This window comes from Pseudomonas sp. SWRI77, from assembly GCF_014269105.1.
GTDB lineage: Bacteria > Pseudomonadota > Gammaproteobacteria > Pseudomonadales > Pseudomonadaceae > Aquipseudomonas > Aquipseudomonas capeferrum.
Window position 1 is genome coordinate 1 of the sequence record NZ_JABWRV010000023.1, and the last position, 54,085, is coordinate 54,085.

The 54,085-nt window shown below is 61.5% G+C and carries 62 protein-coding genes and 3 tRNA genes (1 of these 65 cut by a window edge); 36 read left to right on the forward strand and 29 right to left on the reverse strand.

Going from position 1 to position 54,085, the window contains the following annotated elements; translation table 11 throughout:
* Nucleotides 1-105: 105 nt before the first annotated feature.
* The 6 genes from gorA to HU766_RS20125 all read right to left on the reverse strand — a co-directional run bounded on the left by gorA (nt 106) and on the right by HU766_RS20125 (nt 5,976).
* A complete protein-coding gene (gene gorA, locus HU766_RS20100; RefSeq protein WP_047581926.1) occupies nt 106-1,461 on the reverse strand; it encodes a glutathione-disulfide reductase in 1,356 nt (451 codons plus the stop codon).
* A gap of 97 nt (nt 1,462-1,558) precedes the next feature.
* On the reverse strand, nt 1,559-2,398 hold the full coding sequence (gene galU / locus HU766_RS20105) for a UTP--glucose-1-phosphate uridylyltransferase GalU (RefSeq protein ID WP_033696852.1): 840 nt from the start codon (nt 2,396-2,398) through the stop codon (nt 1,559-1,561).
* A 48-nt stretch (nt 2,399-2,446) separates the two neighbouring features.
* Nucleotides 2,447-3,808 carry a UDP-glucose/GDP-mannose dehydrogenase family protein gene (locus tag HU766_RS20110; RefSeq protein WP_186660057.1) on the reverse strand — a complete coding sequence of 454 codons (1,362 nt, stop codon included), beginning with the start codon at nt 3,806-3,808 and terminating at the stop codon, nt 2,447-2,449.
* 102 nt (nt 3,809-3,910) lie between these two features.
* Entirely contained in the window at nt 3,911-4,825 is a 915-nt protein-coding gene (locus tag HU766_RS20115; RefSeq protein ID WP_033696850.1) for a c-type cytochrome, read from the reverse strand.
* Complete coding sequence (locus HU766_RS20120) at nt 4,822-5,472, reverse strand: c-type cytochrome (protein ID WP_186660059.1); 651 nt, start codon at nt 5,470-5,472, stop codon at nt 4,822-4,824. The genes HU766_RS20115 and HU766_RS20120 overlap by 4 nt, the downstream gene beginning before the upstream one ends.
* A 144-nt stretch (nt 5,473-5,616) precedes the next feature.
* The gene (locus tag HU766_RS20125; RefSeq protein ID WP_033696847.1) at nt 5,617-5,976 is read right to left on the reverse strand and encodes a hypothetical protein; all 360 of its coding nucleotides are present in this window, start codon (nt 5,974-5,976) and stop codon (nt 5,617-5,619) included.
* A 161-nt stretch (nt 5,977-6,137) separates the two neighbouring features.
* Here HU766_RS20125 and HU766_RS20130 point away from each other — a divergent pair, with 161 nt between their 5' ends.
* The 8 genes from HU766_RS20130 to csrA all read left to right on the forward strand — a co-directional run bounded on the left by HU766_RS20130 (nt 6,138) and on the right by csrA (nt 11,916).
* A complete protein-coding gene (locus tag HU766_RS20130) occupies nt 6,138-6,440 on the forward strand; it encodes a DUF1883 domain-containing protein (RefSeq protein ID WP_033696846.1) in 303 nt (100 codons plus the stop codon).
* 7 nt (nt 6,441-6,447) lie between these two features.
* Nucleotides 6,448-6,618: a hypothetical protein gene (locus HU766_RS20135; RefSeq protein WP_077068364.1), complete on the forward strand. Its 171-nt coding sequence runs from the start codon at nt 6,448-6,450 to the stop codon at nt 6,616-6,618.
* Nucleotides 6,619-6,669: 51 nt separating this feature from the next.
* Entirely contained in the window at nt 6,670-7,746 is a 1,077-nt protein-coding gene (locus HU766_RS20140) for a nitronate monooxygenase family protein (RefSeq protein ID WP_186660062.1), read from the forward strand.
* A 107-nt stretch (nt 7,747-7,853) separates the two neighbouring features.
* Entirely contained in the window at nt 7,854-8,612 is a 759-nt protein-coding gene (gene modA / locus HU766_RS20145) for a molybdate ABC transporter substrate-binding protein (RefSeq protein ID WP_186660064.1), read from the forward strand.
* Nucleotides 8,612-9,292 carry a molybdate ABC transporter permease subunit gene (gene modB, locus HU766_RS20150; protein WP_186660075.1) on the forward strand — a complete coding sequence of 227 codons (681 nt, stop codon included), beginning with the start codon at nt 8,612-8,614 and terminating at the stop codon, nt 9,290-9,292. The genes modA and modB overlap by 1 nt, the downstream gene beginning before the upstream one ends.
* Nucleotide 9,293: 1 nt before the next feature.
* Nucleotides 9,294-10,385, forward strand: coding sequence for a molybdenum ABC transporter ATP-binding protein (gene modC, locus HU766_RS20155; protein WP_186660077.1), 1,092 nt, complete (start codon nt 9,294-9,296; stop codon nt 10,383-10,385).
* A 57-nt stretch (nt 10,386-10,442) separates the two neighbouring features.
* Nucleotides 10,443-11,465 (forward strand): DNA topoisomerase IB, encoded by a 1,023-nt coding sequence (locus tag HU766_RS20160; protein WP_186660079.1) that lies wholly within the window; start codon nt 10,443-10,445, stop codon nt 11,463-11,465.
* Between the two features lie 253 nt (nt 11,466-11,718).
* Complete coding sequence (gene csrA, locus HU766_RS20165; protein ID WP_004375914.1) at nt 11,719-11,916, forward strand: carbon storage regulator CsrA; 198 nt, start codon at nt 11,719-11,721, stop codon at nt 11,914-11,916.
* 45 nt (nt 11,917-11,961) lie between these two features.
* On the opposite strand, the gene HU766_RS20170 is transcribed toward csrA, so the two are convergent.
* The 4 genes from HU766_RS20170 to HU766_RS20185 form a co-directional block, all read right to left on the reverse strand.
* Nucleotides 11,962-12,324, reverse strand: coding sequence for a response regulator (locus HU766_RS20170; protein ID WP_186660081.1), 363 nt, complete (start codon nt 12,322-12,324; stop codon nt 11,962-11,964).
* 11 nt (nt 12,325-12,335) lie between these two features.
* Complete coding sequence (locus HU766_RS20175; RefSeq protein WP_186660083.1) at nt 12,336-13,781, reverse strand: ATPase domain-containing protein; 1,446 nt, start codon at nt 13,779-13,781, stop codon at nt 12,336-12,338.
* A gap of 5 nt (nt 13,782-13,786) precedes the next feature.
* Nucleotides 13,787-14,947: an ATP-binding protein gene (locus HU766_RS20180; RefSeq protein WP_186660085.1), complete on the reverse strand. Its 1,161-nt coding sequence runs from the start codon at nt 14,945-14,947 to the stop codon at nt 13,787-13,789.
* Between the two features lie 83 nt (nt 14,948-15,030).
* Nucleotides 15,031-15,315: a hypothetical protein gene (locus tag HU766_RS20185; RefSeq protein WP_186660087.1), complete on the reverse strand. Its 285-nt coding sequence runs from the start codon at nt 15,313-15,315 to the stop codon at nt 15,031-15,033.
* Between the two features lie 213 nt (nt 15,316-15,528).
* Here HU766_RS20185 and HU766_RS20190 point away from each other — a divergent pair.
* Together HU766_RS20190 and HU766_RS20195 are read left to right on the forward strand one after the other, a co-directional pair.
* Nucleotides 15,529-15,613, forward strand: a tRNA-Leu gene (locus tag HU766_RS20190).
* Nucleotides 15,614-15,716: 103 nt separating this feature from the next.
* Nucleotides 15,717-16,130, forward strand: coding sequence for a DoxX family protein (locus tag HU766_RS20195; protein ID WP_033696831.1), 414 nt, complete (start codon nt 15,717-15,719; stop codon nt 16,128-16,130).
* Nucleotide 16,131: 1 nt separating this feature from the next.
* Here the strand turns inward: HU766_RS20195 and HU766_RS20200 are convergent, their stop codons facing one another.
* Entirely contained in the window at nt 16,132-16,329 is a 198-nt protein-coding gene (locus HU766_RS20200; protein WP_186660090.1) for a hypothetical protein, read from the reverse strand.
* 507 nt (nt 16,330-16,836) lie between these two features.
* Here HU766_RS20200 and HU766_RS20205 point away from each other — a divergent pair.
* The gene (locus HU766_RS20205) at nt 16,837-17,115 is read left to right on the forward strand and encodes a hypothetical protein (protein WP_033696828.1); all 279 of its coding nucleotides are present in this window, start codon (nt 16,837-16,839) and stop codon (nt 17,113-17,115) included.
* 341 nt (nt 17,116-17,456) lie between these two features.
* Here HU766_RS20205 and HU766_RS20210 read toward each other — a convergent pair whose 3' ends face one another.
* A complete protein-coding gene (locus tag HU766_RS20210) occupies nt 17,457-17,681 on the reverse strand; it encodes a hypothetical protein (protein WP_186660092.1) in 225 nt (74 codons plus the stop codon).
* A 178-nt stretch (nt 17,682-17,859) separates the two neighbouring features.
* On the opposite strand from HU766_RS20210, the gene HU766_RS20215 reads away from it, so the two are divergent.
* Nucleotides 17,860-18,069 (forward strand): DUF6434 domain-containing protein, encoded by a 210-nt coding sequence (locus HU766_RS20215; protein WP_186660094.1) that lies wholly within the window; start codon nt 17,860-17,862, stop codon nt 18,067-18,069.
* A gap of 218 nt (nt 18,070-18,287) precedes the next feature.
* Nucleotides 18,288-20,258: an acyltransferase family protein gene (locus HU766_RS20220; protein ID WP_186660095.1), complete on the forward strand. Its 1,971-nt coding sequence runs from the start codon at nt 18,288-18,290 to the stop codon at nt 20,256-20,258.
* 105 nt (nt 20,259-20,363) lie between these two features.
* On the opposite strand, the gene HU766_RS20225 is transcribed toward HU766_RS20220, so the two are convergent.
* On the reverse strand, nt 20,364-20,759 hold the full coding sequence (locus HU766_RS20225; protein ID WP_186660097.1) for a MerR family transcriptional regulator: 396 nt from the start codon (nt 20,757-20,759) through the stop codon (nt 20,364-20,366).
* A 73-nt stretch (nt 20,760-20,832) separates the two neighbouring features.
* Here HU766_RS20225 and HU766_RS20230 point away from each other — a divergent pair, with 73 nt between their 5' ends.
* A complete protein-coding gene (locus HU766_RS20230) occupies nt 20,833-21,900 on the forward strand; it encodes an SDR family oxidoreductase (RefSeq protein ID WP_186660099.1) in 1,068 nt (355 codons plus the stop codon).
* Nucleotides 21,901-22,078: 178 nt separating this feature from the next.
* The gene (locus HU766_RS20235; RefSeq protein ID WP_186660101.1) at nt 22,079-22,978 is read left to right on the forward strand and encodes an EamA family transporter; all 900 of its coding nucleotides are present in this window, start codon (nt 22,079-22,081) and stop codon (nt 22,976-22,978) included.
* A gap of 262 nt (nt 22,979-23,240) precedes the next feature.
* Here the strand turns inward: HU766_RS20235 and trbK are convergent, their stop codons facing one another.
* From trbK to sohB, 3 genes are all read right to left on the reverse strand, one after another.
* On the reverse strand, nt 23,241-23,459 hold the full coding sequence (trbK, locus tag HU766_RS20240) for an entry exclusion lipoprotein TrbK (protein ID WP_033696822.1): 219 nt from the start codon (nt 23,457-23,459) through the stop codon (nt 23,241-23,243).
* A gap of 314 nt (nt 23,460-23,773) precedes the next feature.
* Nucleotides 23,774-23,847 (reverse strand) — tRNA-Cys (locus HU766_RS20245).
* A gap of 154 nt (nt 23,848-24,001) precedes the next feature.
* A complete protein-coding gene (gene sohB, locus HU766_RS20250; RefSeq protein WP_186660103.1) occupies nt 24,002-25,021 on the reverse strand; it encodes a protease SohB in 1,020 nt (339 codons plus the stop codon).
* Between the two features lie 198 nt (nt 25,022-25,219).
* Here sohB and HU766_RS20255 point away from each other — a divergent pair, with 198 nt between their 5' ends.
* The 4 genes from HU766_RS20255 to HU766_RS20270 all read left to right on the forward strand — a co-directional run bounded on the left by HU766_RS20255 (nt 25,220) and on the right by HU766_RS20270 (nt 28,349).
* Nucleotides 25,220-25,930 (forward strand): histidine phosphatase family protein, encoded by a 711-nt coding sequence (locus HU766_RS20255; protein ID WP_186660106.1) that lies wholly within the window; start codon nt 25,220-25,222, stop codon nt 25,928-25,930.
* Between the two features lie 56 nt (nt 25,931-25,986).
* Nucleotides 25,987-26,304, forward strand: coding sequence for an SCP2 sterol-binding domain-containing protein (locus HU766_RS20260; RefSeq protein WP_186660108.1), 318 nt, complete (start codon nt 25,987-25,989; stop codon nt 26,302-26,304).
* A gap of 186 nt (nt 26,305-26,490) precedes the next feature.
* Complete coding sequence (locus HU766_RS20265; protein WP_186660111.1) at nt 26,491-27,558, forward strand: phosphotransferase family protein; 1,068 nt, start codon at nt 26,491-26,493, stop codon at nt 27,556-27,558.
* Nucleotides 27,559-27,581: 23 nt separating this feature from the next.
* Complete coding sequence (locus tag HU766_RS20270; protein WP_019470688.1) at nt 27,582-28,349, forward strand: SDR family oxidoreductase; 768 nt, start codon at nt 27,582-27,584, stop codon at nt 28,347-28,349.
* Here HU766_RS20270 and HU766_RS20275 read toward each other — a convergent pair whose 3' ends face one another.
* Nucleotides 28,350-29,171: a class I SAM-dependent methyltransferase gene (locus tag HU766_RS20275; protein WP_186660113.1), complete on the reverse strand. Its 822-nt coding sequence runs from the start codon at nt 29,169-29,171 to the stop codon at nt 28,350-28,352. It abuts the gene before it with no gap.
* A gap of 55 nt (nt 29,172-29,226) precedes the next feature.
* Nucleotides 29,227-29,577 (reverse strand): hypothetical protein, encoded by a 351-nt coding sequence (locus tag HU766_RS20280; protein ID WP_186660115.1) that lies wholly within the window; start codon nt 29,575-29,577, stop codon nt 29,227-29,229.
* A 114-nt stretch (nt 29,578-29,691) separates the two neighbouring features.
* Here HU766_RS20280 and HU766_RS20285 point away from each other — a divergent pair, with 114 nt between their 5' ends.
* Nucleotides 29,692-29,994, forward strand: a complete 303-nt coding sequence (locus HU766_RS20285) for an RcnB family protein (protein WP_095064291.1) — start codon at nt 29,692-29,694, stop codon at nt 29,992-29,994.
* Nucleotides 29,995-30,004: 10 nt separating this feature from the next.
* Here HU766_RS20285 and HU766_RS20290 read toward each other — a convergent pair whose 3' ends face one another.
* Complete coding sequence (locus tag HU766_RS20290) at nt 30,005-31,156, reverse strand: GGDEF domain-containing protein (protein WP_186660117.1); 1,152 nt, start codon at nt 31,154-31,156, stop codon at nt 30,005-30,007.
* A 224-nt stretch (nt 31,157-31,380) separates the two neighbouring features.
* Here HU766_RS20290 and HU766_RS20295 point away from each other — a divergent pair, with 224 nt between their 5' ends.
* The 4 genes from HU766_RS20295 (at nt 31,381) to HU766_RS20310 (ending at nt 35,561) form a co-directional block, all read left to right on the forward strand.
* The gene (locus tag HU766_RS20295) at nt 31,381-31,569 is read left to right on the forward strand and encodes a hypothetical protein (protein WP_186660119.1); all 189 of its coding nucleotides are present in this window, start codon (nt 31,381-31,383) and stop codon (nt 31,567-31,569) included.
* A 74-nt stretch (nt 31,570-31,643) separates the two neighbouring features.
* Nucleotides 31,644-32,030: a glycine zipper domain-containing protein gene (locus HU766_RS20300; RefSeq protein WP_033696807.1), complete on the forward strand. Its 387-nt coding sequence runs from the start codon at nt 31,644-31,646 to the stop codon at nt 32,028-32,030.
* Nucleotides 32,031-32,168: 138 nt separating this feature from the next.
* Complete coding sequence (locus HU766_RS20305; protein WP_186660121.1) at nt 32,169-33,998, forward strand: SLC13 family permease; 1,830 nt, start codon at nt 32,169-32,171, stop codon at nt 33,996-33,998.
* A 138-nt stretch (nt 33,999-34,136) separates the two neighbouring features.
* Nucleotides 34,137-35,561: a GGDEF domain-containing protein gene (locus tag HU766_RS20310; RefSeq protein ID WP_047581866.1), complete on the forward strand. Its 1,425-nt coding sequence runs from the start codon at nt 34,137-34,139 to the stop codon at nt 35,559-35,561.
* Between the two features lies 1 nt (nt 35,562).
* On the opposite strand, the gene HU766_RS20315 is transcribed toward HU766_RS20310, so the two are convergent.
* Nucleotides 35,563-36,324, reverse strand: a complete 762-nt coding sequence (locus HU766_RS20315) for a TSUP family transporter (protein WP_186660123.1) — start codon at nt 36,322-36,324, stop codon at nt 35,563-35,565.
* A gap of 98 nt (nt 36,325-36,422) precedes the next feature.
* Here HU766_RS20315 and HU766_RS20320 point away from each other — a divergent pair, with 98 nt between their 5' ends.
* A complete protein-coding gene (locus HU766_RS20320) occupies nt 36,423-37,328 on the forward strand; it encodes a LysR family transcriptional regulator (RefSeq protein ID WP_186660125.1) in 906 nt (301 codons plus the stop codon).
* Nucleotides 37,329-37,460: 132 nt separating this feature from the next.
* Here the strand turns inward: HU766_RS20320 and HU766_RS20325 are convergent, their stop codons facing one another.
* Both HU766_RS20325 and HU766_RS20330 read right to left on the reverse strand, forming a co-directional pair.
* A complete protein-coding gene (locus tag HU766_RS20325) occupies nt 37,461-37,655 on the reverse strand; it encodes a hypothetical protein (protein ID WP_186660127.1) in 195 nt (64 codons plus the stop codon).
* A gap of 349 nt (nt 37,656-38,004) precedes the next feature.
* Complete coding sequence (locus tag HU766_RS20330) at nt 38,005-38,433, reverse strand: SH3 domain-containing protein (RefSeq protein ID WP_238338641.1); 429 nt, start codon at nt 38,431-38,433, stop codon at nt 38,005-38,007.
* A 399-nt stretch (nt 38,434-38,832) separates the two neighbouring features.
* On the opposite strand from HU766_RS20330, the gene HU766_RS20335 reads away from it, so the two are divergent.
* Together HU766_RS20335 and HU766_RS20340 are read left to right on the forward strand one after the other, a co-directional pair.
* Nucleotides 38,833-39,018 carry a hypothetical protein gene (locus HU766_RS20335; RefSeq protein ID WP_033696800.1) on the forward strand — a complete coding sequence of 62 codons (186 nt, stop codon included), beginning with the start codon at nt 38,833-38,835 and terminating at the stop codon, nt 39,016-39,018.
* Between the two features lie 208 nt (nt 39,019-39,226).
* Nucleotides 39,227-39,406 (forward strand): hypothetical protein, encoded by a 180-nt coding sequence (locus HU766_RS20340; RefSeq protein WP_033696799.1) that lies wholly within the window; start codon nt 39,227-39,229, stop codon nt 39,404-39,406.
* A gap of 191 nt (nt 39,407-39,597) precedes the next feature.
* Here the strand turns inward: HU766_RS20340 and HU766_RS20345 are convergent.
* Nucleotides 39,598-39,685, reverse strand: a tRNA-Ser gene (locus tag HU766_RS20345).
* Between the two features lie 133 nt (nt 39,686-39,818).
* Here HU766_RS20345 and HU766_RS20350 point away from each other — a divergent pair.
* The 8 genes from HU766_RS20350 to HU766_RS20385 all read left to right on the forward strand — a co-directional run bounded on the left by HU766_RS20350 (nt 39,819) and on the right by HU766_RS20385 (nt 45,614).
* Nucleotides 39,819-40,490: a Bax inhibitor-1/YccA family protein gene (locus HU766_RS20350; RefSeq protein ID WP_033696755.1), complete on the forward strand. Its 672-nt coding sequence runs from the start codon at nt 39,819-39,821 to the stop codon at nt 40,488-40,490.
* A gap of 189 nt (nt 40,491-40,679) precedes the next feature.
* The gene (locus HU766_RS20355; RefSeq protein ID WP_033696754.1) at nt 40,680-42,059 is read left to right on the forward strand and encodes a uracil-xanthine permease family protein; all 1,380 of its coding nucleotides are present in this window, start codon (nt 40,680-40,682) and stop codon (nt 42,057-42,059) included.
* Nucleotides 42,060-42,176: 117 nt separating this feature from the next.
* The gene (gene tusD / locus HU766_RS20360) at nt 42,177-42,569 is read left to right on the forward strand and encodes a sulfurtransferase complex subunit TusD (protein WP_186660129.1); all 393 of its coding nucleotides are present in this window, start codon (nt 42,177-42,179) and stop codon (nt 42,567-42,569) included.
* A gap of 1 nt (nt 42,570) precedes the next feature.
* Nucleotides 42,571-42,930 (forward strand): sulfurtransferase complex subunit TusC, encoded by a 360-nt coding sequence (gene tusC / locus HU766_RS20365; RefSeq protein WP_033696752.1) that lies wholly within the window; start codon nt 42,571-42,573, stop codon nt 42,928-42,930.
* On the forward strand, nt 42,930-43,226 hold the full coding sequence (gene tusB / locus HU766_RS20370; RefSeq protein WP_186660131.1) for a sulfurtransferase complex subunit TusB: 297 nt from the start codon (nt 42,930-42,932) through the stop codon (nt 43,224-43,226). Before tusC ends, tusB begins: the two co-directional genes overlap by 1 nt.
* Complete coding sequence (locus HU766_RS20375) at nt 43,223-43,558, forward strand: TusE/DsrC/DsvC family sulfur relay protein (protein WP_186660134.1); 336 nt, start codon at nt 43,223-43,225, stop codon at nt 43,556-43,558. Before tusB ends, HU766_RS20375 begins: the two co-directional genes overlap by 4 nt.
* Nucleotides 43,555-44,556 carry a glycosyl transferase family protein gene (locus HU766_RS20380; RefSeq protein ID WP_186660136.1) on the forward strand — a complete coding sequence of 334 codons (1,002 nt, stop codon included), beginning with the start codon at nt 43,555-43,557 and terminating at the stop codon, nt 44,554-44,556. Before HU766_RS20375 ends, HU766_RS20380 begins: the two co-directional genes overlap by 4 nt.
* Before the next feature lie 95 nt (nt 44,557-44,651).
* Nucleotides 44,652-45,614, forward strand: coding sequence for a glutathione S-transferase family protein (locus HU766_RS20385; RefSeq protein ID WP_186660138.1), 963 nt, complete (start codon nt 44,652-44,654; stop codon nt 45,612-45,614).
* 34 nt (nt 45,615-45,648) lie between these two features.
* Here the strand turns inward: HU766_RS20385 and cysG are convergent, their stop codons facing one another.
* The 6 genes from cysG to HU766_RS20415 all read right to left on the reverse strand — a co-directional run bounded on the left by cysG (nt 45,649) and on the right by HU766_RS20415 (nt 53,214).
* Entirely contained in the window at nt 45,649-47,040 is a 1,392-nt protein-coding gene (cysG, locus tag HU766_RS20390; protein WP_186660140.1) for a siroheme synthase CysG, read from the reverse strand.
* Nucleotides 47,041-48,321 (reverse strand): serine--tRNA ligase, encoded by a 1,281-nt coding sequence (gene serS / locus HU766_RS20395; protein ID WP_033696744.1) that lies wholly within the window; start codon nt 48,319-48,321, stop codon nt 47,041-47,043.
* A gap of 30 nt (nt 48,322-48,351) precedes the next feature.
* A complete protein-coding gene (gene crcB / locus HU766_RS20400; RefSeq protein ID WP_033696741.1) occupies nt 48,352-48,726 on the reverse strand; it encodes a fluoride efflux transporter CrcB in 375 nt (124 codons plus the stop codon).
* Nucleotides 48,723-50,048 (reverse strand): replication-associated recombination protein A, encoded by a 1,326-nt coding sequence (locus tag HU766_RS20405; protein ID WP_033696740.1) that lies wholly within the window; start codon nt 50,046-50,048, stop codon nt 48,723-48,725. The genes crcB and HU766_RS20405 overlap by 4 nt, the downstream gene beginning before the upstream one ends.
* A gap of 12 nt (nt 50,049-50,060) precedes the next feature.
* Nucleotides 50,061-50,684: an outer membrane lipoprotein chaperone LolA gene (lolA, locus tag HU766_RS20410; protein WP_033696739.1), complete on the reverse strand. Its 624-nt coding sequence runs from the start codon at nt 50,682-50,684 to the stop codon at nt 50,061-50,063.
* Between the two features lie 61 nt (nt 50,685-50,745).
* On the reverse strand, nt 50,746-53,214 hold the full coding sequence (locus HU766_RS20415; protein WP_186660149.1) for a DNA translocase FtsK: 2,469 nt from the start codon (nt 53,212-53,214) through the stop codon (nt 50,746-50,748).
* 361 nt (nt 53,215-53,575) lie between these two features.
* On the opposite strand from HU766_RS20415, the gene aat reads away from it, so the two are divergent.
* Nucleotides 53,576-54,085, forward strand: the 5' portion of a protein-coding gene (gene aat, locus HU766_RS20420) for a leucyl/phenylalanyl-tRNA--protein transferase (protein ID WP_186660152.1). The gene runs 171 nt beyond the window's last position; only the first 510 of its 681 coding nucleotides appear in the window; the start codon lies at nt 53,576-53,578; the stop codon falls past the right edge of the window.

The following is a 54,085-nucleotide window of genomic DNA, read 5'->3' on the forward strand; positions in this document are numbered from 1 at the left end:
GGGCTGCGAAGCGGCCCCAGGATTTCGGCGTCGAAACACAGATCCAGGGGCCGCTTCGCAGCCCATCGCGACGCAAGGCCGCTCCTACAAAGGCCGGAGGTGCTTTTAGCGGGTAACGGTGCGCATCGTCACGAATTCTTCAGCCGCGGTCGGGTGCACGCCGATGGTCTCGTCAAACTGCTGCTTGGTCGCGCCCGCCTTCAGCGCAATCCCCAGGCCCTGCACGATCTCGCCGGCATCCGGCCCGACCATGTGGCAGCCCAGCACCTTGTCGGTCTCGGCATCGACCACCAGCTTCATCAGGGTCTTTTCCTGGATGTCGGTCAAGGTCAGCTTCATGGCCCGGAAACGGCTCTCGAAGATCTGCACCTTATGGCCGGCCTCCAGCGCCTGTTCCTCGGTGAGGCCAACGGTACCGATCGGCGGCTGGCTGAACACCGCAGTGGGGATGTTCTGGTAGTCCACCGGGCGGTACTGCTCGGGCTTGAACAAGCGCCGCGCAACGGCCATGCCTTCGGCCAGCGCCACTGGGGTGAGCTGCACGCGACCGATCACATCGCCAATGGCCAGAATCGACGGCGCGGTGGTCTGGTACTGCTCATCGACGCGAATGTAGCCCCGTGCATCCAGCTCGACGCCCGTGTTCTCCAGGCCCAAATTGTCGAGCATCGGCCGCCGCCCAGTGGCGTAGAACACGCAGTCGGCAACCAGCTCGCGGCCATCCTTGAGGGTGGCCTTGAGGCTGCCGTCGTCCAGCTGGTCGATGCGCTGGATATCCGCGTTGAACTGCAGATCGAGGCCGCGTTTTTCCAGCTCTTCCTTCAAGTGCGTGCGCACCGAACCATCAAACCCGCGCAGGAACAGATCGCCCCGGTACAGCAAACTGGTATCGGCCCCCAGCCCCTGGAAGATGCCGGCAAACTCGACGGCGATGTAGCCACCGCCCACCACCAGCACGCGGCGCGGCAACGCCTTGAGGTAGAACGCTTCGTTGGAGGTGATGGCCAGTTCCTTGCCAGGGATGTCCGGCACCTGCGGCCAGCCGCCGGTGGCGATGAGGATGTGCTCGGCGGTATAGCGCTGGCCGTCGACTTCCACCTCGTTGGCGCCAGTCAGGCGTGCATGGCCCTGCAACAGGGTCACCCCGCTGTTGACCAGCAGGTTGCGGTAGATACCGTTGAGGCGCTCGATTTCCCGGTTTTTGTTGGCAATCAGGGTGCCCCAGTCGAAATGCCCTTCTTCCAGGGTCCAGCCGAAGCCTGCGGCCTGTTCCAGCTCGTCGGCGACATGCGCGCCATACACCAGCAGTTTTTTCGGCACACAGCCGACGTTGACGCAGGTACCGCCCAGGTAGCGGCTTTCGGCTACCGCCACCTTCGCGCCGAAGCCCGCGGCAAAACGCGCTGCGCGCACACCGCCGGACCCGGCACCAATCACGAACAGATCAAAATCGTAGGCCATTTATTCAGTCTCCTAGGCTGGCACCCAGCATACCGCCGTTGGCCGCCGCAAACAAAAAAGCCACCCCGAGGGGTGGCTTGCAGACCAGCGGGGCTTATCAGTAAGCCTTGCCAGTCTTGTAGTAGTTCTCGAAGCAGAAGTTGGTCGCGTCGATGTAGCCTTCGGCGCCACCGCAGTCGAAACGCTTGCCCTTGAACTTGTAGGCAATCACGCAGCCATCTTTGGCCTGTTGCAGCAGGGCGTCAGTGATCTGGATTTCGCCACCTTTGCCAGGCTCGGTGTTGGCGATGATATCGAAGATGTCCGGGGTCAGGATGTAGCGGCCGATGATCGCCAGGTTCGAAGGCGCGTCTTCCGGTGCAGGCTTTTCGACCATGTTGGTGACACGGTAGATGTCGTCGCGGATCATCTCACCGGCGATTACGCCGTACTTGTTGGTTTCCTGCGGGTCGACTTCCTGGATGGCGACGATCGAGCAGCGGTACTGCTTGAACAGTTTGACCATCTGGGTCAGTACACCGTCACCTTCCGGGTTGACGCACAGGTCGTCAGCCAGCACTACCGCGAACGGTTCGTCACCGATCAACGGGCGGCCGGTGAGGATCGCGTGGCCCAGGCCCTTCATCTCGGTCTGACGGGTGTAGGAGAAGGAGCACTCGTTAAGCAGACGACGGATACCGACCAGGTACTTTTCCTTGTCGGTGCCCTTGATCTGGTTTTCCAGCTCGTAGCTGATGTCGAAGTGGTCTTCCAGGGCACGCTTGCCACGGCCGGTCACAATGGAGATCTCGTTCAGGCCGGCATCCAGCGCTTCTTCAACGCCATACTGGATCAGTGGCTTGTTGACCACCGGCAGCATTTCCTTGGGCATGGCTTTGGTAGCGGGCAGGAAGCGGGTGCCGTAACCGGCGGCCGGGAACAAGCATTTCTTGATCATATACGTCCTTAAACAAAGGCTAGGCCTGTGGAATTCGGCGCAGTCTAATCAGGCGGCAGTCACCTTACAATGCCCCACCTGAGGCCGACCGATGCCATGATAGAGATAACCCAGTGTAGATAGTTCCAAGGGATCGTAAATATTGCGCCCATCAAATAGCACTGGCATACGCATAAGCCCCCGCACACGCACGAAATCCGGCTGCCGAAACTGCTTCCATTCGGTCACCAGCACCAGGGCGTCTGCACCCTCGACACAGGCGTAAGGGTCTTCGCTCAGGCGCAACTGACCGCTGGCCACGGCCTGCGGATAACGCCCCTGCATGCCGCCAAGTGCCACCGGGTCGCAGGCCTGTACCCGGGCCTCCGCCGCAAGCAACGCATCGATCAGCACCAGGCTGGGCGCCTCGCGAAGGTCGTCAGTGCCCGGTTTGAAGGCCAGCCCCCAGAGCGCGACGCTACGCCCACGCATGAAGCCGCCAAAGTGCTGGTGCAGCGCCTTGAACAGCAAGGTCTTCTGTTCGTCGTTGCGTGCCTGCACCGCCTGCAAAATCGCGGCCTGGTAGCCCTGCTGCTCGGCAGTGCGAAGCAGGGCCCGGACATCCTTGGGGAAGCACGAACCGCCGTAGCCACACCCGGCATAGATAAAATGGCTACCGATGCGCCGATCACTGCCGATGCCCCGGCGCACCTGCTCGATGTCCACATCCAGCTGTGCGCAAAGCCCCGCCAGCTCATTGATGAAGGAAATCTTGGTGGCCAGAAAGGCGTTGGCGGCGTATTTGCTGAACTCGGCGGCGCGGGGCGTCATCAACAGAATGCGTTCGCAGTTACGCACAAAGGGTGCATACAGCCGCTGCAGGCACTGGCCGGCCGCCGCACTGTCGCTGCCGATGATGATGCGGTCGGGGCGCATGAAATCATCGATGGCGCTGCCCTCCTTGAGAAACTCGGGGTTGCTCGCCACCTCGACAGCAAAGCCTGCGCCACGCGCGCGCAAACCGACTGCAATGTGCCGGGCCACCCGCTCTGCAGTACCTACCGGTACTGTCGACTTGTTCACCACCAGGCTTGGGCGTGTCAGGTGGCGCCCCAGGCTGTCGGCAACGCCCAGCACATGCTGCAGATCGGCCGAACCGTCCTCCTGGCTGGGCGTGCCCACGGCGATAAACACCACCTCGGCACTGGCCAGCGCTTGCTGCCAATCATCGCTGAACAGCAGGCGGCCCGCCTGCATGCCGCTGTACAAGAGTGCCGGCAGGCCTGGCTCGTGGATCGGGCACTGGCCCTGGCGCAACTGCATCAAGCGCTGCGGATCACGTTCCAGGCAGGTCACCCGGTTGCCCATTTCGGCAAAACAGGCCGCCGTTACCAAGCCGACATACCCCGCCCCGATCACACAGAGTTCCATGGCCGCGCTCCTTGAGGATGATGGCGGTCATTGCAACCCGAAGGTGGTTGCAGGGCGGTGACGGGCAGATGACAAAAGAAGGCGGCCGGCGCAGCAAACCCGTCAGCTACCCGTTCCCTGCCCGATCAACACCCCCTCGACTTGCTGGCCATACAGGTTCACCCCGTCATTGGCATGAAACTTCAGCCGCGTCTTCTCCACAGACCCCTCCACCAAGCGCGGGTCCTGCGGCCGTTCGTGGCGGTTGATCCACGCCGCCACATCCCAGGCCTGTTGATCGCTCAAGCTGCCCGGTTTGCCCAGTGGCATGTTGTACTTGATGAAGGACGCTGCCGTGTTGATCCGGTGCATACCGGCCCCCCAGTTGTAGGAGTCCTTGCCCCACAGCGGCGGCATCACGTACTCACCGGCCACCTTCTGCCCTTCGCCGTTGTCACCATGGCAAATCGCACATTGCTCACGGTAAACCTGCTGGCCGCGCTTGAAGTCGTAGCCACCCTGGGGTTGCGCCACGTCCGGATAGCCGCGACCCGCGATCTCGACGCCTGTGGGTGCCTTGGTCGACAACCAGTAGGCATACACCGACAGCGCCGTCATCTGCGGGCTGTCCGCCGCCGGTGGCTTGCCGTTCATGCTGAACTGGAAACACCCCTGGATGCGCTCGGCATAGGTGTTGACCTTGTCGTTTTTCTTGCGATAGGCCGGGTACATCGGGTACGCGCCCCACATCGGCGCGGAGTGTGCCAGCCGTCCCTGGTCGAGGTGGCAGTTGCTGCAGTTCAAACCGTTACCCACGGCTTCCGGCATCTTGCGTCGGGTATCGACAAACAAGGCATGGCCCTCGCGGACCATCTTGCCAAAGGCATTGTCCGGCAACTCGCTTTCGGCGGGCGGCACGAACTGCGGCGCGGCCTGCACGCCTGGCACCTTCAACTGCGACTGGTCTTCCATGGCGATCGGGGCGGCCTGGGCACTGCCCATGGCCAACAGCAGCGCGGCGGGAATCAAGGGCTTCATGGCGTGACCTCCAGGCTGGCGGGGCGGGCGAAGAACTCGGCAATGGCCTTGACCTCGTCATCGGTCATCGCCTTGGCCACGCCCACCATCAGTTGGTTGGGGTCATTGCTGCGGCTGCCGTCGCGCCAGGCATTGAGCTGCGCCATCAAGTAAGCCGCAGGCTGGCCTGCCAAGGGCGGAAAATGCTCACCTACCCCACTGCCACCAGGGCCGTGACATTGCACACAACCGGGTATCTGTCGCCCCCAATCACCGTACAGGGCCATGCGCGTGGTGGGGTCATCGGCAATCTGCTGGCGGCGCAGGTCAGCCGCAGGCTCGGCCGGTAGGCTGGCCAGGTACGCGCTGACCGCCTTGATCTCGTCTTCGCTCAAAGCCTTGGCGAGCGGTTCCATGACCGGCTGCTTGCGCGTGCCATCACGCCAGTCGTGCAACTGTTTGCTCAGGTAGCCGGCGGGTAACCCGGCCAAACGGGGGAACCCGGCGGCGGCAATGCCCTTGCCGTCTGGCCCATGGCAACCTAGGCAGGCCATGGCGGCGGGGTTCGCCCCGCCCTGGGTGAAGATTTTCTGGCCATCGGCGGCATGCGCCGTGGGCCAGGCCAGGATCAGCAAGCTGCCGATCACGACTCGACTCAACGGTGTCATCACGAATCTCCATTTCTTTTGTTATAAGCTTAGGCTTAAAAAACATAAGCAAATGGATACTAGACCCGTAAGGCAAATCGCAACAACACCAGACTCGCCAAGCGAGGGTTATTGGCTTTTTAACCGCGAATCAATTGCGCCAGATCAATGGCCAGAAATGCACTGCGTCGTCGCCGTACGCACGTCGCCCAGGCGCAGCGGGAAGTTGTTCAAACGCTCACGCAGTTTGATGCTGCTGCCGCTGCCACGCTTGTCGATATCGACCAACGCCGCAGGCCCGGCCCCGGACGTGAGCTTCTGCGGCACGATCAGGCGCAGGCCGTCGCCTCGCGGCTCCTCGACCAACGGATCACGGGTATCGGCCAGCTTCTGCTTGATGCAATCTGCGTATTCACGCGGCGTCTTGCCAGAGATCACATCCATTGTTTCGCGCGATTGTTCAAGCTCCGAAACGCTGACACAGCCACCCAGCGTCAGGGACAACGCCGCTACCATCCATTTCATTTGCAGCACCTCTGCCTTTCAAGAATCCCGTTCGACCACCGCCGGGCTGTTTTGCTCCCTGCTTTGGCAGATTTATCTACGCCTGGCCAACAGGCGCGGCAGTGTAACGCTACATCGTGGTATCTTTCGCCTTTGAAGATCCAAACCTTGCGGAGCATCACATGAAATTCGTACACCAGCGCGAGCACCTGAACGAAGACGATATCGTCGTCATCGAGTGCTCCCAGCGCTGCAACATCCGCCTGATGAACGACGCCAACTTCCGCAGTTTCAAAAATGGCGGCCGGCACACCTACCACGGGGGTGCTTTTGACCAGTTCCCGGCAAAGATCACCGTGCCAAGTACCGGTTTCTGGAACATCACCCTCGATACCGTGACCACTCGCCCGATCTCGGTAACGCGCAAACCGACCTTGACCCACAAGATCAAGATCATCCGTCGCTCGTCGTCGAAACTCAGATAAGACCGCCATGACCCAGACCATCAAGTACGTCATCAAATACAAACTCGACGGCGAGCGCCGCTTTGAATTCGCGTTCATGCCCGAGGCTTCCGTGGAGCAGGCGCTGCAAGCGCTGCAAAAGATCCACGGCGACGATGCCGTGAAGATCAGCGACATCCAGGTCAGCAAGGCCCTGTAAACGCCCTACGTGCACTGCCGTACCGATCACGCTGCCCGCAAGGAGAATCGCATGAGCCAGTGGCCTGACCGTCGCATCCTCGATCTGCTGGGCATCGAGCTGCCCATTCTCCAGGCGCCGATGGCCGGTGCGACCGGCTCGGCCATGGCCATTGCCGTGGGCGCTGCGGGCGGCCTCGGTGCGCTGCCCTGCGCCATGCTCACCGCCGCGCAGATCGCTGAAGAGATCGAGGCATTTCGCGCCGCCTGCCCTGGGCGCCCGCTGAACCTGAACTTCTTCTGCCACCAGCCACCGCTGCCCGATGCCGAGCGCGATGCGCGCTGGAAGCAGGCATTGAAGCCTTACTACAGCGAAGTGGGTGCCGACTTCGAGGCCCCCACCCCGGCCTCCAACCGTGCGCCTTTCGATGAGCAAAGCTGCCAACTGGTCGAGCGACTGCACCCTGAAGTGGTGAGTTTCCATTTCGGCCTGCCCGCGCCGCAGTTGCTGCAGAGGGTCAAGGCAACCGGCGCCAAGGTGCTGTCCAGCGCCACCACGGTGGCAGAAGCGGTGTGGCTGGAGCGCCACGGCTGCGACGCGATCATCGCCATGGGCTATGAAGCCGGCGGCCATCGTGGCATGTTCCTCAGCGAAGACATCACCAGCCAGATTGGCACCTTCGCCCTGGTGCCGCAGATTGCCGATGCGGTCAAGGTGCCGGTGATTGCAGCCGGCGGCATCGGCGACCACCGCGGCCTGGTCGCGGCCCTGGCCCTCGGCGCGTCGGCCGTGCAGATCGGCACGGCCTACCTGTTCTGCCCTGAGGCCAAGGTTTCTGCCGCTCACCGCCACGCTCTGGACACCGCGCCGGCCAGCGAAACCGCACTGACCAATCTGTTCACCGGCCGCCCGGCGCGGGGCATCATCAATCGCGTCATGCGCGAACTGGGGCCGATGAGCGAGCTGGCACCGCGCTTTCCGCTGGCGGGTGGCGCGCTGATGCCGCTGCGCGCAATCACCGACCCCCAGGGCAACAGCGACTTCAGCAACCTCTGGTCAGGCCAGGCGCTGCGCCTGGGCAGGCACCTGCCGGCAGGTGAGCTGACCCGGGATATCGCCGACAAGGCCCTGCAACAAATCGGGCGCTGAACCCGGTTGGCGAACGTCTATAACACAGTTGCCCTCAGGCCCTTCCCGGCCAATGGCGTATCGCTATATAGTTAACGCTATAACGATAATCCCAAGGAGCTGTCTTCATGCGAATCCGCCCACTGCACCTGGCTGCCACTGCCCTGGCCAGCCTGATCTGCCTCAACACTGCCTGGGCCGACGAGGTTCAGGTCGCGGTCGCAGCTAACTTCACAGCACCGATCCAGGCCATCGCCAAGGACTTCGAGAAAGACACCGGCCACAAGCTGGTTGCAGCCTACGGTGCCACCGGGCAGTTCTACGCACAAATCAAGAACGGTGCGCCGTTCGAAGTGTTCCTCGCCGCCGATGACAGCACCCCAGCCAAGCTCGAGCAAGAAAACGAAATCGTACCCGGTTCGCGTTTCACCTACGCCATCGGCACCCTGGCCCTGTGGTCGGCGAAGGTAGGTTACGTGGACGCCAAAGGTGAAGTGCTGAAAAAGAACGCCTACAAGCACCTGTCCATCGCCAACCCTAAAGCCGCCCCTTACGGCCTGGCCGCGACGCAGGTGCTGGACAAACTGAACCTGGCCGAGGCCACCAAGGGCAAGATCGTCGAAGGCCAGAACATCACCCAGGCCTTCCAGTTCGTATCCACCGGCAATGCCGAGCTGGGCTTCGTTGCCCTGTCGCAGATCTACAAGGACGGCAAGGTAACCAGCGGCTCGGCCTGGATCGTGCCGTCCGCGCTGCACGACCCCATCCGCCAGGACGCCGTGATCCTCAACAAGGGCAAAGACAATGCCGCCGCCAAGGCGCTGGTCGAGTACCTGAAGGGCCCGAAAGCCGCAGCGGTGATCAAGTCCTACGGTTATGAAATCTGATGCCACTGGACGCCAGTGACCTGGGGGCAATCTGGCTGACCGTCAAACTGGCCAGCTTGACCACCCTGATTCTGCTGGTCCTCGGTACGCCCCTCGCCTGGTGGCTGGCGCGCACGCGTTCGTGGTTACGCGGGCCGGTGGGCGCCGTGGTGGCGTTGCCGCTGGTGCTGCCACCGACGGTGATCGGCTTTTACCTGCTGATCGCCCTCGGCCCGCACGGTTGGCTCGGCCAGGCTACCCAGGCACTAGGCCTGGGTAGCGTGGTGTTCAGCTTCACGGGGTTGGTGATTGGCTCGGTGATCTATTCCATGCCGTTCGTGGTGCAGCCGCTGCAAAATGCCTTTGGCGCTATCGGCCAACGGCCACTGGAAGTGGCAGCCACCCTGCGCGCCAGCCCCTGGGACACCTTCGTTCATGTGGTACTGCCGCTGGCCCGCCCCGGCTTCGTCACCGCGAGCATCCTGGGTTTCGCCCATACCGTGGGTGAGTTTGGCGTGGTGCTGATGATTGGCGGCAACATCCCCGACAAGACCCGCGTGGTCTCGGTGCAGATCTTCGATCACGTCGAGGCTATGGAATATTCGCAAGCCCACTGGCTGGCCGGTGCCATGCTGGTGTTCTCGTTCCTGGTGCTGCTATTGCTATACGCTGGGCGCCGCGGCAAAGCTGGCTGGAGCTGAAATGACTGGATCGATTGTGGCGCGCCTGGAGTTGGCGCGCGACGACTTTACCCTGGATGTCGACCTGCTGCTGCCAGGGCGCGGTATCAGCGCGCTGTTCGGCCACTCCGGCTCGGGCAAGACGTCATGCCTGCGCTGCCTGGCGGGGCTGGAGCGGGCTGCCAGGGCGTATATCGAGATCAACGGCGAGGTTTGGGAAGACAGCGCGAGCGGCTATTTCCAGGCGCCGCATCTGCGACCGGTGGGCTACGTATTCCAGGAAGCCAGCCTGTTCCCGCACCTGTCGGTACGCAGCAACCTGGAGTTCGGCTGGCGGCGAATTGCGCCGGGCGAGCGCAAGGTCAGCCTTGATCAGGCCTGCCAACTGTTGGGCATCGGCCACCTGCTGGCACGCCGCCCGGCCACCTTGTCCGGCGGCGAGGCCCAGCGCGTCGGCATTGCCCGTGCGCTGCTCAGCAGCCCACGGCTGTTGCTGATGGACGAGCCACTGGCGGCCCTCGACGGGCCGCGCAAGCGCGAGATCCTGCCGTACCTGGAGCGCCTGCATGACGAGCTGGAAATCCCGCTGGTGTATGTCAGCCACGCCCAGGACGAAGTGGCGCGGCTGGCAGACCACCTGGTGTTGCTGGAGCAAGGCCAGGCCGTGGCCAGCGGCCCGATCGGCGAAACGCTGGCGCGCCTCGACCTTTCATTGGCCCAGGGCGAGGACGCCGGGGTGGTGTTCGAAGGCCTGGTGGTCGGTCATGACCCTCATTACGATTTGCTCGACCTACGCCTGCCCGGCAGTAGCGCGCCACTCTTGCGCATCGCCCACCCTGCGCATGTCATGGGCAGTACCCTGCGGGTCAAGGTTCAGGCCCGCGATGTAAGCCTGGCCCTGGCCGCAGACAGCGCCTCGAGCATCCTCAATCGGTTGCCGGTGCGGGTGCGTGAAAGCCGCCCGGCAGACAACCCGGCCCATGTCCTGGTCAGCCTGGATGCCGGCGGCAATGCCTTGCTGGCGCGTATCACTCGCTATTCGGCAGACCAGTTGGGCCTGCACCCAGGCCAGGCACTGTTTGCCCAGATCAAGTCGGTGGCATTGTTGGGCTGAGCAACCACCACGCGGCCGTTGTCCATTGATCAGTGACCTGATCGAGGCCTGCCGCCAATGCTCGACTGCCCCCTGCCCCGCACCTTGCATTACGTTGACGACAGCCAACCGGGCCTGAGCCGGCGGCGCTGGCGCGACCGCTTCATCTACTTTGATGCCGAGGGCCAACGGGTGCGCGACGCCGACACCCTCGCGCGCATCGCTGCGCTGGTGATTCCGCCGGCGTACAGCGAAGTGTGGATCTGCGCCGACCCGCAGGGTCACCTGCAAGCTACTGGCCGCGACGCCCGTGGCCGCAAGCAGTACCGCTACCATGAGCAATGGCGCGAACTGCGTGACCAGCACAAATACGGGCGCATGCTGGCCTTTGCTCAGGCACTGCCGAAACTGCGCCTGCAACTGGAAACGCACCTGGCCCGCCCGGGCCTGGACCGGGAAAAGGTCATGGCACTGGTGGTGAGCCTGCTGGACCACACCCTGATCCGCATCGGCAACCAGCGTTACCTGCGCGACAACCAGTCATACGGGCTGACCACGCTGCGCAACCGCCACGTCAAGGTGCAAGGCGGCAGCATCCGCTTCCAGTTCCGCGGCAAGCGCGGCGTCGAGCACGACGTCACCTTGCATGACCGGCGCCTGGCAAACCTGCTCAAGCGTTGCATGGAGCTGCCGGGCCAGGCGCTGTTCCAGTACCTGGACGAAGACGGCCAACGCCGCAGCGTCGGCTCCAGCGAGATCAACCAGTTTTTGCAGGAACTCACTGGCGCCGATTTCACTGCCAAGGACTACCGCACCTGGGCCGGCAGCAGCCTGGCGCTGGACCTGCTCAGGCCGCTGGCATGGGAGCCGGAAAGCGAAGCGAAGCGCCAGGTCGCGGCCATCGTCAAACAGGTCGCCACACGCCTGGGCAACACCCCGGCGGTGTGCCGACGCTGCTACATCCACCCGGCGGTGCTGGAACACTTTGCCCTCGGGCGGCTGGCCAGTTTGCCGCGCAAGCGTAACCGCAAGGGCCTGGACCCGGAGGAAGTCGCGTTGCTGTTATTTCTTCAGGCACTAGAGGAACAGTACGATCATTGACACTGTCTATTTAGGCCATGATGCAGAGAAATTTCCCATACGGGCTGAACCCCCCTATTCTTGCCACCGAGCACCTTCGCCGACAATCCGCTTGCGGTAACTATCGGCGCCTGCAACTGAAGACACGCAACAGAATTTGTCTGTCGGGGAATTCCTATCCGCCGAAAGCGTCTTTAATGAGAAGGAAGAGGGACTGGCTCCCACCGCCGCGGCAAATAGCCCGACGGATTTCAACATTACCAAGGAGAACTACATGCTGATACTCACCCGTAAGGTTGGCGAAAGCATCGTCATCAACGATGACATCAAAGTCACCATTCTGGGCGTCAAAGGGATGCAGGTGAGGATTGGTATCGACGCACCGAAAGATGTCCAGGTGCACCGCGAAGAGATCTTCAAGCGTATCCAGGCTGGCAGCCCGGCCCCGGAAAAACACGACGACTCGCACTGAGCGACCCCACCTCAAGCCGCACGGACGCGCTTGATCGACGGTGCCTCAGGTGCCCAGCAGTTCGCGCACCTTGGCGATCATCCTGTCCATATCGAAGGGTTTGTCGAATACCGCGGCGAACAGTTCCGGGCACCCGTGGCTGGCCTGGCTAACCTGGCCGCCGCTCATCAAGATGACCGGCAGGTCGCTCAGGTGCAGCTCATCGCGCATCGAGCGCACCAGCTCTTCGCCATTGAGCAGGGGCATCATGTAGTCGGTGATCACCAGCTCGACGCGTTTTTCCTTGAGCGCTTCCAGGGCCTTGAGGCCATTGCTCGCTTTTTCCACCAGATAACCTTCATCCTCAAGGGCGAAGCCGAGGATGTCGGCGATCAGGTATTCGTCATCGACGATCAGAATGGTGTTCATCAGAGGGCCCGTCACCCGCTCCCTTGCGGCACAGGGGCCCCAGAGAGCACGCCGCTGGCGCCCTCGAAGGCCTTGCGCAAGGTGATGCCCTGGGGGCCGAGCAGCAGCTCGTGCAACGCAGGGTCATGGTGGCTGTCACGCACCTTGAGGATCGACAGCATGCGCCGCAGCTGCGACTGCAGCTCGACGAAGCGCATCAGCATCAGGTTGTCGACGATGCTCGACAGGTCCGCTGTCGGCGCAGTGATTTCCGAACCGAAGATGTCACGCATTTCCCAGGTCAACAGCACACTGACTTCACGTGCTCGCAGCTCAGCAGTCAAGGCGCGGAAAAACGCGTTGAGCCGCGTCGGGTCGATCGCCAGACGGCTGAAGGCACCCAGGCTGTCGATCACCACACGCTTGCTGCCTTGCGCCTCGACACGTTCAAGCAAGCGCGCGCCAACCTGGTCCAGCAAAACCTCCGTGGTGGGCTGCCAGCACAACTGCAGGGCACCTTCGCGCTCAAGTGCGGCAAAATCGTAGCCCAGCGACGCCGCTTTGAGGCGCAAGCGTTCGGGCGTTTCGTAGAAACCGAAGTGCACCCCTGGCGCCCGCGCGGTACATGCGCCCAGAAATGCCAGGCCCAGGGACGTCTTGCCGATACCGGAAGGCCCCATCAACAGGCTGACCGAGCCAGCGGCCAGCCCGCCACCGCACATTTCATCCAGGCTCATGATGCCTGAAGAGACACGGCTCAGCGTGGCGTTGCCCTTCTGACTGAGGTGGCCGAGCAGCGACTCCAGCCGCGGAAACACATGCATGCCCGCTTCGTCGATCAGGCATTCGTGACGGCCCGACAAGGCTGCGCTGCCACGCGTCTTGCGCAACTGAATGTGGCGTACGGCACGGCTGCCGACCAGGTGCTCGCCCAGCTCGATCACCCCATCGACCATCGTGTGTTCCGGGCTGCCTTCGTCCAGCCGTGCACTGGTCAACAGCAACACGGTGCAGCCGGCAAAAGCTGCGTGGCCTTGCAGTTCCGAGACGAATTTTTTCGTGTCCAGGTGCGTCTGCGCACGCACGCGGGCATTAAGCACACCGTCCACGATGAGTAGGCTGGCCTGCTGGCGCCCGATCTCCTGGCGCAGCAACTTGACCACGGCATCGAGCCCTTCCTGCTCGAGGGCGTCGAAGGCACTGACGAACTGGATCTGGTCGCCAACCAGGCTCGGGTCGAAAAATTCAAGGGTGCCCAGGTACTGGAACAGCCGCTCGTGGGATTCACTGAGCAACGTCGCCACCAGCACCCTGCCGCCAGTCTGCACGTGGTGACAGGCCAACTGATTGGCGAGAATGGTTTTACCCGCGCCGGGTGGGCCTTGAATGATGTACGACGCCCCCGCCACCAGCCCCCCCCTGAGCAGCGCATCGAGCCCTTCGATCCCCGTCACCAGCCGCTTGAGTGCCTGTGCCATGGTTTCTACCTGTCGAGTTGGCGATCTGCTTGTGGGTCAGACGTGGGTAAATAAAGACGCATGCAGGTGCCCCTGCCGAGCACGCTGTCGACGCTGATGGCGCCATTGCTCTGCTTGGCGAAGCCATAGACCTGGCTGAGGCCCAGGCCGGTTCCCTTGCCGAATGCCTTGGTGGTGAAGAACGGCTCGAAAATGCGTGGCAGCACGTCAGGGGCGATCCCGCTTCCGCTGTCCTGCACCTCGAAGCACACGAAGCTGCCATGCAACCCCTCCACCTCACCGACAAGCTCGACAACCTCGGCCGCCATACGGATTTGGCCACTGCCCGGGATAGCATCGCGGGCATTGAACAACAGGTTCAGCAGCACCATCTGCAACTGCCCTGCATCCACTTCTATTGATGGCAAGGTTGACGGCAGGTGATGCTCCAGGTCGATGTCACTGGGCAGCGAATGTTCCAGCAGCCCACGGGTGGCGGCGATCAGTTCCAAGGGCGCGACGCGGCTGACATCGAGTTTGCGGTGTCGGGCAAAACTGAGCAGTTGCTGGGTCAGTTCGGTACCCCGCTGCCCGGCGTCGACAATGTGTTGCAGCATACGTTGGATACGCGCCGGGTCCTGAGCGTTCATGGCCAGCCGTGCCGAGCTCAGGATGATGGTCAGCATGTTGTTGAAATCATGCGCCAGCCCACCGGTCAGTTGACCAAGGGCTTCGAGCTTCTGCGCCTGGAACAGCTGGGCACGCACAGCATCGAGCTGCAGCGCAGAATCGCGCCGGTCAGTGATATCCCGGGTAACCTTGGCCAGGCCGACGATCTGCCCGAGATCGTCACGGATCACGTCCAGCGCGGCCATCGCCCAGAATTGCGAGCCGTCCTTGCGCACGCGCCAGCCCTCATCCTGCGCCACCCCCTGCTCCAGCGCTTGGCGCAGCAGTCGTTCGGGGCGCCCTTCGGCACAATCCTGAGGGGTGAAGAACAACGAGAAATGCCGGCCGATCACTTCATCTGCGCGGTAGCCCTTGATCCGTTCGGCGCCAGCGTTCCAGGAAACTACGCGCCCATCCGGGTCGAGCATGTAGATGGCGTAGTCCACCACCGACTGAACCAGTTGTTCATAGCGGTGAGCGGGAATGACGGGGTGATCGAGGCAGTCAGCTGAAACCATGCAAACTCCACAGGCACAGCGGGAGGTAGAAAATAGGCCTAACCAGCAGTGTCACCCTGCATCCGCCCTGTGGCAACTGTTTGTCAGCGGCCACGGTCGACCAGTACAGGGCTCACTCGACGCGGCAGCGCCACCTTGAGCAGCCACAGGCCCACCAGCAGAATGCCGCCGCCGCCCGCCAAAGCCATCATGCGTTGGGGTTGCGGGTGCTCGGCGTCAAACCCTAGCATCAGCAAATAACCGCCGAGGCTGATGAGGCTCACATAGAGAAACGCCCCCAGCAGTGTCACCAGGGCGAACAACAGACGCCATATAAACCGCGGGCGCACCACACGACCACTAGCATCGGACGAACTGGCCCGAGTCATCGCTTCATAACCATTGGATCCAAATGAGGGGCAACAGTGGCGTAATGACAGCAAGGTGTCAATCACCCATTCGAGCACCCTTCACACCCTTGATCATAGGTGCTGCGGTTGACTCAACTATAACAATGGGTTATAAAGCGCGCTTGAATGCAAGGCTCTTCTACTTAAAAGCATTGACTTAGAAGCATGCCGGTCGCTCAGACCCATTCATGTGCGAGTGTGGTGGAATTGGTATACACAGCAGACTTAAAATCTGTCGGCGTGAGCCTTGCGGGTTCGAGTCCCGCCACTCGCACCAAATTCCTTCGAAAAGGCGCCCTTGTGGCGCCTTTTTTCGTCCTGCGGAAATTCCCGGCGCAACTGCTAGAGTGGAGTTTGTCCCTGTCCACTGGAACGCCGCCATGCGCTACTCCCTGTTCGATGGTCAACGCGACGTCATCATCCTGATTGCCCGCATACTGTTGATGATTCTGTTTGTTGTATCCGGCTGGGCCAAACTGACTGGTTTTGAAGGTACGGTCAGCTACATGACATCACTAGGCGCGCCTGCGCCAATGCTTGCCGCAGCAGTTGCAGTGGTGATGGAGTTCTTTGTCGCCATCGTGCTGATTCTGGGGTTCTATACCCGCCCACTGGCATTTCTGTTCGCACTGTTCGTGCTGGGCACCGCGCTGATCGGCCACCCGTTCTGGAACATGGTCGACCCCGAACGCAGCGCCAACATGACTCAGTTCCTGAAAAACTTGAGCATCATTGGCGGCTTGTTGTTGCTGGCAGTGAGCGGCCCCGGGCGTTTCTCGCTGGACCGCCGTTGACTCAATCGTCTTCGCAGTCGTCGTGCCAGGCTGGGTGATCACGGTCCTCGTCATCGAGATCATCCAGCGTTTCCTCATCTTCTTCGACTTCGTCTAGCGCGCCTTGGGCATCTGTTTCGTGCTCGATGTCGTCGTAGAGGAATTCGTGGTCGAGCAGGTGGTCATGCTCGGGTTCGTGCAGGTCGTCTTCGTCGCGCATGCTGGCTCCTGGATTGGCGGGAGGCCTATATAGGCTGAACAGTGGGCAAGGTCAATGGATGGCCGCTTAATGCTGGGTTAACCGGGCGCGGGCAGTCTGCAGGCTCTCCCTTCAAGCGTTCCTTGCCCGCCATTTAATGGCGGGCTTTTTTTGCGCGGGGGGTTTGTTGATGACGGGGAAGCACCTGGCTTGAATACCCGCAGCAAACGACAGCCGTATGACACCCTCTTCACATATTATCGACAACCTGCTTGGCACACTGGCCTTGCTCCGTACGTTCTTTAGCCCGCCCATTGTCGGCGGGCTTTTCTTTTGCCGCTTAATAACTGCCTGACGCCATGTTGGGCCTAGCCCCTTTCCTCGCTCCAACCACTATGCGGCGTCACCCAGAAAACACGCTAAGCTCAGCTATCCGATGCCTTGGTAATCGGCGTTTCTACGCGCTTGCCCATCGTCGCTCTGGCGATCCACACCGACGAGCCTATTTGGCTCAAAGAGGGTGTTCCAATGGCGACAATCGAGACAAAAGCGTTCGCTAGAGGGCTGCTGAAGGTTGAAAACGCTTGGCAGGCCTATGTCCTGTCGCGCAAGTCCACCCAGGGGCTTGCCGGCCTGGAGCTGATGGCCGCGCAGGCGGAGTGCGACCGCGACTTTATCAGGTTCCAAAATCAGAGCCAGCAGTTCTACGCCGAAGTGCGCAAGCGTATTGGCGACGCTGAAAAGCTGGAGGTGGACAGGGCGCTGTATCCTCAGCATTTCCCCACACGCCCATCAGCAGACAGCTGAAAGCCCACAAAAAAACCGGCCACTGGCCGGTTTTGCTTTAACGTCTCAAACGCAAGGCCTAGCCCTTCGAATTGGACCACCTGGCCGAAGGCTGCCTGGGGCCGACGCGATCGGAAGCGCCAATACCGGAAGCCACCTCCTGGATGGACCCGCCTTTTGAGAGGAATACTTTGATCTGCTCGTCGAGCCGCAGGTGGGCTTTGTGCGTGGGGGACTGATGGGAGGCATTCATGACTGAACCTCGATAGGGAAGTCACTGGAATGCAGCAACTCGTTTGTCACTATACGCCTCATCCGTCACTGACGGGGTGAATTCCCCTGCCCGCCCCAACTGCCAGCAGTTAAAGAGCCTCCATCCGCCGGTCACCGGAAGGCGGCGGCGCTTTCAAGATGTGGGAAAAGCTCCCGGTCAAGCCGAACCGAAGCTCTTTGGGCATCACGAACGTGAAGTGGATCAGCCATGAGCCATCGCCGAGCAACAACGTTTCGCTTCGGTATCGTAGGACTTCCGCTTCGCTTATGCCGATCGCTACTGCGACTTCCTGATTGCTGGGCTTGCGATCCATTGAGATGACTCCCTCCGACATTGCGCCGGGAAGCCATCAATACTCCTCCTCCGGCTACATAAGCGCTACTTAAAATTTGCCTACCCGTGTGCGGGCACAGAGGGTGCTTACACCGTCAGTGTTCTGCAGCACGAGCAGTGCTACGCTGCGGGCGACTTCGCCACCCAAGGAGCAGGGAATGAGTTTTGACTGGCACGCAGGGCCGATCACCCGTGCAACCCCGCTGGACAAGAACTACCGCAACACGCAGAAGGTCCGGCAGTTCATGGTCGGCGAATGCGGCGATGGCTTCAAGTTCGATCGCACCTTCATGGCCTGGATCAAGGGCGGCGAGCCCGTAACACTGGGCGACGTTGCTGATGAATGGCTGCGTCGAAGAAAGCTATGACGGCAATACCGATTTATTAACTCATCCGCCATACCGTCTAGCTATTCGACACGATGCTGGAAAACGACTTGCCGATTGCAGGAAGTGTCGCCTCGCGATTTATGGAGATAGACAGGGCACATCCGTCGCCGATTTCACCAAGCACAAAAATGCCCGCGAATGCAGGCAAAAAGGTATCATCCGCCGTTTATTCAGCCCCCATGACAGGGAATTCAGAAATGCAAGGCAAACACTTAGCCTATCGACCGGACATAGACGGGCTCAGGGCTCTGGCCGTTTTGGCTGTCACAATTTTCCATTTCAACAAGCAATGGCTCCCTGGCGGCTTCGTCGGCGTTGACGTTTTTTTCGTCATTTCCGGCTTCCTGATCACAGGGATCATCTACGGAAAAGGGCCCCACTTCTCTTTCGCTGACTTTTACGGTCGCCGTGTCCGTCGGATCCTACCTGCAGCTGCATTTGTAACAATCGTCACGTTAATCGCTGGCTCGTTCTTACTCTTGCCTGCCGACGTCAAGTCTCTTTCGGAGTCGGCCATCGGCGCTACCCTTTCTGCAGCTAACATCTACTATTGGCTCTTCCTGGACACGGGCTACTTCGCCGCTTCGTCCGACACCGTGCCACTGCTGCACATGTGGTCGCTCGGCGTCGAAGAGCAGTTCTATCTGATATGGCCGGCGTTGATGATCATCGCCATGAAGGTCGGAGGTAAGCGCCTGCTGGTGGCAGCCGGCGTCATTCTCGCTATCGGTTCCTTCGCGGTGAGTGAGTACTTCCTGGCTCGCGACCCCTCGTTCGCTTATTACATGCTGCCTTCCAGGGCAGGCGAACTTCTGGTCGGTGCCCTTCTGTTCCTGTGGCAGGACTCGCGACGCATCCCTGCCTCCGCTGCCAACGTGGCTGGTGCAGTGGGCCTGGCCATGGTTGCCGGATCGATTCTCTATCTTGACGAGAAGAATGGTTTCCCTGGCGTTCGGTCGATTATTCCCTCCCTGGGCGCGGCACTGCTGATCCTTTCAGGCACTAACCAAAGAAACATTCTATCCAGAATTTTTGGGAACCCAGTCGCCCGTTATGTGGGGCTGCGTTCATTCTCGCTTTACCTCTGGCACTGGCCTGTTCTGGCGTTCTACCGTTACGCATACGGTGAGCCGACGCTGTCAGGTGGCATCGCCTGCGCACTGCTGATGTGTCTACTCACCCTCATCTCGTATCACCTGATAGAGACGCCTTTCAGGGCTCGCACTCCAATGTGGCTGATCACCAAGGCTGGGCCGATCATTGCGACCAGCGCGGGTGTAATGGTACTGGGATACGTCTTGGTGAAGAACAATGGTTATTGGCCAACCGCAGCAGGAGCGGCATACAAGAGAGAAATCTCTTTACACGACTACAACACGAAACCTGCGAGCCGGTTCCCATTCAACTGCCAGATGATGCAGTACGATCCGAAAAAATGGACCGAGGATCAGTGCGTCAATGGTGATAAGACAGTGCCTGCGCAAACACTGCTTTGGGGCGACTCAAACGCAGCGCATTACGTTGGGTATCTGAAGGCCGTAGGAGAAAGCGCTCACTTCTCCATCCGAAATATCTCTCATTCGTCGTGCCCTCCGGTGCGTGATACGAAAGGCCTTCTTGGTCCGGATCGCGCCAAGTCCTGCAATGATTTCAATGAGCGAGCGTTCGCCGAGTCCAAGAACTATAGAACCGTAATCCTCGGAGCATCATGGGCAGCCTATGCAGTGAAAGGCGGGAAGGAAAAGTTCGCCGATACCATCGCTGAACTGGCCGGCAACCACAATCAGGTGATCATTGCCCTAAATGTCCCCGTATTCGTAGGCCTGGACCGCATGTGTACGGCAAAAGCCATTCGCATCCCAGGAATGAACTGTCCAGCAACCGCGATGATTCCAGATCAAGGCGAAAGCGAAGTCAACCTCTATCTCAAGGAACTCGCAAGCCAGTACGCCAACGTAACCACGTTCGATGTCCGGCCGCAAATCTGCAAAAACGGAACGTGCTCGGCTTACGACAAAGATACGCTTCTCTACTTTGACAGCGGCCACATCAGCATGGTCGGCTCTGAGATCATTGGCCGGTCCGTTGTAGAATCCGGTCAAGTACCCCAGCCTATCGCGGCCCTGGGGCAATCCGCTCGATCTGTTGGGCAACACGTCGAAGATTGAACGGATGAGCATTTAAACTGCCATCTCTGCAAGCCCGCCACCTCGGCGGGCTTGCACTTTTACAGTCTGACCTGGCCGGGATGCCTTGCTCTTGCACATTGAGTCTTAGACATGACCATGGTCAGGCAGTTGAGGAATAGTCTGTCCGTTGGCCAAAGCACTGGCTTCAAGCTTCGCACGCTCCGCACTTAGAAAAACATAAGCGGCTTGCAGCGTGGTGATCTTCGTTTGAATCTCGGCCATCTTGGCGGCTACCAAAACCACACCGCGCGCGCAATCGATGTTATTACCCCGCCTGGCCGCAAGAATTTCCCCAATCTCTGCGAGTGAAAAACCTCCGCTCTGCGCACTCTGAATGAAGGCTAAATCGACAACGGTCTGTTCGCTGTAGCTGCGGTAGTTGTTGGCTTGTCGATGGGGCACGATAAGGCCGAGCTGTTCGTAATAGCGCAATGCGTGGCGGCTGATCCCACTCCGGCGCTCCAACTCACCAATGTTCACGGTAAAAAATCCTTGACTGTAGAGTAGGCTCTACACCTTAGCCTGCGCCGATCAGCTAAACAAGGATTCAGTCATGAGTGCGGAATGCTTCATCACAGGTGGCAGTGGGTTTGTGGGCCAACATCTACTGAGCCGTCTTACGGCGAAAGGGCACAAGACCTGGGTGCTTATGCGCACCCCTGGAAACATAAAGCGTCTCAGGGAACAGGTAGGCCAACTGGGAGGTAACCCTGCGCTTATCCATGCCGTTGAGGGCGATATCAGCAGGGAGGGGCTTGGACTCAGCGAGGCAGCCAAGCAAAACGTGTCTTCGGCCACTGTGATTTTCCACCTCGCTGCGCAATTCTCCTGGGGACTGACACTGGAGCGTGCTCGCGCAATTAATGTTCAAGGTGCTCTGAACGTGGCCAAGCTTGCGGCTAGCCAACGCATCCGACTGCTGATGGTGGGCGGTTTCATGCTACAAAACCTCACCCACCTCAACAGTATCGGAGTTGATATCACATGCCCTGAGAACACAGACTGGCCTGCGGTCTACGCCCGTGTAGGTGGCTATGAAGGCAGCAAACTCGAATCCCATTTTGCTGTCATCCGCTACATGCAAGACGCAGACGCGGATTACACGATTGTTCATCCTGCTACGGTGTGTGGCCACAGCGAGAACGGACATATCTTGGAAGGCCAACCGTTTTCCGAACTGATTCGAAACCTGGCACAAGGCCAGTTCAAAGCTGTACCCGGCTCTGTCAGGCATTGGTTACCATTAGTCAGCGTCGATTACCTGGTGAAGATGATGATTTGCGTGGCCTTCGACCCCTTCATGGCCAACCGTCAGGTCCTGGCGCTCTATGAGCGAACACCGAGCTTACAAGGGATGCTTCTGCAGATCGCAAAAACGCTAGACGTCAAGGCACCCCGCCGCCATGTACCAATAGGGTTGCTCAGGTCGCTATTGACCATTCCCGGACTGGCGACCCGGTTCGCGATCAGCGCCGAGTCATTAAATTTTATTCAGGTGCAGCGCTTCGATATGGGTATGAGTAGACAACTGGAACGGAAGTATCAATTAACCCATCCCAACATGACACGTGCTATCGAGAACACGGTGCGCTACGTCAAGGACTACGTGACGAAGCCATAATCTAGCCCTTTACAGAGATGCTTGCCCTCTGCGCACATTGGCATTTATTGCTGCCCTTTAGGCACTCTATTTTCTTCGCAGACCAAATAGTTAATTTCAGACCGTTTGGTTGGTCAAAAGGATCGACACTTAGCCTCGCCCACGAGCAATCCAGCATACATTAACAAGGAATGTACTGATGCAATCTCAATTCGGCAAAGGTGTCCTCTTTGCACTCTGCGCCGCTGCACTGAATGCAACAATCGGAGTATTCAGCAAGGTGCTGATGAACAGTGGGTTCAGCCCCAGCAGTATCGCCCTGATAAAGACCGTACTCGGCTGCCTACTGCTGTCAGTCTTGCTGCTGTTCCTCAAGCGGCCTTGGCATACGGCTAAGTGGCTCCATGCAGCCGTCTGCGCCTTTCTCGGCATTTTCGTGTTGTTCCACTTTGAAACCTCGGCCTATAACCATTACGCCGCAGCGGGCGTGGTGGTGATCCTGATGGCAAGTGCTTCCATTTCTTCGTTATTACTGGGCCGGATAGTCCTCAAGGACCCAATCACCGCCAACGCAGCGGTAGGTGCCGGATTGACGATAGCCGGTATTGCCGTGGTTTTTGGAGCAGACCTGGAACAAGGTTTTTCGCTGCAAGGCGCAGTGCTCGCGTCGATTGGAGGCTGCGGTTATGGCGCGTTTTCGGTTGCCATGAAGCGCATGGGCGTTTCTGGAGGACTGCATTTCACTCGGCAGCTATTGTTTTTCGGGAGTCTTTACCTGCTGATGCCGGCTGCAACCAATGGGTTCATCATGGGAGAGCTGTCACGGGTGGCGGTCATGGCTTTGGTGGCCCTGGCTGCATTGCCGACCATCCTCGGTTTCTTCTGCACCACCAAGGCCATCGAGTATTTAAAGCCATCACAAGTTCAAGCACTGGAACTGACTGAACCGCTGTTTGCCGCACTTCTGGCGTTCGTGGTCCTTAATGAGGTACCGCGAGACACGTTGTACTGGGGGGCCGGGCTCATCCTCACTGGACTGTGTTTCTCAAACGAATTGATCCGATTAGGCAAGAAGACAGCACAGCCGTCTGCGGTGTAATTCGCTTTTGGAGTCAGCACTCGGCGCACACACCAAGCGCATCTATCGCCGAACGGGTGAGCGCGTAAGCCCCACCAAGCAATGGCCAGATTCGGAAAGGCTCGTTCTATTCGACCCACAAAGAAAAACCCCGCAAACGTTAACCTGCGGGGCTTTTGAATGTGCAGGCCGAGGTCGGATCGAACCGGTGTAGACGGATTCACCCTCCCGGAAAACGAAAACGCCACCTGATGAGGCGGCGATGACTGACGAAGGACGGGCGTTACCAGGTCTTCGGCTCTGACTTCTTGTACGAGCCACCGGTCATGCACTTTTCGACCAGGTCTTCCCGGGCCTTGTTGTCTGGAAGCGTTTTGAGGTAGTCCGGCTGGCAGTGTTCGGCAGTGGGCTCGTAGGCGGCAGTATCGGCGGCTTCTTCTTTGCAGCCGGCCAAGCCCATAGCAAGTGCAGCAGCGAGCATTGTGGTAAGGGTGCGCTTCATGAGGTTCCTTCCTGTGAAATGGGCGGGCGTTATACCAAAGATCGAAATGCCCTGCAAAACGTGGCGCAGTGCCATCAACCAGCCAGCGCCCTACCCTATCCAACCATAACGCCTCACCAGAGATGGCGGCACCTGCATTATCAATTCCATGCGCAGGGACGATATGGCGCGCGTTTACCGCCGCGTCGGCGCCATCGCCAACCCCTCGAAAGGCTGAAGTTTCGAAACTCCACCTCTGTAGATTCGGAACCCCTGTCTTTTTCGACCCACAAAGAAAAACCCCGCAGACGTTAATCTGCGGGGCTTTCGAATAATGGAGGCCGAGGTCGGAATCGAACCGGCGTAGACGGATTTGCAATCCGGAGCATAACCACTTTGCTACTCGGCCTCAAAGTTTGGAGTTAGCCGCTTGCGCCTTGCTATCTCCTTGAAACACTGAACCTTTTTCAAAGTTCGCTGCGTTTCGATGGGCGCCATTATGTCTGCATTCAATGAACCTTGCAACCCCCTGAACAGAAAAAAATTTCAAGGGGTTCAAGGTGTTAGCGCAAGCGGCCGAGCTTGCTCCAAAGCCCCACCACGGTGTTCTCCACCGTGCCGCTGGCGGCCATGCCGATGCGTTCCTGCAGGCTCTTGCGCTCAGCAAAGTGCAAGTGGAACAGGTTGGCGTTGCGGGCGCGGTCGCTCAGGTATTCGTCGCTGGTCTGCAGCTCGTCCACCAGCTTGCGGTTAAGCGCTGCCACACCCAGCCAGACTTCGCCGGTGGCCACTTCGTCCATGTGCAGCTGTGGCCGATAGCGGGCGACAAAATCCTTGAACAGCTGGTGGGTGATGTCCAGGTCTTCCTGGAACTTCTCCCTGCCCTTCTCGGTGTTTTCACCGAACACCGTGAGGGTGCGCTTGTATTCGCCGGCGGTGAGCACCTCGAAATCGATGTTGTGCTTCTTCAGCAGACGATTGACGTTGGGCAGTTGCGCCACCACACCAATCGAACCCAGCACGGCAAAGGGTGCGCTGACAATCTTCTCGCCAATGCAGGCCATCATGTAACCACCGCTGGCCGCCACCTTGTCGATGCACACGGTCAGCGGGATGCCCGCCTGGCGAATACGCGCCAGTTGCGAAGCGGCCAGGCCATAGCTGTGTACCAGGCCACCGCCGCTTTCGAGCCGCAGCACCACCTCGTCACGCGGGGTGGCGAGGGTCAGCAGGGCGGTGATCTCGTTGCGCAGGCTCTCGGTGGCCGAGGCTTTGATGTCGCCATCGAAATCGAGCACGAAGACCCGGCTCTTTTCTTCAGCCTTGGCTTTTTTCTGCTGTTTTTCCGCCTTTGCCTGCTGCTTGCGCAAGGCCTTGAGCTGGGCCTTGTCGAGCAAACCCGACTCCAGGCGCTCGCGCAGCTCTTTATAGAACTCGTTCAGGCGCGTGACCTGCAGCTGCCCGCCCGGTTTGCGCCGCCCTTTGCCGCGCAAACCGGCAATAGCCGACAACACCACCAGGATGGCAATCACCAAGGTGGCGGTTTTAGCGAGAAAGCTTGCGTATTCGGCAAGAAACTCCACGTTGACTCCTTCAAAGACTGGCGCCAGTTCAGCGCGTAACTGCTACAAGCATACCGGTGCGCCTGAGGCGCTGCCAGCCGGTGTAAACGCTGGCAACACAGTTCAAACAACCTTTTCAAACGCTTGTATGTTTTTTCGTTGACAGCCTGTGTGGCACATCCTAACCTCGCAGCAACCTCCAACAGGCCGGATACCTTCGTGGGCAACCTCTACCTGATCCGACATGGCCAAGCCTCCTTTGGTGCCGAAGACTACGACGTCCTCTCAGCCGTCGGTGTGCGTCAGAGCCAGGCCCTGGGCGAACACCTGGCTCAGCTCGGTGTGCGGCTGGATCGTTGCGTGGCCGGCGACCTGCGCCGTCAGCAGGATACCGCACGCCTGGCGTTGGAGGCCTTGCACGCCAGTGGCTGCGCGGTACCGACTGTAGAGACCGACGCGGCGTTCAATGAATTCGATGCCGACGGGGTGATCCACGCCCTGCTGCCGGGGCTGATGGAGCACGAACCCAACGCCCTGTACATCTTGCGCAATGGCGCGCAGCACCGCAGTGAATTCCAGCGCCTGTTCGCCTTGATGGTGCAGCGCTGGCACGATGGCGAGCATGCCGACGACGGCCTGGAGACCTGGCAGGCCTTCACCGCCCGCGTCCAGAAGGGCTTGCAGCGTGTGCTCGAAGCCGCAGGCAGTGGCGACAACATCGCCATCTTCACCTCCGGCGGCACCATCGCCGCCCTGCTCCACCTGGTCACCTGCATTACCCCCAGCCAGGCTTTCGCACTGAACTGGCAAATTATCAACACGTCGCTCAGCCAGCTGAAGTTCCGCGGCCGCGACGTGGCACTGGCTTCCTTCAACAGCCAAGCCCATGTGCAGCTGTTGAGGGCGCCGGAGCTCATTACCTACCGATGAGCCCGGCTTGTTGTGTCCCTGCGGGGACGTGAAAATCACTCTATAAGGAATGCGCCATGACCTCCGTAGCTGATGCCGTTAAGAAGATGCAAGAGAAGTTCAACCCAGCCGCTGCCGCCGGCCTGGACCTGGTGTTCGGCTTCGACATCACCGACGAAGGCAAAAAGTACGCGCTGATCGTCAAAGACGGTACCTGCGACATCCAGGAAGGCGAGAACCCAGACGCCAACTGCACCCTGGTGCTGGACAGCGAGACCCTCAAGGGTATCGTCAGTGGCGAGACCGACGGCATGCAGGCCTTCATGGGCGGCAAGCTGCGCGTCGAGGGCGACATGATGCTGTCGATGAAACTGAGCGAGCTGTTCCCTTCCTGAGTGACGGGCACGCCGAGCGATGAAAAACCGAAGCCTGACCGGCTTCGGTTTTTTTTTGCCCACCCCATCAAGGCGATTGATCCACCTGCAACACCCTTGTCTATATGACTACTAGGACGCTTGTTCCAGTTCTCGCAGGCCATTAAATTAGCCAATAGTCCTTGCGATCGATTATAAGGAAAACGCATGACGCTCACCGATCAGTCCACCCAGGTACGCCCCGGCGAAGAACTCGACGCGGCCGTCATCGACCCTTATCTCAAGGCCCATATCCCCGGCCTGGCGGGTTTGCCGAGCATCAGCCAGTTCCCTGGCGGCGCCTCCAACCTCACCTACCTGGTCAGCTACCCGGGCCGCGACTTTGTACTGCGCCGGCCGCCGTTCGGCCACAAGGCCAAGTCGGCCCACGACATGGGCCGCGAGTTCCGCATTCTCAATCAGCTCAACGATGGGTTCCCGTACTGCCCCAAGGCGTACGTGCACTGCACCGACGAGCGCCTGATAGGCGGCGAGTTCTACGTGATGGAGCGGGTCAAGGGCATCATCCTGCGCTCGGACATCCCCGCTGAACTCAACCTTGACGCCGCCAAGACCGAAGCCCTGTGCAAAAGCTTCATCGACCGCCTGGTGGAACTGCACCAAGTCGATTACCAGGCCTGCGGGCTGGCCGACCTGGGCAAGCCGGAAGGCTATGTGCATCGCCAGGTCGAGGGCTGGACCAGCCGCTATGCAAAAGCTATCACCGAGGATGCGCCACGCTGGGAGCAGGTCATCGCCTGGCTGCACGAGAAGATGCCCGCCGACCATCCGCGCCCCGGCATCGTGCATAACGACTACCGCTTCGACAATGTGATCCTCGACGCCGACAACCCGATGCGCATCATCGGCGTGCTGGATTGGGAGATGGCCACAATTGGCGACCCGCTGATGGACCTGGGCAACAGCCTGGCCTACTGGATCGAAGCGGGTGACCCGGCGCCGATGCAACTGATGCGTCGCCAACCCAGCAACGCCCCTGGGATGCTGAGCCGTCGCCAGTTCGTCGATTACTACGCCGAGCGCGCCGGTATCCGCCTGGACAACTTCGATTACTACTATTGCTATGGCCTGTTCCGCCTCGCCGGCATCGTGCAACAGATCTACTACCGCTACTACCACGGCCAGACCCAGGACAAGCGCTTCGCTCAGTTCATCCACATGAACCGGCTGCTGGAGCAGATGGCCTTGAAGGTCATCGCCAACACCACGCTCTGACGACAGACAACAAGGAAAACAGCATGTCCAAGACCCACTTGTTCGACCTTGACGGCAAGATCGCCTTCGTTTCCGGCGCCAGCCGCGGCATCGGTGAAGCCATTGCCCACCTGCTGGCCCAGCAGGGCGCCCACGTGATCGTCTCCAGCCGCAAGCTGGACGGCTGCCAGCAGGTCGCCGAGGCGATCATTGCCGCGGGGGGCAAGGCAACTGCAGTGGCCTGCCACATCGGCGAGATGGAGCAGATCCAGCAGGTGTTCGCCGGTATCCGCGAACAGTTCGGGCGCCTGGATATCCTGGTCAACAACGCCGCCACCAACCCGCAGTTCTGCAACGTGCTGGACACCGACCTGAACGCCTTCCAGAAGACCGTGGACGTCAACATTCGTGGTTACTTCTTCATGTCGGTGGAAGCCGGCAAGCTGATGCGCGAACACGGCGGCGGCAGCATCATCAATGTGGCGTCGATCAACGGCGTCTCGCCGGGGCATTTCCAGGGCATCTATTCGGTGACCAAGGCGGCGGTGATCAACATGACCAAGGTCTTCGCCAAGGAATGTGCACAGTTCGGCATCCGCTGCAATGCGCTGCTGCCAGGCCTGACTGACACCAAGTTCGCCTCGGCACTGGTGAAGAACGACGCCATCCTCAACGCTGCCCTGCAGCAGATCCCGCTCAAGCGCGTGGCCGACCCCAAGGAAATGGCCGGCGCGGTGCTGTACCTGGCCAGCGATGCCTCCAGCTACACCACCGGCACCGCACTCAACGTCGACGGCGGTTACCTGTCCTGATCAGGCCTTGATTGCCTGCAGGGTGTAGCTCAAAGGTAGGCGTGACGGCTGCTGGCGCAAGCGCCACTCGCCGTCGGCACCTTTGTCCATCTGGCCCGGCAGCGCCTCCCAAGGGATGCTCTGGTGCTCGACCAGAGCTGTCAGTTGCAGCCCATGCGCCAGCAACGCACTGATCACCTCGCCCAGGCCGTGGTTCCACTCATGGGTCTCGGTATGGACCAGGCGCTGATCGGTTTCGACGTACGTCTGGTCGTTATGCCAGACCGTCGGAGTGTCGTGCTCGAAGTACGGATACTCGATCAACAGGCGGTCCTGATGGTCTTCGTTGACCGCCATCAGCATCGGGTGGCCATCGCGCAGGAACAACCGCCCACCCGGTTTGAGCAGGGCTGCCACCGTACGCGCCCACGGTTCGATGTGGGGCAGCCAGCAGAGTGCGCCGATGCCGGTATAGACCAGGTCGAAGCTACCTGCGGGCAACACCTGGTCGGCGGCATAGACATCCGACTCTACATAGTCGATCGGCACCGCGCAGCGCTCGGCGAGTGCCCGCGCCTCGGCCAGCGAAGCCCCGGAGTAATCCAGGCCGCAGACCATCGCGCCCAGGCGGGCGAGCGAGAGGGTATCGGTACCGATGTGGCACTGCAGGTGAACGGTGTTGAGCCCGCGGATATCGCCTAGCAACGGCAGGTCGAAGCGAACGGTTTCGGAAAGATGCGCCGGGTGCTCGACGAGCCGTTCGACCTCATAGTCTTTCGAGGCCGCATGCAAGGGGGCTCGTTCGTCCCAACTGCTGCGGTTGAGTTGCAGTGATCGGTCCATGCTTACGTCCTTGTCTACGTGTCGGGTCTCGGCAGCCCTGGTCAGGCCTTCATCATTACAGGCAGGTCGCCGCCGCCGCGCGCCGTTGCAGGGCCACACTGTCATTGTTTTGCGCGTAGTAGTCGACCCGCGTTCCGTCTGCTTGCGGATAGATATCCACGAACGCTTCGGCATCGCGGGTATACACCGTGAAACCACCCTGCTTGCGCGGCTCCAGGTAGCCACTGGCATCAACCCCGAACACCGCCTCTTCCTGCCAGCTGAACTGGATGCACTGGGCCACCAGCGCGGGCGCCTTGTGCGAATCGAGCTGCGCGGTCGGCTTGCCGCCACGTGCCGTTTCCATGGTCGCAGAAGCACAACCGACCAGCATCAGTACCGCGGCCATCGGCAGAATTGCTCGCATGTTCAACCCTCAGGGCAAAAAAGAAGGCGACTCTAGCACTGGCAGGCACCGCGAGTGAATTGTTGGCGGCACGCCGCTGTCGCAGTAAGGACATGCCGTCACAAGGAAACCGCCATGAAACTGCATCACCTGCTGCCTTCACTGCTGCTCGCCGCCCTGCCCTGCCTACCGCTGGCCGCCTCTGCCGCGCCCTCAGCCGAAGAAAGCATCACCGGGCCGGAAACCCACAACCGCGAACTCAAGGTAGGTGACAAGGCCCCCGACCAATACAAACGCGATGACCAGACGGTAAAAGACTGGAAAGCCAAAGGCCTGCCGGCCCCCGAAAAGGAAAGCCACTGGGTGCGCATGGGCGAGCACTATGTGCTGGTGCAGATCACCAATGGTGTGGTCCTGGCCATCCACCCCGCGTCCTGACCCTGCCGAGCTACACATAGGCCGCCATGTGCACCGTGTTGCGCCCGGCGGCCTTGGCCTGGTACAGCGCTGCATCGGCCTGGGCAAGCAGGCTGGCCGTGTTGTCGTTGGCGCCGGGCACACTGCACCACAATCCGACACTGAAACGCAGCTCGATTTCATCGCTGGCAAAGCGTGCGGGGCTGCGGGCAATGGCCTCACGCAAGCCCTGCAGCGCCGCCATTGCGCCAACGCGGTCGGTTTCGGGCAACAGCAGCAAAAATTCCTCGCCGCCATAGCGGCCCAGGCTGTCTCCCTGACGCAAGCGTTGCTGCAACTGGCGCACGCAATGGCACAGCACCTCGTCACCGGCCAGGTGCCCGTACAGGTCGTTGATGCGCTTGAAGTGATCGATGTCGATCATGGCCACGGCCAGGCTGCTCTGCGCGTCCCGGGCGCGGTCCAGCTCGACGACGAAGCGCTCGAGGATCGCCCGGCGATTGTAGGTACCCGTGAGCACATCGCACAGGGCCAGGTGCTGCAGGCGTGATTCGCTGCGTTCCTTTGCCATCAGCACCAGCCCGATCGAATACATCATCACCGTGGCCGTGCCGATTGCCACCGAAATGCTTTGCTTGAGGTTACTGGTGTCGTAGCGCATTTCCACGGCCGTGCCATTGGCCACAGCCACGGCGCGCATGCCCAGCCCGACCAGGCTGATCAGCGCACCGATCTGCAGCAGCAGGTGCGCCCTGCCCGGCCGCTCGACGTAACGCCGCGCCCAATACAGGATCATCGAACACTGCAGCATCAGCACCAGCGTCGCCAGCAACATGCGGGGCTCAAGGGTATCGAGCAGCAGCATCAGCCCCAAAAGCATGACGGCGGGAATGACGAAGATCATCCGCCACGGGATCGCTTGCTCGCGCACCCGGAACAGGCTGGCCGAATAGAACGCCAAGGCCAGGGACAGCAGGCTGTTGCCCAAGCCATAGCTGACCCACAACGGCGCTTGGGCATAGAGCGTGTAGCACACATAGGCCAAGGCATGCACCAGCAGCCCGCAACCGGTCAGCATCAGGTTGTCGCGGCGGTTGCTGCGCCCGACCAGCAGCAGGCAGAAGGCCAGAATGGTTGCAACCAGGGCAACGGCGGCGAACAACGTGGGGGTGTGGGCGATCATCGTGATTCACCGTGTGGCAGTTTGCCGTCTTGGCTGCGGCTTGCTGTGCAGTTTAGTGGCCGACCCGCGGCTCGGCCATGACCGAGCGGGACAGAACAGCAGCCGGCAGGCACGCCGCCGATCGCGCGCCTGACAAAATTTTGCCTGCCAAGGAAACCAAATGGACCGTTCCCAGTCTCAGGAAGTGCCCCGTAAACCTTTGCGGATCAAGGACCTATATCGTGATGACCCGCCTTGCAAGCTTCTCGTTGGTTGCCGCCATCCTGCTGACCGCTGGTTGCCACAGCCATCGCTACCATGACGACGACGATGGCTGGCGTGATCGCGACCGTGTCCAGCGCCACCATCATCGGCATGACCGCGACGATGACGATGACCACCGTCAATACCGCGGTGACCGCTACTACCGCTGAAGCGTCTTTGCACCCCTGACCCGCCGCCCGTTGCGCGGCACCTTTACCTGATGATTCCTTTTGAGGTTCGTACCATGCGTCTGACTCTGCCTTCCCTTGCTCTCGGCCTGCTGCTGTGCCAGGGCGCTTTCGCCGGTGACGGTACCGCCGCCATTGGCGGTGGCCTGGGTGGTGTACTGGGTAACGTTGTCGGTCAACAGATCGGCGGCAGCACCGGCGCTGCGATTGGTGCCGGTGTCGGCGGCGCGGCCGGCAGTGCGGTAGGCGCACGCAAGGGCAACCGCACCGAAGCCGCCATCGGCGGTGGCCTGGGTTCGGCGGGTGGTTCGCTGCTGGGCGGCAAGGTCGGTGGCTCTGCCGGTTCGACCATCGGTGCCGGCCTGGGCGGTGCTGCAGGGGGTGCCATCGGCAACCACCTGGGCGACAACAACGGCAAGAAGCACCGCCGTCACCGCCACTGATCCAGGTGACCAAGGGGTTGCTCGGCAGCCCCTTTTGCTTGTGAAACCCTGCAGCACGTCAACACACCCTTCACCGCAAGCTGGCACACTGGCTGCTACTGTCTACCGTGCCCCCGTGTGAAGGAACACCCCCTCCCCATGAACCAAGAGCTGCTCTGGGTCCTCGGCCTGCTGGCCATCGTCGTCGTCCTCTTCATCATCAACCGCCCGCGCATGGACGTGGTCGCGCTGATGGTGATTCTCGCCCTGCCGTTATCGGGCATCCTTACCGTGGAACAGGCCCTGGCCGGCTTCAGCGACCCCAATGTGGTGCTGATCGCTGCCCTGTTCGTGATCGGCGAAGGCCTGGTACGCACCGGCATCGCCTACCGCATTGGCGAGTGGATGAGCGAGCGCGCCGGCAACAGTGAAGCGCGCCTGCTGGTATTGCTGATGGTGGCGGTAGCGGGGTTGGGCTCGGTGATGAGTTCGACCGGGGTGGTGGCGATCTTCATACCGGTGGTGCTGAGCATCGCCGCGCGCCTCAAACTGTCACCCAGCCGCCTGATGATGCCCTTGAGCTTCGCCGGCCTGATCAGCGGCATGCTCAGCCTGGTGGCCACGCCCCCCAACGTGGTGGTGCACAGTGAACTGGTGCGCCATGGCGAGCAGGGCTTCAACTTCTTCAGCTTTACCCCGTTCGGCCTGGTGGTGCTTGTGCTGGGCATCGGCTACATGCTGCTGACGCGCCACTGGCTCAATGGTGAAGTGCGCAAGGACGGCCGCGTGGAAACCCGCCGTACGCTGCTCGACCTGGTGCTGGACTACAAGCTCAACGGCCGCGAGCGGCGCCTGCGCATCCGCCCCCACTCGCCGCTGATCGGCCATACCCTGGGTGAGCTGGAGCTGCGCACCCGGCATGGCGCCAACGTGATCGGCATCGAACGCCAGCACAAGTTCACCACGCGGGTCATCGCGGCCGACTCCAACACCGTGCTGCACCAAGGTGACGTGCTGTTGCTCGACCTGTTCGCCAACCGCGACGACCTGCGCAGCCTGTGCCAGACCATGCAACTGGAACCCCTGCACTTCAAGGCGGCGTACTTCATCGACCAGTCCCAGGAGCTGGGCATGGCCGAAGTGTCGCTGCCTCCCGGCTCGCAGTTGGTCGGCAAGAGCATCCTCGAGCTGGCGTTCCGTAGCCGCTTCGGCCTCAACGTGGTGGGTTTGCGCCGTGAACAGGCCGCCATCGAAGAGCAACTGGTGGAAGAAAAGCTGCGCCTGGGCGATACGCTGCTGGTGGTCGGCCCCTGGAAAGCCGTGCGTCAACTGCAAAGCAACCCCCACGACTTTTTGGTGTTGAGCCTGCCTGCCGAAGTCGATCAGGTCGCCCCGGCCCGCAGGCGCGCACCTCAGGCCTTGCTGAGCCTGGCGGTGATGGTCGGCCTGATGGTCAGCGGCGCGGTGCCCAATGTCATCGCCGCCTTGATCGGCTGCCTGTTGATGGGCGCGGGCCGCTGCATCGACATGAACAGCGCTTACCGGGCCATCCATTGGCAGAGCCTGGTACTGATCGTCGGTATGCTGCCCTTCGCCCTGGCCCTGCAGAAAACCGGCGGTATCGACCTGGCAGTGACCGGCCTGGTCAGCTTGCTCGGCGACGCCGGGCCCAGGGCCATTCTGGCCTGTCTGTTTGCCGTGACCGCAGTGATCGGCCTATTCATCTCCAACACCGCCACCGCCGTGCTGATGGCACCGGTAGCAATCAGCACCGCCACGCAGTTGGGCATGTCGCCCTACCCGTTCGCCATGACTGTGGCCCTCGCCGCATCGGCAGCGTTCATGACGCCCGTCTCGTCACCCGTCAACACCCTGGTGCTCGGGCCTGGGCAGTACCGCTTCGGTGACTTCGTCAAAGTCGGCGTCCCTTTTACCTTGCTGGTGATGCTGGTCACCGTACTGATGGTGCCGTGGTTCTTCGGCTTGTGATGAAATCGACAGGGGGCGCAGGCAATTTGCCATTATCCAGCCGGATCGCGGCAGATTGACACCCACTGCCCTGTGGAAACACACTGATACGTAATTGCCCCAGGTGCTTCAAGGCGTTGTCCTGGATTTCGTTTCCGCTTGCCGGTCGAGTTCATGGTTTTTCCAGCCCAATCGCGCTTGTTGTCCTACGTCGCTCTGCTTTGCCTGACCTTTGCCTTGACCCTGGGCGGCATCCTGGCACGCCCGATCGAGTCCCTGTCGCTGTTCTGGCCAGTCAATGCGGTACTGGTCGGCGTGCTGTTGCGTTACCCCCGTCAGGCCAATGCCCTTGGTTTCACACTGGTGTGGCTGGCCATGGTGGCGGCCGACCTGCTGTGCGGCAGCGATTGGATGCCGGCCTTGTGGTTCAACCTGTGCAACCTCGGCATGGTGTTCAGCGTGTGGCAGTTGCTGGCACGCGTGCCGCGCCTGCACCGCCGCATGCGCAGCCCGCATGGCGTGCTCAGCGTGTTTGCCGCTTGCGCGGCCGGTGCCATGGTCGCGGCGAGCCTGGCCTCGGTCATGGCCGCCCCCTGGTTCGAGCAATCCCTGCAGGCCACCTGGCTGGCCTGGTTCAGCGAACAGTTCTCGACCGGCGTACTGGTGCTGCCAGTGCTGCTGACCGCCCCCTCGGTACGCGCCCTGATGCGCAGCGGCGCCCAGCCGGTACGTTTGCCGCCCCTGCTGGTGCTGCTTGCTTCGCTGGCCTTCAGCATTGCCTTTGGTGGGCCAGGCGCCATTGCCTTCCCCATTGCCGCACTGTTGTGGTGTGCCTGGACTTACCCGCCGTTTCTGGTCTCGCTACTGACGCTCACCGCTGGCAGCACGCTGATCGTCGCGGTCGCACAAAACCTCATGCACTTCAGCGTGCCGCAAAGCGAACCGGGGGTCACTACGCTGATGTCGGCGCGCCTGGGCATCGCCATGCTGGTGCTCGGCCCGCTGGTGGTGGCCTGTGTCAGCCAGGCCAACCGCAGCCTGCTGGCGCGCCTGGCGCATCAGGCCACCATCGATCACCTGACCGGTGTACTGACCCGCAGCGCGTTCACCCGCCGTGCCAACGCCCTGCTCGACAGCCGCCAGCAACACGGCCCGGCACTGCCGCTGACCTTGATGATGCTGGACATCGACCATTTCAAAGCGATCAATGACGCGCATGGCCACGCGGTCGGTGACAAAGTGCTGCGCCAGTTCGCCCGTACCCTGCAAGACCAGTTGCACGAAGGGCAGCTGTTCGCGCGCATGGGCGGCGAAGAGTTTGTCGTGGTCCTCCCGGGCCTTGCACCGGAGCGTGCCAAATTCACCGCCGAACGCCTGCGCCGGGCGGTGCAGGACCTGCATGTGGTGCAGGCCGACCATCGCCTGCAGATTACCGTGAGCATCGGCCTGGACGGCTGCGCCGCGGAGACCCCGGCACCGAGCCTGGACGAACTGCTGGCGCGCGCCGACCAGGCGCTGTACCGGGCCAAGGCCCATGGCCGCAACCGTGTCGAACAGGCCGAGGCACAGCGCCAGGTGGTCTGACTCACCCGACCAGCAAGTCCCAGGACAGCTTGGCGATCAGTACGCACAGCAAAATCAGGAACAGCCCGCGCACGAACCCTGCCCCCTTGCGCACCGCCAGCCAGGTGCCGGTCAAAGCGCCGAGAATGTTGCATGCCGCCATCGGCAAGGCGATGGCGTACAACACGTTGCCCGACGGCACGAAGAACACCAGCGCCGCCAGGTTGGTCGCGATGTTCACCACCTTGGCCGAAGCCGAGGCATGCAGGAAGTCCAGGGCGAAGAAGCGAATGAACAGGAAGATCAGGAAGCTACCGGTGCCTGGCCCGAACAGGCCATCGTAGAAACCGATCGCGCCGCCGATCAGCACCGCCAGGCACTGCTCCTTGCGACCGATCTGCGTGGGCTTGTGCAAGGTGCCGAAGTCCTTCTTGCAGAAGGTGTAGATCGCCATCAGGACGATCATCACCAGCACTGCCGGGCGCATCACGCTGGGCGGCACCAGCGATACTGTGGCGGCGCCGACGAACGACATGACGAAGGCACTGAGCGCTGCGGGCACAATCAGCCCCCAGTCCAGCGTGACCTTGCGAATGAACGAGCGCGCCGCAAAGGCCGTACCACACACCGAGGCCAGCTTGTTGGTGCCCAGCAAGGCCGCCGGTTGCGCGGTGGGCAGCACGTTGAACAACGCCGGAATCTGAATCAGCCCACCACCGCCCACGGCGGCGTCGATCAAACCGGCGGCAAAGGCGAATACAGAAAGTACGGCGATATCCATCATGATGCAGCTCCAGGCAGTGAGTCAGGCTGCAAGGCTAATCAAAGTGCCGCACTTGTGTTGAAATGCCACATTGCGAAAACTGCAACGAGGGCTAGGCAATGGCATTGGACATGCTGCGGGAGATTCAGGCGTTCGTCAGTGTGGCGCACAAGCGCAGCTTCGTTGCCGCAGCGCGCGCCCTGGGCCGCTCACCCAGTGCAGTGACGCGTGCGGTGCAAACCCTGGAAGACAATGCCGGCAGCAAACTGCTCAACCGCAACGCCAATGCCGTGACCCTCACCGAAGCCGGCGAGCGCTTGTTGCCCCATGCCGAACGCTTGCTGGATGCGCAACGTGATGCAGCCGATGAGCTGGCCGCGCTCAGCGGCAGTACGCAAGGCTGGATCCGTTTTGCCGTGCCGCAATTGCTCGCTGAACATGTGCTGCCACGGGTACTTGCCGCGTTTTCCCAACGCCATCCACAAGTGACCCTGGACGTGCAGTACAGCGATGCCGCCCTGGACCCACTGCTGGACAAATTCGACTTCGTGGTGCGCGGTGCCTTTCCGCAATCCAGCGAGCTGATCGGCTATCCGCTGTGGAGCTACCGCCGCCATCTCTATGCAAGCCCAGGTTACCTGGCCATGGCGGGCAACCCGCAACACCCCGATCAGTTGGAAGACCACGCACTGATTCTGCATACCGCCCCGCGCATACTCAAAGCCTGGCACTTCTGCCGTGATGGCCAGATCACCAGCCTGCGCCCGACGCCACGGCTTCGCCTGGATTCGGGCGAAGCCGTATACCACAGCGCCTTGGCAGGGGGCGGTATCGCGCGCCTGGCAGCCTGGGTTGGCGAAGCCCAGGTTGAAGCCGGGCGCCTGGTGCGGGTGTGCCCGCAATACCACTTGACTTCAAGCACAGGCCAGGACCCGCAAATGCACGCGGTCTACCCCGCTGGCGAGTTGCCCGCACGGGTGCGTGAGCTGTTGCAGGCCCTGCGCCGCGCCGGCCTGTCGGCCTGACCCAAGCCCCCGAAAAGGACTGTTCAAATTCTGCTCAATTTAACAGAGCCCGCTTCCGGCTTGGCTTACAGCATTTTATCCACAGACCTACCCACGTTTTTTGTGGACAGATTTCCCAGCGCAAAGAACGACTTATCGCACATGCAGCAACGCCGAATTGGCCAGCTTGACCAGTTTGATCCATTCGGGGGTGCTGATCACTCCCGACTGTTCCAGCACGCCGGCACTGCGTAGCGCCTCATCGTAGCCCTCCTCGTCGAGGGCGCCTTCAGCGAGAAAACGGCAACGCCACTCCAGCATGGCTGAAGTGCCTTTCTTGCATTCCATGTATGTTCGACTCCAAGGCAAAAGACCGGCCCGTCCATGCGGGCCGTATGGCGGCGGCGGGAGACTACACGAGCCATTTACACTTGAGAATGACTTGCAGCTACCGCTGGTCCAGCGATGGCGATCGGGCGGGATTGGCGAAGGGCGCGCACGTGCGGGCCCATCTGGCGAATCAGACGGGCCGCAGAGGGGGAAGTGTGGTGAATGTCAGCTTGGCGGGATGGTGCCTAAAAGACCTATCAGAATGGTCAGGAGCAGAAAACCACCCAGGAACAGCGTCAGCTTGCCCATCGGAACCTCTACAGTGTGATGCGGGGATGGGCATATTGTCTTACTTGGCCTGATACGGTTACAGATTCAGGTTTGCAGAAAAAAAGCAGATCAGATGCACCGCAGGTGCGCTACATTTCGTCGAAACAAGTTGAATCAACTCAGTTGCTTGAGCTTCTCTGCTGGCAACCAGCCCAGCTCGCCATCGCCTTGGCGCCGGCACCATATCCAACCATTGAGCGGGCGAAGTATGCACCAACTGCCCCGGGTCGGCGTCCAGTTCATGGGCCGAGTAGTCATCAAGCGCCCTACCCCGCCCCACGCTGATCGGCTCGATGAGCTGGGCCGGCACCCAGCCCGGTTCCTGGCCGGTGCACGAGCACAGGTACCAGTCCTGCCAACCCGGCTCCCCCTCATAACGCGGGCCGATATCCAGCAGCGTGCCCTTGACGAAACGAAGCGGGTGCGGGTATTCGCTGCGGTGGGGCTCGATCACGATGTAATGCATACGCCTCTCCTTGGCCAGGGAAATCAGAGATCGTAGCAGATGCTATCTGATATGCATTTGCTAAAGCCGTGGCCCATTAACCTCGCCAGCGGCCCGCTTCAGGGCCTGTAATTGCTACACAAGATTTCGAAGCTCACGGCGCGCCTGCTACAGATCACTGTAACTGATGACGCTATCGAACTCGCTTCAATACCCGTCAATCCGCGGTATTGAGCGCCATCTGAAACACACTTCTTGAAATGGGCAGATTCAAGATTTGTAGGATTTTGTCCTGTGGTTCGTAGGACAACTCTAGGCAGCAGCGTGGTCCTGTATGAAACATCAGTTTCATCGGCAAAATCGAGCTGATACGGTCCAGTTTTCCTACAACGGCACGGACGCCTACCGCATGAGAAAAGCATGGACCCGTTCGACTCCTCAGCCCTGAAACTACAGAAAAACCTGCTGACACTGCGCCGGGCGCGTGACCGCCTCAGGCAGGAAGGCAATGACAAGGAAGCGGATCAGCTTGCGCAACAGATCGCGCGAATCGAGGCGGTGTTGAGCAATATGCAAGGTACGATCAGACCGCCAACATTGCAGTGAGCCCAAGCATTTTCGTGTACGGCGGGTGCGCGCCCTTCACGAACATTGCTGAAGGGCGCGTCGGTCACGCCTGCGCCTGCCCCGTAGGCTCTCGGTAACTGGCACAAAAGTAACCCTGCGAAAGGTTCAGCCAGGCAAAGATGACCAAGCCTCACGACGCGAATTGTGTACCCTGTACGCCTTATGCCATTCGCCGCTGGAAGCGCCCATGAATAAATTGATCCTACCTGCCGCCATCTTCTTTAGCGTGCTCATCGCCGGCAAGCTAGCCGAGCACTTCGGGCTTGAGGGCAGCTGGAAAATCGGCTTGCTCTGCCTCGTGGCAGCGGCCGTGCAGATCGCGGTTTCGCGTTTGCAGCGCATGCAGCAGCAAAAAGCCCAACGCTGACTCGCCTTCTGCCTCCGCCTTCGCAGGGGCAGCTTTCGCTGCACTTGATGATAGCTCGAGGCGCAAGCTTGTGCAGGGGGCGACTTGGCGCCGGGCGCAGGTTGCAGATCGAGAAGCAAAGAAGGTTCCCAAGGGCAGTTTCTGCATGCCTCAGAAACGCAAAAAGCCCTGAATAATCAGGGCTTTGAATATGGCGGAAGCGTAGAGATTCGAACTCTAGGATAGTTGCCCATCGACGGTTTTCAAGACCGTTGCCTTAAACCACTCGGCCACGCTTCCAGCTCGTTTTGCGGCCGCCATAATACCGTAATGAAACACGCTGTCAAACTCTCTATGTCGCCGGTTGCAGGAGCTCTGATAGACTCCTAGCATCTGAACGTCTGAAACCACAGGTTTACCAAGGAGTGTCGCCATGCGCGAACAGGATTACGCCGTACACCACGGCCAGCAGGTCGAGCAGCAGGAGATCAGCAAGGTCCTGCGCAACACGTACAGCCTGCTGGCACTCACCCTCGCCTTCAGCGGTGTCATGGCCTTCGTCGCCCAGCAGATGCGCGTCGGCTACCCGAATATTTTCGTGGTGCTGATCGGCTTTTACGGGCTGTTCTTCCTCACCAACAAACTGCGTGATTCGGCCTGGGGCATCGTGTCCACCTTTGCCCTCACCGGCTTCATGGGCTTCATCCTCGGCCCTATCCTCAACCGCTACCTGGGTATGGCCGGTGGCGCTGAAGTGGTCAGCTCGGCCTTCGCCATGACCGCGCTGGTGTTCGGTGGTCTGTCGGCCTACGTGCTGATCACCCGCAAGGACATGAGTTTCCTCAGCGGCTTCATCACCGCAGGCTTCTTCGTGCTGCTGGGTGCAGTGGTTGCCAGCTTCTTCTTCCAGATCAGCGGCCTGCAACTGGCGATCAGCGCTGGCTTCGTGCTGTTCTCGTCGGTCTGCATCCTGTTCCAGACCAGCGCGATCATCCATGGCGGTGAGCGTAACTACATCATGGCGACCATCAGCCTATATGTATCGATCTACAACCTGTTCGTCAGCCTGCTGCAGCTGTTCGGCATCATGGGCCGCGACGACTGATTGCGATTGGTCGAATGCAGTAAAAGGAAAGCCCGCTTCGGCGGGCTTTTTCACGAGCAGAGATTGACCTAAAAGTCAGCTTATTGAGTGAATAGCCACCGATCATGCTGCCATCGTGCTTGCCACTACCCCTGACGCGCCTCAGCCCGTAGAATGCGCTCCTTTTTTCTCCCAGGGCAGCTTTGTGCAATGAGCTCACACGAACACAGCCCAGGCGCATCGGCGCCTGCCAATGAACTGGTGCTTGGCCTTGAGGACAAGCCGCGGCTGCTGATCGGCCTGCTGGCGGCGCTGCAGCATCTGCTGGCGATCATCGTACCAATCGTCACGCCGGGCCTGCTGATTTGCCAGGCGCTTGGCGTCTCGGCACGTGACACCAACCTGATCGTGTCGATGTCGCTGGTGATCTCCGGTATCGCCACCTTCGTCCAGTGCAAGCGCTTCGGGCCGTTCGGTGCGGGGCTGCTGATTGTCCAAGGCACCAGCTTCAACTTCGTCGGGCCGCTGATTGCCGGTGGCGCGTTGATGGTCAAGCAAGGCACGCCGGTTGAAGGCGTGATGGCAGCCATCTTCGGCGTGGTGATTGCAGGCTCCTTCGTGGAAATGGGCGTGTCGCGCATCCTGCCGTTCGTCAAACGCCTGATCACCCCGCTGGTGACCGGCATCGTCGTGCTGATGATCGGCCTGACCCTGATCAAGGTCGGCCTGATCAGCATGGGCGGCGGCTTTGGCGCGATGGCCAATGGCACTTTCGCCAATGGCGAGAACCTGCTGCTGTCGGGTGTGGTGCTGGCGATCATCGTCATCCTCAACCGCATCCCGGTGGTCTGGATGCGCAGCTGCGCCATCGTCATCGCCCTGGCGGTCGGTTATGCACTGGCCGGCTACCTGGGCCGCCTGGACTTCACCGGCATGCACGAGGCCGCGCTGTTCCAGGTGCCAACACCTTTGCACTTTGGCTTGAGCTTCTCGTGGGCGCTGTTCATTCCGATGCTGGTGATCTACCTGGTGACGTCGCTGGAAGCCATCGGTGACGTCACGGCTACCAGCAAGGTCTCGCGCCAGCCAGTCGAAGGCCCGGTGTGGATGCAACGGATCAAGGGCGGGGTGCTGGTCAACGGCGCCAACTCGCTGCTGGCTGGCCTGTTCAACACCTTCCCCAGCTCGATCTTTGCCCAAAACAACGGCGTCATTCAGCTGACCGGCATCGCCAGCCGTCACATCGGCATCTGGATCGCTGTCATGCTGGTGCTGCTGGGCTTGTTTCCATCGGTTGCCGGGGTGATCCAGGCGGTACCGGAGCCGGTACTCGGTGGTGCGGCCATGGTCATGTTCGGCGCGGTAGCGGCCTCGGGCATCAACATTCTGGCCAGCACTCAGCTGGACCGTCGCGCCCTGCTGATCATCGCGGTATCGCTGGCGCTGGGCCTGGGTGTGGCTCAGGTGCCAGAGTTTCTGGCCCACATGCCAGCGGCAATCCGCAATGTGCTGGAGTCCGGCGTCGCTACCGGCGGTATCTGCGCCTTGGTATTGAACTGGTTCCTGCCAGAGAGTAAAGAGCGCGCCTGATCATTCGGCGCCTCAGCTGAAAAGCCCACCCCTTTGCGCAAGGCCACAAGGCCGTTGCATAAGCGGGGATGGGCTTTTTTGCTTTATCATGGCGGCATTCCCTTGCATGAGTTGTCCATGAAATTCGCTATCGCGGTATTTTCCCCGGCCCATGCGCCCTCCTCGCGCCGCGCGCTGCGCTTTGCCGACGCGGTGCTGGCCGGCGGGCATGAGATTGCCCGGCTGTTCTTCTACCAGGACGGGGTACACAGTGCCTCGGCCAATGTGGTCACCCCTCAGGATGAGCTGGATGTCGCCGCCCAATGGCGCACCTTCATCGACAGCCACCAACTGGACGCTGTAGTGTGCATTGCCGCCGCCCTGCGCCGTGGCGTGCTCGACGAAGCCGAGGCCAGCCGCTATCAACGCCCGGCCGCGAACCTGCCCAAGCCCTGGGAGCTGTCGGGGCTCGGCCAACTGCACGAGGCGGCGCAGAGTGCCGATCGCCTGATCTGCTTCGGAGGCGATTGAAATGGCCAAGTCCTTGTTGATCATCAGCCGCCAGGCCCCCTGGAACGGCCCATCGGCCCGCGAAGCGCTGGACATCGCATTGGCCGGGGGCGCGTTCGACCTGCCGCTGGGCATGCTGTTCCTCGATGACGGTGTGTTCCAGCTTGCCCCAGGCCAGCAGCCCACCGCCCTGCAACAGAAAAACCTTGGCGCCAACCTGCAGGCCTTGCCGATGTTCGGCGTAGAAGCACTGTTCGCCTGCAGCCACAGCTTGCGCCAGCGCGGCCTGGCAGCCGACACCCTGGAACTGCCCGTACAAGTGCTGGACGACGCGGCCCTGGCTGCATTGATCGCCCGTTTCGACCAGGTGGTAACGCTCTGATGACGACCCTGCATGTAATTGCCCATTCGCCCTTTGGCGACAACCGGCTGGCCAGCTGCCTGCGCCTGCTAGGTGCCGACGATGCACTGCTGCTGTGTGGCGATGCGGTCTATGCACTGCACACCGGCAGCGAACCACAGCGCCTGTTGCAGGGCGCAAACCTCAGCCAGCGCCTGTTCGCCCTCGACGAAGACCTACAAGCCCGCGCAGTTGCCAACCACCTGGCCACGCCCGTGGACTACGCCGCATTCGTCCAGCTGTCACTGCATTACGACAAGGTCAACAGCTGGTTATGAGTACCCTCAATGTTGGTGATCAGGCGATTGCCTTGGACAAAGACGGTTTTCTGGTCGACCTGCAAGACTGGTCCCCTGCCGTTGCCAATGCCCTCGCCGCACGCGAAGGTATCCCGTTGACCGAGGACCACTGGGCAATCCTCGAACTGCTGCGCCAGTTCTACCAGGAATTCCAGCTCTCCCCGGCCACACGCCCACTGATCAAGTACACCGCCCTCAAGCTGGGGCCCGAAAAGGGCAACAGCGCGCACCTGAACCGCCTGTTCAACGGCACTCCCGCCAAACTTGCCGCCAAGCTGGCGGGCCTGCCCAAGCCGACCAACTGCATATGATCGAACCACGCCCGCTCACCCTGCAAACCCCCGCCGAACACCCGTTCGCCGAATTCGTGCGCATACTTGGCAAAGGCAAGCGCGGCGCGCGCGGCCTGACCCGCGAGGAAGCCCATACAGCAATGACCTTGCTGCTGGAGGACAAGGTCGAAGACGCTCAACTGGGTGCCTTCCTGATGCTGCTACGCCACAAGGAAGAAAGCGCCGAGGAACTGGCCGGCTTCACCGAGGCCCTGCGCGCGCACCTGCAGGCCCCGCATATTGCCGTGGACCTGGACTGGCCCACCTATGCCGGCAAGAAACGTCACCTGCCCTGGTACCTGCTGGCCGCCAAGTGCCTGGCCAACAACGGCGTGCGTATCCTGATGCATGGTGGCGGTGCCCATACCGCCGGGCGCATGTACACCGAACAACTGCTTGCACTGCTGCACATCCCACTGTGCCGTGACTGGTCCACAGTCGGTACCGCGCTCGACCAGCAGCGCCTGGCGTTCTTCCCGCTACAAGACTGGGCGCCGCAGCTACAACGCATGATTGATCTGCGCAACACCCTGGGCCTGCGCTCGCCGATTCATTCGCTGGCACGGGTACTCAACCCGCTGGGCGCACGCTGCGGCCTGCAGAGCATCTTCCACCCGGGCTACCAGGCGGTGCACCGCGAAGCCAGCCGCCTGCTCGGCGACCACGCCGTGGTGATCAAGGGCGACGGCGGCGAAATCGAAGTCAACCCCGACGTCATCAGCCACCTCTACGGCACCAGCGCTGGCGAGGCCTGGGATGAAGAGTGGCCAGCCCTGAGCGAACGGCGTCACGTCAAACCGCCTAGCCTGCAACCGCAGCAGCTGCTTGCCGTGTGGCAAGGTGATGCCGAGGACAGTTACGGCGAAATGGCGGTGGTCGCCACCATGGCTTTGGCCCTGCGCGGCCTTGGCCAGCATCGTGAAGACGCCTTCGCCACCGCGCGCCGTTACTGGAGCGAACGCAACACATCGATTTAATCGATCAAAGACCCCGAGTCTTTGCGCTATTTGTTCGAACGATTTTCCCTAGACTGGGCTCCAACGACAAACAACTTTGTTCCGAGGAGCTCAGCATGGGCCTTTTGATCGACGGCCGCTGGCACGACCAGTGGTATGAAACAGGCAAAGACGGCGCCTTCAAACGCGAAAACGCCCAGCGCCGCAACTCCCTGCCCGCGCCTGAAGCCGGCCGCTATCACCTGTACGTCTCGCTGGCTTGCCCATGGGCCCACCGCACCCTGATCGTGCGTGCGCTCAAGGGCCTGGAGCCGCTTATCGATGTGTCGGTGGTGAGCTGGCTGATGCAAGAAAACGGCTGGACCTTCGACCAGCAGCAGGGCTCCAGCGGCGATCACCTCGACGGCCTCGAGTTCCTGCACCAACGCTATACGCAGGATGATCCGCATTACACTGGGCGTGTCACCGTGCCGGTGCTCTGGGACAAGAAAGAGAAGCGCATCGTCAACAACGAATCGTCCGAGATCATCCGCATCTTCAACAGTGCCTTCGACGAGTTGACCGGCAATCGCCTGGACCTGTACCCAGAGCCGTTGCGCCCAACGATCGACGCACTGAACGAGCGGATCTACCCGGCGGTGAACAATGGCGTATACCGCGCAGGTTTCGCCACGACGCAGGACGCGTACGAAGCGGCATTCGACGAGGTGTTCAATGAGCTGGCTCATCTGGAAGCGCTGCTGAGCCGCCAGCGGTACCTGGCCGGTGAGTACCTGACCGAGGCCGATGTGCGCCTGTTCACCACGCTGGTGCGCTTCGACGCGGTGTATCACGGGCACTTCAAGTGCAACCTGCGGCGCCTGGCCGATTACCCGAACCTGTCAAACTGGCTGCGCGAGCTATACCAGTGGCCAGGGGTGGCGCAGACGGTGGATATGGAGCACATCCAGAAGCACTATTACATGAGCCACAAGACCATCAACCCGAATGGGATCGTGCCCAAGGGGCCGCTGCAGGACTTTGGCCTGGCGCATGATCGGGAGCGTTTGGCGGGGCGTGGGATATGGCTTAATAGCTGATAACGCCGGGGCCGCAAAGCGGCCCCGTTCGATTTCAGCTTTGTTGCGACCCTTCAAACCAAGCCAGCTTCTCACGCAACTGCACCACTTCCCCGACAATCACCAGGGTCGGCGCATGCACTTCATGCTGGGCGACCAGGCTCGGCAAATCCGCCAGGGTACCGGTGAACACCCGCTGATTACGCGTCGTCCCCTGCTGCACCAGCGCCGCAGGTGTGCTGGCCGCACGCCCATGACGAATCAGCTCGGCGCAAATGGTCGGCAAGCCCACCAGCCCCATGTAGAACACCAGGGTCTGGTTCGGCGCCACCAGGTCATTCCAAGGCAGGTTACTGGTCCCGTCCTTCAGGTGCCCGGTCACGAAGCGCACCGACTGCGCATAATCGCGATGGGTCAGCGGGATGCCGCCATAGGCAGAGCAACCACTGGCCGCAGTAATACCCGGTACCACCTGGAACGGGATGCCCTGCTCGGCCAGTTCCTCGATCTCCTCGCCACCCCGCCCAAAGATGAACGGATCGCCACCCTTGAGCCGCAGCACACGCTTGCCCTGCTTGGCCAGGTCGACCAGTAGACGGTTGATCTGGTCCTGCGGCACGGCATGCTCGGCGCGACGCTTGCCCACGTAGATACGCTCGGCATCACGCCGGCACATCTCGATGATGGCCGGGGCCACCAGGCGGTCGTACAGCACCACATCGGCCTGCTGCATCAGGCGCAAGGCACGGAAGGTCAGCAAGTCCGGATCGCCCGGCCCCGCGCCCACCAGATACACCTCACCGCCCTGCTGCACCGGCGCACCATCGACCATCGCCTGCAACAAGCGCTCGGCCTCGGCGCCCTGCCCGGCCAGCTGGCGCTCGGCAACCGGGCCCTGGAATACGTTTTCCCAGAAACCGCGACGCTGGTTGACGTCCGGGTACAGGCGTTTGACCTGGTGCCGGAAACGCGCGGCCAACCCGGCCAGTTCGCCGTACGCCGAAGGGATCCACGCCTCCAGCTTGGCGCGAATCAAGCGCGCCAAGACCGGCGCATCACCGCCACTGGAGACAGCCACCACCAACGGCGAGCGGTCGACGATGGCCGGGAAGATCACCGTGCACAGGGCCGGCGCATCCACCACATTGACCGGCAGGTTGAGCGACTGGGCATCGGCCGACACCTGAGCGTTGAGCCCAGGGTCGTCGGTGGCCGCGATCACCAGCCGGCAACCGACCAGGTCGGACGCCTGATAACCGCGCACCAGCACCTCACCGCCACCTTCCCGGGCCAATGCAGCCAATTGGCCATCAACCTCGGGCGCCACCACGCGCAGCGCGGCGCCGGCATCAGCCAGCAGGCGCGCCTTGCGCAAGGCAATTTCACCGCCACCGACAACCAGTACCCGGCCGCCCTGCAGCTTGTGGAACAGTGGCAGGTAATCCATTTAGCGGATGACCTCGACGCCACCCATATACGGCTTGAGCACCTCAGGCACACGGATCGAACCGTCGGCCTGCTGATAGTTCTCAAGGACCGCCACCAGGGTGCGGCCTACCGCCAGGCCAGAGCCATTGAGGGTGTGCACCAGCTCTGGCTTGCCGGTTTCCGGGTTGCGCCAGCGGGCTTGCATGCGACGGGCCTGGAAGTCACCGCAGTTGGAGCAGGAGCTGATCTCGCGGTACTTGTCCTGGCTTGGCACCCACACTTCCAGGTCGTAGGTCTTCACCGCACCAAAGCCCATGTCGCCGGTGCACAGCGCCAGTACGCGGTACGGCAGCTCCAGCAGTTGCAGCACACGCTCGGCGTTGCCTGTCAGGCCTTCCAGGGCTTCCATCGACTTGGACGGCTCGACCACTTGCACCATCTCGACCTTGTCGAACTGGTGCTGGCGGATCATGCCGCGAGTATCACGGCCCGAAGCGCCGGCTTCACTGCGGAAGCACGGGGTGTGGGCGACCAGCTTGAGCGGCAGTTGCTTGGCATCGAGGATTTCACCCGCGACCAGGTTGGTCAGCGAAACCTCGGCCGTCGGGATCAGGTAGAAGTCGGCTTCGCCTTCACGGGTGATCTTGAACAGGTCTTCCTCGAACTTGGGCAACTGGCCGGTACCCTGCAGGGCCGGTGCCTGTACCAGGTACGGGGTGTAGTGTTCTTCGTAGCCGTGCTCGCCGGTGTGCAGGTTGATCATGAACTGCGCCAGGGCGCGGTGCAGGCGGGCGATCGGGCCACGCAGCACGGCAAAGCGTGCGCCAGACAGCTTGGCAGCGGCTTCGAAGTCCAGGCCACCGCTGACCTCGCCCAGGGCGACGTGGTCCTTGATTTCGAAGTCGAACGCTGTCGGCGTGCCCCAACGGCGCACTTCGACGTTGTCGTCTTCGCTGGCGCCGACCGGCACGCTGGCGTCCGGCAGGTTGGGGATGGTCAGCAGGATGGCGTCCAGTTCAGCCTGGATGCCGTCCAGTTCGACCTTGCCGGCTGCCAGCTCATTGGCCATGCGCTCGACATCGGCCATCAGCGGCGCGATGTCCTCGCCTTTTGCCTTGGCCTGGCCGATGGACTTGGAGCGGGCGTTACGCTCGGCCTGCAGCTGCTCGGTGCGGGTCTGCACCGCCTTGCGGCGCTCTTCCAGTGATTCGATGCGCGCGACATCCAGGCTGAAGCCACGGGAGGCCAGGCGATCCGCCACTTCCTGAAGTTGGCCGCGTAACAGTTTGGAATCGAGCATATCGTTCTCTCGTTATATGTAAGTGTTGGTTCAGAATCGGGTCAGGGACAGGCCGGCCCAGGTCGCGAGCAGCCCGCCCACCACGCTGATACCGGTATAGCCCAAAGCCAGGGGCATCTGCCCGCTTTCCATGAGGCGTACGGTATCGAGCGAAAAAGAGGAAAACGTCGTCAAGCCGCCAAGAAAGCCGACCATCAGGCCGGCGCGCAGCTCGGCCGGCACCATCGGCTTGTGCAAGAACAGGCCGTAGAGCAGGCCGATCAGCAGGCAGCCGATCAGGTTGACCGCCAGCGTACCGAGATAGAAGTGCCGTGGCCAGTGGGCAACCACCCAGTTCGCGGTGGCAAAGCGCAGCAACGTGCCGGCGACACCGCCCGCACTGACGGCGGCGATCAGTGCAATCACGGTTTTCTCCGTTGTCGGGGGCTGCTGCGATCCAGCTCGGCCAGGTGCCGAAGCTTCTCGCCGATCTTCAGCTCCAGGCCACGGGGGACGGGCTGATAGTACTGGCGGGGTTCAAGCTGGTCGGGGAAGTAATCTTCACCCGCCGCGTAGGCATCGGGCTCGTCATGGGCGTAGCGGTACTCATCGCCATAGCCCAGTTGCTTCATCAATTTGGTCGGGGCGTTGCGCAGGTGCAGCGGCACCTCCAGCGAGCCGTGCTCGGCGGCCTCGCGCAGGGCGGTCTTGAAGCCCATGTACACCGCGTTGCTCTTCGGCGCGCAGGCGATATAGGTGATGGCCTGGGCGACTGCCAGCTCACCCTCGGGACTGCCCAGGCGCTCTTGCACGTCCCAGGCCGAAAGGCACAGGCTCAAGGCGCGAGGGTCGGCGTTGCCGATGTCTTCGCTGGCCATGCGCACCACGCGACGGGCGATGTACAGCGGGTCGCAGCCACCATCGAGCATGCGCGCGAACCAGTACAAGGCCGCATCGGGGTTGGAGCCGCGCACCGACTTGTGCAGCGCCGAGATCTGGTCATAGAACGCCTCGCCCCCTTTATCGAAACGGCGGCGGCTGTCGCCGAGCAGGCTTTGCAGCAGCTCGACAGCAATTTCGCTGCCATCTTCAGCCAGGTCCGAGGCATTTTCGAGAAAATTGAGCATGCGCCGGCCATCGCCGTCGGCGGCAGCCATGAGCATCTTGAAGGCCTCGTCGCCAACCCGCAGGTTGTGCTGGCCCAGGCCGCGCTCCTCGCTGAGGGCCCGGTCGACCAACTTGCGCAGGGCCGGCTCGTCCAGGCTCTTGAGCACGTACACCCGCGCCCGCGAGAGCAAGGCATTGTTCAGCTCAAAGGAGGGGTTTTCGGTGGTGGCGCCGATGAAGATCAGCGTGCCGTCTTCCACATAGGGCAGAAAAGCGTCCTGCTGGGACTTGTTGAAGCGGTGCACTTCGTCGACGAACAGGATGGTCCGACGGCCATACTGGGCCGCCTGCTGCTTGGCCACCTCGACCGCCTGGCGAATTTCCTTGACCCCCGCCAGCACCGCCGAGACGGTTTCGAAGTGGGCATCACAGAACTGCGCCAGCAACCGCGCCAGGGTGGTCTTGCCGACCCCGGGCGGGCCCCAGAAGATCATTGAGTGCAAAGCCCCCTGCTCCAGCGCCTCGCGCAGCGGCTTGCCGCGCGCCAGCAGGTGCTCCTGGCCGACGTACTCGTCCAGGTTGGACGGGCGCAGGCGAGCAGCCAGGGGCTGGGCGACGGGTTCGCTTCGAAACAGGTCCATCACGGGCTCCGCTTACTCCTGGATGATGTCCGCGCCTTTCGGGACATCGAACTTGAACTTGCTGTCCGGCACCGCCTGGTTGGCCTTCACCCCGGTGAACAGGATGTTGGTGCGCTGGCCGACGCTGTCGATCAGTTGCATGTCATTGATCAGGCCCTTGCGGAACGAAACACGCAGCGAGTCGAACAGGGTGTCCTTGGTTTTCGGCTTCAAGGTGAAGTCCATCACTTCGCCCTGCTCCTTGGAGTCGATATCGAAGCTCTGGCTGATCTTCGACACGTCACCGGACAGCAACAGCGCCGGGGTCTGGTTCAGGCGCACATCGAGCTTCTTGATGGTGGCCTGTTCCAGGTCCGGGTCCCACAGGGTGACCATCTTGCCATCGGACACCACTACCTGCTCCTGCGGGGCATCGGTATGCCAGTAGAACAGGCCCGGGCGCTTGACGGTCATCTGCCCGGCAGTTTCCTGCAGGCTGGTGCCGTCGGCACCCAACGTCAGTTGAGAGAACTTGGCATCGATGGTTTGCGACTTTTCCAGCAACTGGGTCAGGCGCTTTACGTCCAGCTCGCCGGCGTGGGCCGACACAGAGCCCATGGCCAGGGCAGAAACCAACAGCATGCGAATCGCGCGCATGGAAATCCTCGTAGGGCAGTCTATGAACCAGGCGCCCTCGAGGCGCCCGGCAATGTGTTCATCAATCGCGCGGGCCGCCTGGGGCAATCACTTCCCGCGAGCCGTTGCTGTTCATGGGGGTGACCACGCCGGCCATCTCCATCGCCTCGATCATGCGTGCGGCGCGGTTGTAACCGATCTTCAGCTTGCGCTGCACCGCCGAAATGGAGGCTCGACGGCTTTCTAGCACGAATTGCACCGCCTCATCATACAGCGCATCGCTTTCCGAATCGTCGCCGTCACCGCCACCACCACCGCCTTCGAAGCCGCTGCCGGCCTCTTCGACGCCGTTGAGGATGTCGTCGTTGTAGTCCGGCGCGCCACGTAGCTTCCAGGCCTCCACCGTGCGGTGCACTTCGTCGTCGGAAACGAACGCGCCATGCACGCGAATCGGCAGGCTGGTGCCCGGCGGCATGTACAGCATGTCACCGTGGCCAAGCAACTGCTCGGCACCGCCTTGGTCGATGATGGTGCGCGAGTCGATCTTGCTCGACACCTGGAACGCCATGCGGGTCGGGATGTTGGCCTTGATCAGGCCAGTGATCACGTCAACCGACGGACGCTGGGTGGCGAGGATCAGGTGAATACCGGCGGCCCGCGCCTTCTGGGCGATACGGGCGATCAGCTCTTCGACCTTCTTGCCGACGATCATCATCATGTCGGCAAACTCGTCCACCACTACCACGATGGTCGGCAGGGTCTTCAGTGCTGGCGGCTCGTCGTCCATGCTCTCGCGGCGGTACAGCGGGTCGTGAATGACCTCGCCGGCCTCCTGGGCATCCTTGATCTTGCGGTTGAAGCCGGCCAGGTTACGCACCCCCATGGCGGCCATCAGTTTGTAGCGCCGCTCCATCTCGGCCACGCTCCAGCGCAGCGCGTTGGCGGCATCCTTCATGTCGGTGACCACCGGGCACAGCAGGTGCGGGATGCCTTCGTAGATCGACAGTTCGAGCATCTTCGGGTCGATCATGATCAGCCGCGCGTCTTCGGGCCCGGACTTGAACAGGATCGACAGGATCATCGCGTTCACACCCACCGACTTACCGGAACCGGTGGTACCGGCGACCAGCAGGTGCGGCATCTTGGCCAGGTCGGTGATGACCGGCTTGCCGCCGATGTCATGGCCCAGGGCCAGTGCGACCGGGGATTTGGATTCATCGAACAGCGGCGACGACAGCACTTCGGAGAAGCGCACCATCTGCCGGTTTTCGTTGGGGATCTCGATACCCACAGTGGTTTTGCCCGGGATCACCTCGACCACCCGTACGCTGGTCACTGCCAGTGAGCGCGCCAGGTCCTTGGCCAGGTTGGCGATACGGCTGACCTTTACCCCGGCCGCTGGCTGGATCTCGTAACGGGTAATGACCGGGCCTGGGTGAATGGAGTCCACCGAGACTTCCACGCCGAATTCCTTGAGCTTGATTTCCAGCAACTGGCCGACGCCGGCCAGGGACTCCGGCGAGTACTCGATCTTCTTCTGCTCGGCCGGGTCGAGGATGGAAATGGACGGCAACGTGCCTTCCACGGCGCTGTCGACGAACAGCGGCGCTTGCTTCTCCTTCATCACCCGCTTGCTCGGTTCCGGCGTCTTGGCCGGCGCGGGCGGGACGATTACCGGGGCCGCAGGTTGCTCGCGGGGCACCACGGCCTCACGCGCCACCACGGGTTCACGCGGCGCAGCAGGCGGCGCGGCTACAGGCCGGGCGGGCACATCGTCACGCTCGACGCTGCGCTCGCGCAGCGGTGGCTTGGCCGGGTCGCGCTTCTGGGCGGCCATTGCCGCCGCGCCGAAGTCAGGTTCATCGACCTCGCGCAACTGGGCCTCCAGGCGCTTGCGCTCGTTGCGGGCTTCCCACCAGCGGTTGGCGGCGCCTTGCACCAGTTCGAACAGGTCGAGGGTGATCTTGCCGGTAAGGTCCATCACCTTGAACCAGGACAGGTCGGTGAACACCGTCAGGCCAAACAGGAACAGGGCAATGAACATCAGCGTGCTGCCCTGCACGTTCAGCAGGTTGCGCGCCAGCTCGCCCAGGCTTTCGCCCAGGGCGCCCCCGGCAGAGAACGGTATGCTCGCCGGCGGGTGGAAATGGATATGCGCCAGGGCCGCGCCCGACAGCACCAGGAACACCAGCCCGATGAGCCGCCAGGAGAACAGCCAGCCGCTCCATTCCCAGGCCTGGTGGCGTTCGCGGAAGATCTGCAAGGTCTTGATCGCCAGCAGCAGCGGGAAGATGTAGGCGAAATAGCCCAGCACCATGAACAGGATGTCGGCGAAGTAGGCCCCTGCTCGCCCGGCGGCGTTCTGCACCTGGTCGACGTTGCTGGTGTGGCTGAAGCCAGGGTCGGACGTGTCGTAGGTCAGCAGCGCCATCCACAGGTACAGGCACATGGCGCCGACGGCGATCAACGCACCTTCCTTCAGGCGATAGTGCAGCTGCTGCCGCCACAGGGGCACTGGCAAGGGAGCTGGAGTTGCGGTGGATTTCTTCAAAACGCGTCTATTCCTGCGCGTGCTGCGCGTCCAATAGTGATCGGCCAATGCATGGCCAATGAACCACTACTTTTAACATTACTGCCCGTCAGCCGCCATGACGGCGCGCCGCACATGGGCTTGAGGGGGCTACTTTCACTTAGCTGCAATTTGAGCATGCATTTTCTTTTGTGACAAAGGCTTATGCTGTGTTTTTGCACAGGTATGACAGCAAATGTCCCGGATGGTGCCTGTGGCCTCATGAATGTGTAGGAAATTACCTAAACGGTTGCTCGTACCTTGGCGAATGAGCGACAGCGATTGACCCTGCTTTTCAGCCGCGCCATGCTGGCCGCTCCCCTCCCCCACCGCACAATAGACCATGCTCACCTGGCTGACCCGCGACTCGCTGACCTTCCCGCCCCTGGAAAAGGCCCTGCATGAACCCAACGGCCTGCTCGCCGCCGGCGGCGACCTGAGCCCCGAACGCCTGGTGCAGGCCTACCGCCATGGCTGCTTCCCTTGGTACCAGGAGGGCCAGCCGATCCTCTGGTGGTCACCCAACCCCCGCACGGTGCTGTTGCCAGATGAGCTGCACGTCTCGCGCTCGCTGGCCAAATTCATCCGCCAGGGCCACTACCAGGTCACCTTCGACACCGACTTCGCCGCCGTGATCGCCGCCTGCGCCGCACCCCGCGACTATGCCGACGGCACCTGGATCACCGACACCATGCACGCCGCCTACTGCGAGCTGCACCGTCGCGGCCACGCCCATTCAGTGGAAGTGCGCCAGGACGGCGAGCTGGTCGGCGGCCTGTATGGCCTGGCCATGGGCCGCCTGTTCTTCGGCGAGTCGATGTTCAGCCGCGCCGACAATGCCTCCAAGGTCGGC

Excerpts from the sequence above, each read along its gene's own strand:
- HU766_RS20260 (WP_186660108.1), top strand. The coding sequence starts at position 25,987 with ATGACCTCCGTAGCTGATGCCGTTAAGAAGATGCAAGAGAAGTTCAAC.
- HU766_RS20160 (WP_186660079.1), top strand. The coding sequence starts at position 10,443 with ATGCTCGACTGCCCCCTGCCCCGCACCTTGCATTACGTTGACGACAGC.
- HU766_RS20130 (WP_033696846.1), top strand. The coding sequence starts at position 6,138 with ATGAAATTCGTACACCAGCGCGAGCACCTGAACGAAGACGATATCGTC.
- HU766_RS20230 (WP_186660099.1), top strand. The coding sequence starts at position 20,833 with ATGAGTGCGGAATGCTTCATCACAGGTGGCAGTGGGTTTGTGGGCCAA.
- HU766_RS20135 (WP_077068364.1), top strand. The coding sequence starts at position 6,448 with ATGACCCAGACCATCAAGTACGTCATCAAATACAAACTCGACGGCGAG.
- HU766_RS20200 (WP_186660090.1), bottom strand. The coding sequence starts at position 16,329 with ATGCGCGACGAAGACGACCTGCACGAACCCGAGCATGACCACCTGCTC.
- modB (WP_186660075.1), top strand. The coding sequence starts at position 8,612 with ATGCCACTGGACGCCAGTGACCTGGGGGCAATCTGGCTGACCGTCAAA.
- HU766_RS20275 (WP_186660113.1), bottom strand. The coding sequence starts at position 29,171 with ATGGACCGATCACTGCAACTCAACCGCAGCAGTTGGGACGAACGAGCC.
- HU766_RS20270 (WP_019470688.1), top strand. The coding sequence starts at position 27,582 with ATGTCCAAGACCCACTTGTTCGACCTTGACGGCAAGATCGCCTTCGTT.
- HU766_RS20185 (WP_186660087.1), bottom strand. The coding sequence starts at position 15,315 with ATGACTCGGGCCAGTTCGTCCGATGCTAGTGGTCGTGTGGTGCGCCCG.
- HU766_RS20315 (WP_186660123.1), bottom strand. The coding sequence starts at position 36,324 with ATGATGGATATCGCCGTACTTTCTGTATTCGCCTTTGCCGCCGGTTTG.
- HU766_RS20210 (WP_186660092.1), bottom strand. The coding sequence starts at position 17,681 with ATGGATCGCAAGCCCAGCAATCAGGAAGTCGCAGTAGCGATCGGCATA.
- HU766_RS20175 (WP_186660083.1), bottom strand. The coding sequence starts at position 13,781 with ATGGCACAGGCACTCAAGCGGCTGGTGACGGGGATCGAAGGGCTCGAT.
- HU766_RS20340 (WP_033696799.1), top strand. The coding sequence starts at position 39,227 with ATGAATAAATTGATCCTACCTGCCGCCATCTTCTTTAGCGTGCTCATC.
- HU766_RS20125 (WP_033696847.1), bottom strand. The coding sequence starts at position 5,976 with ATGAAATGGATGGTAGCGGCGTTGTCCCTGACGCTGGGTGGCTGTGTC.
- modA (WP_186660064.1), top strand. The coding sequence starts at position 7,854 with ATGCGAATCCGCCCACTGCACCTGGCTGCCACTGCCCTGGCCAGCCTG.
- HU766_RS20325 (WP_186660127.1), bottom strand. The coding sequence starts at position 37,655 with ATGGAATGCAAGAAAGGCACTTCAGCCATGCTGGAGTGGCGTTGCCGT.
- HU766_RS20350 (WP_033696755.1), top strand. The coding sequence starts at position 39,819 with ATGCGCGAACAGGATTACGCCGTACACCACGGCCAGCAGGTCGAGCAG.
- HU766_RS20295 (WP_186660119.1), top strand. The coding sequence starts at position 31,381 with ATGACCCGCCTTGCAAGCTTCTCGTTGGTTGCCGCCATCCTGCTGACC.
- serS (WP_033696744.1), bottom strand. The coding sequence starts at position 48,321 with ATGCTCGATTCCAAACTGTTACGCGGCCAACTTCAGGAAGTGGCGGAT.
- HU766_RS20180 (WP_186660085.1), bottom strand. The coding sequence starts at position 14,947 with ATGGTTTCAGCTGACTGCCTCGATCACCCCGTCATTCCCGCTCACCGC.
- HU766_RS20280 (WP_186660115.1), bottom strand. The coding sequence starts at position 29,577 with ATGCGAGCAATTCTGCCGATGGCCGCGGTACTGATGCTGGTCGGTTGT.
- HU766_RS20235 (WP_186660101.1), top strand. The coding sequence starts at position 22,079 with ATGCAATCTCAATTCGGCAAAGGTGTCCTCTTTGCACTCTGCGCCGCT.
- HU766_RS20140 (WP_186660062.1), top strand. The coding sequence starts at position 6,670 with ATGAGCCAGTGGCCTGACCGTCGCATCCTCGATCTGCTGGGCATCGAG.
- tusD (WP_186660129.1), top strand. The coding sequence starts at position 42,177 with ATGAAATTCGCTATCGCGGTATTTTCCCCGGCCCATGCGCCCTCCTCG.
- tusB (WP_186660131.1), top strand. The coding sequence starts at position 42,930 with ATGACGACCCTGCATGTAATTGCCCATTCGCCCTTTGGCGACAACCGG.
- HU766_RS20375 (WP_186660134.1), top strand. The coding sequence starts at position 43,223 with ATGAGTACCCTCAATGTTGGTGATCAGGCGATTGCCTTGGACAAAGAC.
- HU766_RS20290 (WP_186660117.1), bottom strand. The coding sequence starts at position 31,156 with ATGATCGCCCACACCCCCACGTTGTTCGCCGCCGTTGCCCTGGTTGCA.
- gorA (WP_047581926.1), bottom strand. The coding sequence starts at position 1,461 with ATGGCCTACGATTTTGATCTGTTCGTGATTGGTGCCGGGTCCGGCGGT.
- HU766_RS20265 (WP_186660111.1), top strand. The coding sequence starts at position 26,491 with ATGACGCTCACCGATCAGTCCACCCAGGTACGCCCCGGCGAAGAACTC.
- HU766_RS20215 (WP_186660094.1), top strand. The coding sequence starts at position 17,860 with ATGAGTTTTGACTGGCACGCAGGGCCGATCACCCGTGCAACCCCGCTG.
- HU766_RS20405 (WP_033696740.1), bottom strand. The coding sequence starts at position 50,048 with ATGGACCTGTTTCGAAGCGAACCCGTCGCCCAGCCCCTGGCTGCTCGC.
- csrA (WP_004375914.1), top strand. The coding sequence starts at position 11,719 with ATGCTGATACTCACCCGTAAGGTTGGCGAAAGCATCGTCATCAACGAT.
- trbK (WP_033696822.1), bottom strand. The coding sequence starts at position 23,459 with ATGAAGCGCACCCTTACCACAATGCTCGCTGCTGCACTTGCTATGGGC.
- HU766_RS20110 (WP_186660057.1), bottom strand. The coding sequence starts at position 3,808 with ATGGAACTCTGTGTGATCGGGGCGGGGTATGTCGGCTTGGTAACGGCG.
- HU766_RS20355 (WP_033696754.1), top strand. The coding sequence starts at position 40,680 with ATGAGCTCACACGAACACAGCCCAGGCGCATCGGCGCCTGCCAATGAA.
- HU766_RS20285 (WP_095064291.1), top strand. The coding sequence starts at position 29,692 with ATGAAACTGCATCACCTGCTGCCTTCACTGCTGCTCGCCGCCCTGCCC.
- HU766_RS20335 (WP_033696800.1), top strand. The coding sequence starts at position 38,833 with ATGGACCCGTTCGACTCCTCAGCCCTGAAACTACAGAAAAACCTGCTG.
- HU766_RS20220 (WP_186660095.1), top strand. The coding sequence starts at position 18,288 with ATGCAAGGCAAACACTTAGCCTATCGACCGGACATAGACGGGCTCAGG.
- HU766_RS20380 (WP_186660136.1), top strand. The coding sequence starts at position 43,555 with ATGATCGAACCACGCCCGCTCACCCTGCAAACCCCCGCCGAACACCCG.
- lolA (WP_033696739.1), bottom strand. The coding sequence starts at position 50,684 with ATGCGCGCGATTCGCATGCTGTTGGTTTCTGCCCTGGCCATGGGCTCT.
- tusC (WP_033696752.1), top strand. The coding sequence starts at position 42,571 with ATGGCCAAGTCCTTGTTGATCATCAGCCGCCAGGCCCCCTGGAACGGC.
- HU766_RS20120 (WP_186660059.1), bottom strand. The coding sequence starts at position 5,472 with ATGACACCGTTGAGTCGAGTCGTGATCGGCAGCTTGCTGATCCTGGCC.
- HU766_RS20320 (WP_186660125.1), top strand. The coding sequence starts at position 36,423 with ATGGCATTGGACATGCTGCGGGAGATTCAGGCGTTCGTCAGTGTGGCG.
- cysG (WP_186660140.1), bottom strand. The coding sequence starts at position 47,040 with ATGGATTACCTGCCACTGTTCCACAAGCTGCAGGGCGGCCGGGTACTG.
- HU766_RS20195 (WP_033696831.1), top strand. The coding sequence starts at position 15,717 with ATGCGCTACTCCCTGTTCGATGGTCAACGCGACGTCATCATCCTGATT.
- galU (WP_033696852.1), bottom strand. The coding sequence starts at position 2,398 with ATGATCAAGAAATGCTTGTTCCCGGCCGCCGGTTACGGCACCCGCTTC.
- HU766_RS20305 (WP_186660121.1), top strand. The coding sequence starts at position 32,169 with ATGAACCAAGAGCTGCTCTGGGTCCTCGGCCTGCTGGCCATCGTCGTC.
- HU766_RS20330 (WP_238338641.1), bottom strand. The coding sequence starts at position 38,433 with ATGCATTACATCGTGATCGAGCCCCACCGCAGCGAATACCCGCACCCG.
- HU766_RS20115 (WP_033696850.1), bottom strand. The coding sequence starts at position 4,825 with ATGAAGCCCTTGATTCCCGCCGCGCTGCTGTTGGCCATGGGCAGTGCC.
- modC (WP_186660077.1), top strand. The coding sequence starts at position 9,294 with ATGACTGGATCGATTGTGGCGCGCCTGGAGTTGGCGCGCGACGACTTT.
- HU766_RS20205 (WP_033696828.1), top strand. The coding sequence starts at position 16,837 with ATGGCGACAATCGAGACAAAAGCGTTCGCTAGAGGGCTGCTGAAGGTT.
- HU766_RS20300 (WP_033696807.1), top strand. The coding sequence starts at position 31,644 with ATGCGTCTGACTCTGCCTTCCCTTGCTCTCGGCCTGCTGCTGTGCCAG.
- HU766_RS20170 (WP_186660081.1), bottom strand. The coding sequence starts at position 12,324 with ATGAACACCATTCTGATCGTCGATGACGAATACCTGATCGCCGACATC.
- HU766_RS20385 (WP_186660138.1), top strand. The coding sequence starts at position 44,652 with ATGGGCCTTTTGATCGACGGCCGCTGGCACGACCAGTGGTATGAAACA.